The following is a 55,299-nucleotide window of genomic DNA, read 5'->3' as shown; positions in this document are numbered from 1 at the left end:
TCGTCCTGATCGACGATCGCTGACGAGCGGGTCTTGCGGCTCGCCGTTCCCGTCTCGACGCGATCGCCTCGTTCCGATCAAGCGCCGGCGAACCGCGAGATCACATCGTCCAGCAACGGCGGAGTCCCAGACGCCCCGCTGCGATTTGTCGCGCCCCCGCGGCCGCCGCCCCGGTTGCGCGCGGCGCTGAAATCGGCGCAAACGGAAAATTCCCGCTTTCGGGGGGAGATGCGATGAACCGACAGGTCAGGCCGCAGCCGTCCGCCGACGTCCTGCCGCTGATGGGCAACGAGGCGATCGCGCGGGGCGCCTGGGAGGCGGGCGTCCGGGTCGCCGCCGCCTATCCCGGCACGCCCTCGACCGAGATCCTGGAATCGCTCGGCCGCTATCCGGCCGCCGACCTCTATGCCGAGTGGTCGACCAACGAGAAGGTCGCGCTCGACGTCGCCATCGGGGCCGCGCTCTCGGGCGTCCGGGCGATCGCCTGCATGAAGCACGTCGGCCTCAACGTCGCCGCCGACTCGCTGATGTCGCAGTCCTATATCGGCGCGCATGGCGGACTCGTGCTCGTCGTCTGCGACGATCCCGGCATCCACTCGTCGCAGAACGAGCAGGACACGCGCCTGTTCGCCCGCTTCGCCGGCGTGCCGGTGCTCGAACCTTCGGACGCGCAGGAGGCCTGCGACTTCACCCGCCTCGCCTTCCAGATCTCGGAAGACTTCGACACGCCGGTGATCGTGCGCTCGACCACGCGCCTGTCGCACACCCGCTCGGTCGTGCGCGTCGGCGCGCGCGCGGAGCGGCCCTCGAAGGGCTTCGTCGACGCCCCCGGCAAGACCGTCACCATTCCCGCCAATGCGCGCAGGCTTCACCCCAGGGTGATCGAACGCGAGGCGAAGCTCGCCGCCTGGCTCGAGACCTCGCCGCTGACGCGGCTGGAGACGGGCGACCGGACCTTCGGCATCGTCACCGGTTCGACCGCCTACCTCTATGTGAAGGAGGTCGTTCCGCGCGCCTCGATTCTCAAGCTCGGCGCCGCCTGGCCGCTGCCGGAAGAAGCGTTGCGCGCCTTCGCCGCCTCGGTCGACCGGCTGCTGGTCGTCGAGGAGCTGGAGCCGGCGTTGGAGACGGCCATCCGCGCCATGGGCCTTGCCGCCGAGGGCAAGGCGTTCTTCCCCCGCGCAGGCGAACTGTCGCCGGAACTGGTGCGCGCCGGCCTCGCCGCGGCGGGTCTCGCCGAAGCCGCGCCGGCGCCGAGATCGCTCGGCATCGAGCCGATGGCGCGGCCCCCGGTGCTGTGCGCCGGCTGCCCGCACACGGGCGCCTACCTCGCGCTGCGCGGGATCGACGCGCGGGTCGCGGGCGACATCGGTTGTTATACGCTGGCCGCCGTCGAGCCGCTGCGCTCGATCGACACCACCGTCTGCATGGGCGCGAGCATCGGCAACGCCGTCGGCATGGCGGCGGCCGGCGAGAAGAAGCCGATCGTCGCCACCATCGGCGACTCGACCTTCCTCCATTCCGGCATCCCGCCGCTGATCGACGCCGTCTACAACAAGGCCAACGTCACCGTCGTCATCCTCGACAACGCGATCACCGCGATGACCGGCGGGCAGGACCATCCGGGCACCGGACGCACCCTGCGCGGCGAATCGGCGCCGAAGGTCGACTACGAATCGATCTGCCGCGCCGTCGGCGTGACCTGGATCCGCCGGGTCGACCCTTACGACATCGGTCACATGTACCAGACTTTGCGCGAGGCGATCGTGCACAAGGGGGTCTCGGTGGTGATCTCCGAGCGCCCCTGCGTGCTCGATCCGGTCAAGATCAAGGGCGCTCCGCTCGCGGTGGCCGAGGAGCGCTGCGTCGCCTGCCAGTCGTGCATGAACCTCGGCTGCCCGGCGCTGATCTGGTCGGACGCGCTCTACGAGGGCCGCCACAGGGTCGCGATCGACGCCGCCGCCTGTATCGGCTGCACGCTGTGCGCCCAGGTCTGCCCGACCGACTGCATCCAGCCGATGGCCCTGGCATGAGGGCCGAGCCGAAGGGGGAGCAGGCGGCGGCCGCGACGCGCGCGCTGAACGTGATGATCGTCGGCGTCGGCGGCCAGGGCGTGCTGATGATCTCGAAGGCGCTGGCGCTGATCGGCCAGAAGCAGGGCCTTCAGGTCAAGCAGAGCGAAGTCCACGGCATGGCCAAGCGCGGCGGCGCGGTGTTCAGCCACATCCGCTTCGGCGTCGAGGTGTGGTCGCCGACCATCGCGCGCGGCGAGGCCGACGCGCTGATCGCGCTCGAATGGGCCGAGGGCCTGCGCTGGATCGACTACCTTCGGCCGGAGACCGGCGTCTTCATCGCCGACACCCGGCGCATCGTGCCGCCGTTCGCCTGCCGGTCGCGCCGCCACGGCGCGCCGATGGCCTACGCGCGGGAAACGCCGGCGGAAGCGCTGGAGAAGGTGGGCGAGGGGTTCGCCCTCGACGCGACCGCGATCGCGACGACGCTCGGCGAACCCCGCGCCGCCAACACCGTGCTGCTCGGCGTGCTGTCGACCTCGCTCGACATGCCCGCAGCCGACTGGCTCGCGGTGCTCGACGCGCTGACGCCGCCAAAGTCGCGCGCGATCAACCTCGAGGCCTTCCGGGCCGGCCGCGCCTGGGCGGAAGCGGCGCGCGACGACCCGACGCTGCGCTTCGACGCCGGATTCGTCCCGCGGGCGAGGCCCGCCGACGCCCCCGACATGTCGGTCGCGCTCGTCATCAACGCCGCGTGGTGCAAGGGCTGCGACATCTGCGTCAAACTCTGCCCCGAGCGCTGCCTCGTGCTCGACGCCGAGCAGGTAGCCTTTCTGAAGGCGCCGCACGCCTGCACCGGCTGCCGGGTGTGCGAGTGGCTCTGCCCGGACTTCGCGATCGAGGTCCGCACGGCGGTGCGCGAAGCGGCGGGGGCTTAGGCACGAAATGAGAACGCTCTTGGGAGTTTTGGCGGACCGCCGTCGTCTCCCCTCTCCCCTTGCGGGAGAGGGGCCGGGGGTGAGGGGTCGGGCGCGGCAGCGCCGTACGACCGCGCGCCTTCCGGCGCCGACCCCTCATCCGGCCGCTTCGCGGCCACCTTCTCCCGCAAGGGGAGAAGGGAGGCGCGGACCTCCGACTTCATCGGGACAACGATGACTCCCTCGCTCGCCGCCCTGCACGGCAACCGCGCCTGCGCGCTCGCGGCAATCGCCGCCGGCTGCCGCTTCTTCGCCGGCTACCCGATCACGCCCTCCTCCGAGATCGCCGAGCAATTGTCGCGCGAACTGCCCCGCGTCGACGGCGTGTTCATCCAGATGGAGGACGAGATCGGCTCGCTCGCCGCGGTGATCGGCGCGTCCCTCGGCGGCGTGAAGGTGATGACGGCGACGAGCGGGCCGGGCTTCTCGCTGATGCAGGAAAATCTCGGCTACGCCGCGATGACCGAGACGCCCTGCGTGATCGTCAACGTGATGCGCGGCGGCCCCTCGACCGGGATGCCGACACGGCCCTCGCAGGGCGACATCATGCAGGCGCGTTGGGGAACGCACGGCGACCATCCGATCGTCGTTTTGGCCCCCGCCTCGGTGCAGGAGATCTACGACGAGACGATCCGCGCCTTCAACCTGGCGGAGGAATTCCGCACCCCCGTGATCGTCGCCTACGACGAGACGATCGCGCATCTGCTCGAGTCGGTCGTCATCCCGCAGCGCCGCACGGTGGCGACGGTCACGCGCAAGTTTGCGCGCGGCGACGAGCAAGGCTTCCAGCCCTACGCCGAGACCGAGGACCTCGTGCCGCCGATGGCGCGCCCGGGCGACGGTCATCGCGTCCACGTGACCGGCCTCACCCATATGGCCGACGGCTTCCCGACCCAGAAGCCCGACCTCGCCGCGCGGGCGACGCGGCGGCTTCTCGACAAGATCGAACAGAACCGCGACCGCATCGAGCGGACCGAGACATTCGAGGTCGAGGACGCCGAGGTTTTGATCGTCGCGGTCGGCATCGTCGCCAGGGCTGCGCGGCGCGCCGCGCAGGACCTGCGCTCGGCCGGCGCCCGGGCGGGCCTGTTCCGGCCGGTCACGCTGTGGCCCTTCCCGGAACAGGCGCTGATCGAGGCCGCTGCCAAGGCCCGCCATGTGCTCGTGGCCGAAATGAACGCCGGCCAGCTCGCGCTCGAAGTCGAACGGATTCTCGGCCGCGGCAGGGTGGCGCGCCTGAACCGGATCGACGGCGAGCCGATCCCGCCCGCCGACATCGCCCGAAGCATCCGGGAGATCGCCGCATGAACGAGGCTGTGCGTACGAATTTCGACATCAAGGACTATTTGCGGCTCGAGATGATGCCGCATTTCATGTGCCCCGGCTGCGGCCACGGCATCGCACTGCGCTGTCTCCTGTGGGCCGTGCACGAGCTCGGCGTCGACAAGAACCGGCTCGCGGTGGTGTCGGGCATCGGCTGCTCGGGCCGCGTCGGCGCCTATATCGACGCCAACACCTTCCATACGACGCACGGGCGGCCGCTCGCCTTCGCCACCGGCCTCAAGCTCGCCCGCCCCGATCTCACGGTGGTGGTCATCACCGGCGACGGCGACTGCCTGGCGATCGGCGGCAACCACCTGATCCACGCCTGCCGGCGCAACCTCGACATCACCTGTCTGATGCTCAACAACGAGGTCTACGGCATGACCGGCGGCCAGGTGTCGCCGACGACCGCCATCGATCGCCTCACCACCACCACGCCGCACGGCAACGCCGAGCCGACCTTCGACGCCTGCCGCCTCGCCGACGCCGCCGGCGCGAGCTTCGTCGGCCGCGAGGTGACGCGCCAGGCGCCGGCGCTGAAGTCGGTGATCAAGGCGGGCCTCGCGCACGAGGGCTTTGCGTTCATCGAGGTCCTGTCGGATTGCACCGAGATCTACGGGCGCAAGAACGACCTCGGCGAGTCGCCCGAGATGATCCTGGCGCAGAAGAGCGACATGCGCCCGGAGGCGTTCGGCAACGCCGCCGACGAGCCGTTCCGGCCCAATCGCCTGCGCGCCGGCGTTCTCGTGCAGCGCGATCGCCCGGAATACGGCCGGGTCTATCGCGAACGCGCCGCGGCCGAGCGGGCGAAAGCGAAGGCCAAGGGATGAGACCGGCGCCAAGGTCCCTTCTCCCCGCTTGCGGGGAGAAGGTCAGGATGAGGGGCGCTGGGGATGAGCCGCCGCGGCCAATCCCCGACGCCCCTCACCCCGCCAGGCGGGGAGAGGGGGCGCGATTGGCTGGTCCGCGCGGATACGGAAAGAGTCTCCCATGAACGTCCACGTCCCCCATCCGCATCGCGCGGAAATCCGCCTTGCCGGCAGCGGCGGGCAGGGGCTCATCACCGGGATGCACATCCTGTTTCGCGCGCTCGCCCTCGAGGGCAAACGGGCGGCGCAGTCGCAGAGCTACGAGCCGACCTCGCGCGGGGGCTTCTGCTACTCTGACCTCGTGGTGTCGGACGAGTTGGGGGATTATCCGCTCGCGACCCGGCTCGACATGGTCGCTGCGCTGTCGCAGGTGGGTCTCGACCGCTCGCTGCCGCTGCTCAGGCCGGGCGCGCTGGTGATCGTCGACGAGCGGCTCACGCCCGATCCGCCGCGCGAAGGCTTCGACCTGCACGTGCTGCCGATCCTGGGCCGGGCCGTCGAGACCGGCAGTCCCCGCATCGCCAACGTCGTGGCGCTCGGCGCCCTCGCGCATCTTGGACGCCTGGTCGGCGACGACGCCCTGGAGCAGGCGGTGCGGCTGGAGACGCCGGCGAAATACGCCGACCTCAACCTCGCCGCAGTCCGCGAAGGGCTGGCGCTGGTCAGGGGGCTGGGGGCGTCGACGGCCGAAGCGTAGCCGCGCGGTTTTCGCGGGCAGGGCGCACGGCGCTGGACGTCGGGACGGCGCGCGCCCGGAAGCGGCCGGGAAACAGCGCCCGCCGCCGCGGACCCGGGGATGGAGAAGGCCGCGCCGTTCGACGTCGGCGGGCTTGTCCGGGGACTCCACGGGGGAGGCGGAACACGCCGCGGTTGTGGGCGTCGAGCCGCGCCACAACCGCGCAATCAGCGGCAGGGTCGAAACGTCGCCGCGAGGAAGGGAATTCCGGTCTCGGCAATTGCTTAGCGGGACAAGGAAATTCTCGTCTCTGTCTCATTCATGCACGTTTGGGCGTCGGAACGGAATTGGAATTGTTCACTACCTGAAGTTGCTGTCATTGACTCGCTCCACAACTTGCGGTTGAAATGGGGCGCAACCAGACGTTGTGCCCGAATCGTCGGAGGGAGCATCGCCGCGAGGCGCTACCCTCCGCCGAACAAAAGCAGTTGACATTCTTCAGGGGATTCCAATGACCAGCAAGACTGCGATTCTCGCTCTCGCCGGCGCCGCCGGCCTCGCTCTGACGGCCGCGTCCGCTCAGGCGCAGACCATCACCAGCACTGACGGCAAGTATACCGCCGGCATCAGCAACCAGGGGGAAGTGTACAATTCCGGCGTCGGGCTGAGCCGCAACTCCGACGGGTTCGACCCGATCGCGGCGGGCATTGGTCGCGACTCGTGGGGCGTTTCGACGAATTTGGGCTACGCCTACGCGGACGCATCCTACTACGGATTGAAAAACACGACCAGCGTTCAGTCGGTCTACGCTGGATCGGCTGCCGTTACGATCTCGAGCTCGACGATCGCCGGCCTGTTCATCACCCAGACCTTCACCTTCCTGCAGTCGAACGTTCTTGTCGACTATGTGACGCTGCTCAACAATTCGGGCGCCGCGTTGACCGACGTCCAGTTCCAGCGCAACGTGGACTTCGACGTCGCGCCGACCGCGTTCAACGAGAACACGTTCGCAAATTCCATCACGGGGCCCACTGACGTCGTCGATTCGAGCTACAACGGCTTCGAGAACCCCAATCCGCAGATCGCCTACTCGGATTCCTGCGCGGCCGGGTGCAACCAGACCGGGGACGTCGGCGCCGGCATCAAGGTCTCCGTGGGCACGATCGCCGCTGGCGGGTCCGCGTCGTTCGAGTACTTCTATGGCGACAACCAGACCGGCCAAGACGTCAACGGGCTGATCAGCCAGGTGGTCGGCGACGGCGCCAACTACTGGGTCGCCACGCAGAGTTCGGAGAACGGCGCCTACCCGCTGCTCGGGTCGAACTCGGCGATCCTCGCGGTCGAGGCGGTCCCGGAACCCTCGACCTGGGCGATGTTGGGCCTCGGCTTCGCCGGCCTCGGCTTCGCCGGCTATCGCGGCCGCAAGAGCCGCGGCAGCGTCGCGATCGCGCTCTGACGGCGACGACTCGGGCGAGGGCGCCGCACGCCCGGCGAAGAGGGAAGGTCGGGGCGGCGCGATCGAGAGGAGGGGCAGCGTCCATCGAGGGCGCTGCCCCTTTCTCGCTGACCAACGGTCGCGTCGGACTCGGGGCGACGATGGCCGGGCCCGCGCGGCGGACTCGGCCCGTCGCCCGGAGCCAGCCCGTCAGCCGAACTTGAACAGCACGCCGTAGCCGCCGCGCGGATAGTTCCACTCGAGATCGCCGGACGGTTCGCACAGCACCCGGCAGGTGCCGCATTCGAAGCAGCCGTCGGTCGCCACCTCCACCTTGCCGTTCTCGTTCAGGGCGTAGCATCCCGCCGGGCAGAGGTTGATCATGGCGAGCAGGTTGGCGGAGGGCTTGTCGTGCGCGGCGACTTTGATGTGGCCGCGCCCGGCGTCGACGACGTAGCGGTTCTGATACAGCTTCTCTTCGACCCGAACAGTCATGGTCATGGGGGAGACTCCTTCCCGAAACAGAGTGTCAGCGCCAGGCGCGCGCCAGCTTGAACGCGTCGTTGACGAGGCCGCCCAGACCTCGGGTCTTGCGGAACGCCGCGAAAGTCGCCGATTCCTTCTCCTTCTTCGGCGTGCCGTCGACGCGCACGAAGTTCTCCATCGCCTTGGCGACGAGCTCCGGATAGGTGAGGAAGAAATTGCGCGAGTTGGTGTGCAGGAGCGCCGGCATGTCCTTGTGCTTGCGCAGGTCCTTCATCACGAACGAGGCCTCGAGCGCGTCCGGGTAGCGCTTGAGATTGGCCTTGGTCATCTTCTCCTTGCGGCTCCTGACCTGGAAGATCGCCTCGGCGGCGATGCGGCCGGAGGTCATGGCCAGGTTCGAGCCTTCGCGGTGCACGGCGTTGTTGAGCTGGGCCGCGTCGCCCACGACCACCCAGCCGTCGCCGCATAGCTGCGGGACCGCCTTGTAGCCGCCCTCCGGGATCAGATGGGCGGAATATTCCTTGACCTCGGACCCTTCGAGCAAGGGCTTGATCGACGGATGCGCCTTGAATTTCTCCAACAGGCCATAGGGCGTCTCGCCCGACCGGGCGTAGTCGGAGACGAGGCAGCCCATGCCGACCGACAGGCATTCCTTGTTGGTGTAGACGAAGCCCATGCCGGTCATGCCCGCCGACACCGCGCCGGCGGCCTCGATCACCACGCCCTCGTCGCCCTTGACGTTGAAGCGGGCCTCGATCGTCTCCTGCGGCAGGAAGTGCATCTCCTTGACCGCGAGCGCCACCGTTTCCGGCTTCGGCGGCTCGCGCAGGCCGGCGCGGCTGCCGAGCAGGCCGTTGACGCCTTCGGCGAGCACGACCACGTCGGCATGCACGAGCCCGCCTTCGCGGTCGGTGCGCACCCCGACGCAGGCGCCGTAGGCGTCGAAGATCAGTTCGAGCGCGGTCGTCTCGGTCAGCACGATGGCGCCGGCTTCCTTCACCTTGCGTGAGAACCATTTGTCGAACTGCGAACGGATGATCGTGTAGCGGTTCGGCCGTTCCTCATTGAAGGAGTCGGAGCGATAGTGGACGCCGGTGTGCGCGTTCTCGCTCATCATCCAGAAGCGCTGCTCGATCAGATGCCGCTCGAGCGGAGCGTCCTCGCGGAAGTCGGGGATGATCGTCTCCAGCATGTCGGCGTACATGATCGCGCCCTGGACGTTCTTCGAGCCGGAATATTCGCCGCGCTCGAGCTGAAGGACCGAAAGGCCCTTCTTCGCCAGGGTGTAGGCCGCCGCGTTGCCGGACATGCCGGCGCCGACGACGATGCAATCGAACTTCTCGACCATGGACCTCGTCTCCTTCAGCCGGCGAGCCGGTCATTGGCGTGCGGAGAAATGCGCGCGCGGAACGCCTCGGTCAGCGCGGGCAGGAAACGGATGGCGTCGGTCGCGACCGCGAAGTGGGCGATATCGAGGATCGGCGCGTTGCGGTCGGTGTTGATCGCGACGATCAGGTCCGCGCCCTCGACGCCGACGCGGTGCTGGATCGCGCCCGAGATGCCGGCGGCGATGTAGAGCTTCGGCCGGATCGTCTTGCCGGTCTGGCCGATCTGCCTTTCGGCCGGCGCCCAGCCTTTTTGCACGCAGGGGCGCGAGCAGCCCCATTCGCCGCCGAGCACGTTGGCCAGCGCCCGCACGAGCTGCAGGTTCTCGCCGTTTTGCAGGCCGAGCCCGCCCGCGACGACGACGTCCGCATAGGCGAGATTCGACGTCTGCGACGAGCGGTCGGGGAGGAACTTGAGCACCTTGGTGACGATGCTCTCTTCCTCGAGGGCGACGGCGTGCTCGACCACCCGACCGATACGGCCCTCGTGACGCTCGGGCATCCGCATCACGCGCGGGCGCACCGTCGCCATCTGCGGGCGGAAATTGAGGGTGTAGATGGTGCACAGCAGCGAGCCGCCGAAGGTGGGCCGCGTCGCCGCGAGCGACTTGTCGGCGTCGACGGCGAGTTCGGTGCAGTCGGCGGTCAGCCCGGTCAGCAGGGTGGTGGCGACGGAGCCCGCCAGATCGCGTCCGAGATTGGTCGCGCCGAGCAGCAGGATCTCCGGCTTGTAGGTATTGACCAGCTCGGTCAGCGTCCGGGTGTAGGACTCGTTGCGGTACTCGGCGAGGATCGGATTCTCGACCAGGTAGACGACGTCGGCGCCATAGGCGAAGCTCTCGGCCGCCGCCTCGCGCGCTCCCGCGTCCGGCGCGCCGATCACGACGGCGCCGACGTCGACGCCGAGCTTGTCGGCGAGCTTGCGCGCTTCGCCCATCAGCTCCCACGACACCGGGTGGACGTGGCCGCGCTCGAGTTCGACCATCACCCACACGTGCTTGTAGGCCTTGAAATGTTCCGGCAGCTCTTTCTTCATCGCCGCCCGGCTGGGCGCTGCGGCGGTCTTGGGCGCGTCGGACATCGTGTTTCTCCTCACAAACCGGCGGCGAGCTGTTCGAGATCGGCCTGCATCGCGGGCTTCGCCTCGAACAGGGCTTCGATCAGGTCGTCGGCGGTCTCGCGCGACTTGGCCTTCACCTCGATCTGCTTCGCCTTCTCGGCGCGCGGCGCGGGGGCGAACACGCGTTTGACGACCGTCGGCGAGCCGCGCAGGCCGCACTTCAAGAGATCGGTGATGCCGGCGTCGGCGGCGCTCCAGGTCGTGATCTCGGCGCGCGCCGCGCGCAAGGCGCCCGCCATGGAGCCGCGCCGGATTTCGGCCGAGCCCTCGAGCATGGTGACGAGGCAGGGGAGCGAGGAGGACAGAACCTGCGTCCCGCCCTCGGCGCGGCGTTCGAGTTCCACCGTGCGCGCCTCGGCGTCGACCTTCGTCACCCGTGAGATGTAGGTGAGCTGGTTGAGCTCCAGACGGCGGGCGATTCCCGGGCCGACCTGCGCGGTGTCGCCGTCGATGGTCTGCTTGCCGGCGAACACGATGTCGGGGGCGCCCCAGGCGTCGCCGATCTTTCGGATCGCCTGGGCGAGCGCATAGCTGGTCGCGAGCGTGTCCGACCCGGCGAAGAAGCGGTCGGTCAGCAGCACCGCCCGGTCGGCGCCGTAGGTCAACGCCTTGCGCAGCGCGTCTTCGGCGGAGGGCGGCCCCATCGTCAGCACCGTCACCTCGCCGCCCATCTCGTCGCGCAGACGCAACGCGGTCTCGAGCGAGAACAGATCATACGGGTTGATGATCGTCGGCACGCCCTGGCGCATGATCGTGTTGGTGACCGGATGCACCCGGATCTGGGCCGAGTCCGGAACCTGTTTGATGCAGACTACGAAATGCATGCGCGCCTCCGCGACGACGGTTCGGAACCTCGGATGCACAGGTTGTGCCAACCGATCAGGCCTTTGATTCCTATTCGATTCATCGGTCGTGTCGGCGTCGGCCCGATCGTTTGCCGCCCTTCGCGACGCGGCGCTGTCGGGAACGCGACACGCTTTGGTTCACGGGTCGCCCTGGCGTGTGGAGCGCTCCGGGTCCGAGCGTTCCCCGGCGAACTGGTCGGCAGCGGCGCGCCGGACCGGCGCCGAGCGGCGGGATGGGGAGGGCTGCAGACCGCGAAGGGGCGCTCAGGGCGGGGCGTTCATCGCCGCCATGAGGGTTAATACGTATAACGAAGGATCGCGCCTTCTGCTCAAATGGGCATCCCCCGGGGCCGGCCGCGCACTCTCTGACGGCTGGGGCCGGAGTTCTCTCCGTGCCCGTCCTTTCGAGCGCCGCATGTCTACAAAGACAAGGCAAATTGCGCGGCGAGTGGACGGGCGATGCAACCGCAGTTTCAGGGAGAGTAACATGAAGCGCCTGAGCATCACGCTCGCCGGCATGGTTGCGGGCGGGTTCGTCATAGCCGGCGCCGCCAGTCTGGCGCCGATCCGGCACGCCTGCGCCGCGCAACCGCAGTTGAGCTATTCAGAGGACATCGCTCCCATCCTGAGGGGCTGGTGCGTGTCATGCCACCAGCCCGGAGGCGAAGGTTACAACGCCAGCGGCTTGGATCTCACAACCTATGAAGGAATGATGAAAGGGACCAAGTACGGGCCCATGGTGATCGCGGGCAAGCCCGATGTCAGCAACCTCTTCAGGCTGGTCAACGGCGACGCCAAGATCCAGATGCCGTTCCAGCACAGGCCGCTGCCCAACTGCCTTCGCCAGAATATCTGGTCCTGGATTTTCGAAGGCGCGAAGAACAATTGAGCGCCGGGCGTCGCTCGGGCGTCGCGCTATACCATCGCCCCGGCGCAACTCGGAATTGGACGTCTGCCCCGGGCCGGCGACCGCCAGCCCGGACGCCGCGCGTCGCCCGAAGCCCCGCAGGCGAGGCGATGTGCGCCTCGCCGCGCGCTGACGGGTCGAGGATCGCGCGAAAGGCGGCTGTCAGCGCGACGGAAGCGGCGCGATCTCGTCGAGCGCCACGAACGCGGTCTTGGGCGGAACCGGCCGCTCCGGATCGTGCTCCTTGAGCACCTTGAACACCCGCTGCGCCAGCGGCGAGGACGATTCGAAATCGGCGTAGGCGCGCGCCAGCACCGCCTTGGCGCGGGCGGCCGCGACCAGGTCCGGCAACCCCTCGAGGTCGTCGCCGGCCAGATATTCGCCCATCCGCTTGAGGATGTGCAGCCTGGCGACCCGCAGCACCGCTTCGTCGTAGGTCACGCCGAGGGTGGCGAAGAAGTCCTCGGCCGAGGACAGGCCCTTCAGGCGTTTGGCGATATCGGTCGGGTCGATGGGTTTGTCGTCGAGCGAACAGGACATGTCGATCTCCTTGTGACGGTCAGAACCGGCGGGGGTGGTCCTGGGCCGCTGTCGCGGCGCAGGCTTGCTCGTGCAGGCGAAGGACCTCGTCGATCGACAGCGCGCGCTTCCTGCGTGTCGCCAGGCTCCGCACCAGCGGAATCAGTCGGGCCGCCACCAGCGGGGGGAGCTCGACGCCGTGCTCGCCGAGCGCATGGGCGAGCGCCTTGGCCCCGGAATGCTTGCCGATGACGATGCGGTGGCGCCGGCCGAACAATTTCGGATCGGCGCCGCGATAGGTTTCGGGGTCGACCAGCAGTCCGGCGACGTGAATGCCGGATTCGTGCGCGAACACGTCGCGCCCGACGATCGCCTTGCCGTCGGGGACCGGGCGGCCGGAGGCGCGCGCGACGCGCTCGGCGAGCGCTGGAAGCCGCGCGAGGTCGAGGCCGGTCTTCAGGCCGTGCAGGCCTTCGAGCGCCGCCGCGACCTCGGCGAGGCAGGCGTTGCCGGCGCGCTCGCCGATCCCTCCGACCGTCACGGACACGTGGGTCGCGCCGGCGCGCACCGCGGCCAGCGTGTTGGCGGTCGCGAGTCCGTAGTCGTCGTGGCCGTGAAACTCGATGGCGAGATCGGACGCGCGGGCGATCGGCGCGACCAGGTCGTGCGCCCGGAACGGATCGAGGGCGCCGACGGTGTCCGCCAGCCGCAACCGGAACGCGCCCGCTTCGGCCACGGTCTCGGCGAGCCGCAGCAGATGGTCCGGGTCGGCGCGCGACGCGTCCTCGGCGCCGACCGCCACCTCGAAGCCGGCGTCGAGCGCCATCGGCACGTAGCGGCGCACCCGTTCCAGCGCCTCGGCCCGGTCGAGCCCGAGCTTGACGCTGAGCAGACGGTCGGACGCCGGGATCGACAGGTTCACCGCGTCGACGCCGGCGCGGCGCGCGGCGTCGATGTCGGCCTTGCCCATGCGGCACCAGGCGAGCACGCGAAGCCCGAGACCGCGCGAGGCGAGGACGCGCAGCGTCTCGATCTCCTCGTCGCCCATCGCCGGCGTTCCCGCTTCCAGTTCCGGCGCGCCGGCTTCGGCCAGCGCCTCGGCGATCGCGACCTTTTCCGCCAGCGTGAAGGCGACGCCCGGCGTCTGCTCGCCGTCGCGCAGCGTGGTGTCGTTGATCCAGACGTCTCGTTTCGGCGACGACGCGCGCGCTTCAAACATGGGCGACCTCGGGTTGGTCCGGCGTCCTGGCGACGGCGGCGCGCGGCGCGCCGCGGCGAAGCCGGGCGACGATCTCGGGCGCGACCGACAGCGCCCGGTCGATGTCGTCGTCGTCGCTGTCGCGCGACAGCGAGAAGCGAACGGCGCCGAATTCCGCCATCGGCCCGGCCATCGCCTTCAGCACGTGCGAGGGCGCGTTCGAGCCGGCCGAGCATGCGGAGCCGGTCGAGACCGCGATCCCTTCGCGGGCGAGCATGGTCGCGACCGCCTCGGCCTCGACATCGGCGAAGGCGATCGCGCTGGTGTTGGGCAGGCGCGCTGCGCGCGCGCCGAGCGCGAGGGCGTCGCGGATGCGTCCGATGAGACCGCCCTCGAGACGATCGCGCAGCGCCCGCATGCGCGCGGCGTCGCCGCGCAGTCGAGGCGCCGCGATCTCCGCAGCCTTGCCGAAGCCGACGATGGCCGGGACGTTCTCGGTGCCGCCGCGGCGCGCGCGCTCCTGCTTTCCGCCGGAGATCAGGGCTGTGAACCGGAAGCCGCGGCGCACGTAGAGCGCGCCCGCGCCCTTCGGGCCGTGGAGCTTGTGCGAGGACAGAGACAGGAGGTCGATCGCGCTTCGGTCGACGTCGATCGGCTCGCGGCCCGCGGCCTGCACCGCGTCGGTGTGAAAGATCGCGCCGACCGCCTTCGCCTCCTCGGCGAGCGCCTCGACCGGATGAACGACGCCGGTCTCGTTGTTCGCCCACATGATCGAGACGATCGCGACGCGCGGCGAGAGCGCGGCGCGATAAAGCTCGCGGTCGAGGCAGCCGCAGGGCAGGACGGGGATGCGACGGACCCGGATCCGTCCTTCCGCCTCGAGCCGCCCGACCAGCGCCAGGATCGCGGGATGCTCGACAGCCGAAACGACGATCTCGTTCCGGTCGGGCTTCGCGGCGAGGCCGGCGCGGATCGCTGCGTTGTCGCTTTCCGTTCCGCCGGAGGTGAACAGGATCTCGTCGGCGAAACGGGCGCCGACGAGGGCGGCGACGCGCTCGCGCGCGGTCTTCATGCCTTGACGACTCGCCGCGCCGAAGGCGTGCGCCGAGGACGGGTTGCCGAAATGCTCGACGAGATAGGGCAGCATCGCCGCGACGACGTCGGGATCGGGACGGGTCGTCGCGTTGTTGTCCAGGTAGACGGCCCGCATTGCCTCGCCCTTCAGACGGGAACCACCTTGACCGGGAAACCGAGCTTCTCGATCAGCTTCATGCGCACGCCGAGCACGGTCATCGAGGCGAGCTGGCAGCCGGAGCAGGCGCCGCTCATCCGGATGCGCACCACGTCCCCCTCGACGCCGACGAGGCAGCAATCGCCGCCGTCGGCCTGAAGGCGCGGGCGGAGCTCGGCGAGGGCGGCCTCGATCGCGGCGAGATGCTCCGGCCTGTCGAGGTTGCGCGCCGGCCGCGGAGCGCAGGCCGGACCGGCCGGCTGCGGCGCCCTCGCCACGGACGGACGGCGCTGCATGTCGATCAGGCGCACGCGCTCGGGGCGCGGAGGCTGGTCGTCGAAGGAAGGCAGGTCGCTCGGCGCAGCTTCGAACATGGGTGGGCTCCGCATCCGTTCAGGCGTCAGGAGAAGGACTTGCCGCAGGAGCACTTCGACGCGGCGTTCGGGTTGTCGAACACGAAGCCGGAGCTCTCCAGGCCGGCGACGAAGTCAACCGTCATGCCGGCGAGATGGGCCTGCGACTCGCCGTCGATGAACAGGACGACGCCGTCCTGATGCACGACCTCGTCGCCGTCGCGGGTGCGGGCCTCGAGGCCCATCATGTATTTGAAGCCGGCGCAGCCGCCGGTCTGGACCATGATGCGCAGCCCCTCGGCGGAGGGGGCGTCGGGCGCGGCGTTCTCCGAGGCGCGCGAGAGCGCGGTCTTGATCGCGGCCACGGCGTTGTCGGTCAGGTGGATCATGGGGCCTCCGGTATGCTCTGACGCGACTGCCGATGCACGCTCCGTGCCAAGCGCCAAAAGCTTGTTCCGACGCCGGTTTTCCGGGCTTTTCGGCCCTGTCGCAGATGCGACAATCGCCCGGTCGCGGGCGGGATTGTCGGGGGCGTTGTCCGAAACCGGCCGCGATGCATCCGGTCTTTCCGCCAGCGATCTAACCGGATCGTACATGAGCGCCCCCCTTCCCCAGCTTGCTGGGGAAGGGGACCCGCAGGGCCGGATGGGGTGTGGAAAGCAGGACGCCGCGTTGAAGGCTTCGCGCCGACGGTCATGCAATGCGGCTTGCGCCGTCGGTGCACGGCAAGCACGGAAGGGTAGAGGGTGCGCCGTGGGCGGCGCCGTCCGTGTGATCCGGTCGAGAGTCACGCCACGGCCCACACCCCATCCGGCGCTTGGCGCCACCTTCCCCAGCAAAGCTTCAGCAAAGCTGGGGAAGAGGGCGCCCGCCCCGAGTTGTGTGGATGCAGGAGGTCGTTGGCCATGTCGGCGCCGAAGACCCGTCCCGCTACGCGCGCGCCCACACTTCGGAGCGCACGCGGCGGCGCGGGCGCCGGCGGCCGGCTTTATGCGGCGGTCAGCGCGCGGCTCGTCTGGGCGAGGCGGCTGATCCCGTCCTCGTCGCCGAAACACGAGGAAAAATCCCTGCACACCGAGCAGTGCGGCGCGGAGCACAGGCTGAAGCCCTCGAGATCGCAGATGCGGCGATAGAAATATTTCTTCCAGCGCATGTTCTGGACATTGCCGTCGTGCAGTTTCGGGAAGTGGCGCGCCAGCAGGCGCCCGAGTTCGCCGCGATTGAACAGGCCGAGGTCCTGCCACAGGTGGTCGTCGCGCATCGACCGGCGCGAAAGGATCGCGACCAGCCAGGAGGCGGCCTCGTCGTCGCGGGCGCGGTGATCGGCGAGCAGCGCGCGCAGCAGGACTTCCTCGTCCTCGAGCGCCGGCTCGCCCTCCCTCCACAGGGGGAACGGCAGCGCGCCGAGCGGAAAGCGGGTGGCGATGAGGCGGGCGAGCGCCGCGCCGGTGAGGCCGAGGGCGTCGGTCAGGCTCGCGATTCCGGCCGCCTCCTCGGTCAGTCCGGTCGCCAGGACGCAGGCGAAGACATGATCGTCGAAGGCGGCGCCGTCGTCGGCCTTCGGAGTCTGCGCGGCGCGCAGGGCGGCATAGCGCTCGTCGAACATGGTTGCTCCCGTGCAACGCCGGGCGCGACCGGCGGCCGCGCCCGAGGGCCTGTATCGGCGCGCCCGTCGCCCGCGTGACCGCGGCGGACGCGGTCGGCGACCGCTCTACAGGGCGCTGTCGACGCGCTGCAAGATCGGCGCCTGTCGCGAACCTTACGCGCCGACCGCCTCGGCCGGGGCGTGCGTCTGGCAATTGCTCGGGCACACGCGCGAGCAGGCGCCGCAGCCGATGCAGGCGCCGGCGTTGTCGATGACCATGATCTTGCGGTTCAGCTCGCCGTCGAAATCGTCGTCGTCGTCGTCGCCGGTGATCTTGCCGAGCAACGCGCCGTCCTCGTCGACGCCGTGCAGGTGCATGACGTCGCGGGAGCACACCTTGAAGCAGCGGCCGCAGCCGATGCACTTGTCGGGGTTGATCGCCGTCAGGTATTCCGGCGTCCAGTCGGAGCCGTCACGGGTGGTGAAGGGCATCACACCGCCTCCAGTTTCGCGAGCGTCTTGCGGGCGGCCTCGAGCGCGACGAAGGCGTCGTAGGCAGCCTTGGCGACCTCCGGGATCGACGTCCAGTTGACCGGCAGTTCCTCGGACAGGTCGTGCAGGTTCATCTTGGCGTTGGTCGCTCTCGCGGACAGCTTCTTGATCTCCGCCTTGAGCGCGTCAGCGTCGGACATGGGTTTGCCTCCTAACGTTTCCAGAAGAACAGCGTCCTTGCGAGCCGAAGGCGAAGCAATCCATGCCGCGCCGCGCCGGCGGGGAGATCGGTTGCTTCGTCGCTGCGCGCCCGCAAGGACGGCCATGGGTGGTTTCAGACGTCGACGACGTTGGGGTAGGCGTCGATCCACTTGCAGGCCTCGTCGACCAGCTTTTCGCCGGCCTCGGCCAGCTTCTCGAAGCTTTCGAAGCCGAAGCGGTGGATGTCCCTGAGGCTCTTCGAGATGACGACGAGGCGGCCCACCGTCAGGATCACCCGGCCAAACCCCTCGTGCGACATCTTCATCATCGGCGAGGCCATGCGGCCGGTGACGCGTTCGATGTCGAGGCCGACGGCGATGTAGAACTTCTCGACCCGGTTCATGACGTCGGGGTCGGGATCGCCGATGATCGGGATCTCCCGCCGCTGCTCCTTGGTGACGATGAAGTCCTTGAGCACCTTGGAGTCGGGAAATTTCTCCCACACGCCATAGGCGTCCTCGGCGCGCCACACGCCGATCAGGGTCTTGACGAAGGGCGAATCGAGGCCGGCAGGCTTCGCGGTCGTGTCAGTCATGCGGTTCAATCCTCTTCGAAGTCGGGCTTGGCCGGCCCGACGCCGGCGCTCGCCAGCACCTTGCGCAGCCACGGCGGCGGGGAGCCGGCGAGCATGGCGCGGGTGCGCTCGAGCACGTCGGCGATCGGGGCGGCCTGCGGCGTCTTGATCGGGTGGATGCGCGCCGACACCACCTTGGCGGCCGCCGGGCCGCCGATGGCCAGACAGAACAGGAGATGGCAGCCCTCGAGCGCCGCCACCTTCGGGCCGATCTTGTCGTCGCCGTCGGTCTTGTGCGAGCCGGTTTCGTCGGAGGTGTCGCCGAAGCCGACCGCCTCGACGAACTCCCAGCCGTCCCTGGTCACGTCGTAGATGGCGAACTTCGGCGCCGACCCGAAATGCGCGTTGAGACCCTTCATGTCGCGTGTCGCGATGGCGACCCGCACGATTCCCGAGGCCGGCGGCCGCCGGGTCGGGGCTTCGTCGTCAGTGTTGACGATTTGCAGACGCCGCACGGCGGCCATCGGTCATCTCCCGGTTGAGGAACGGGTTGAGGGAATCGGGCGTCACGTCGTGGCGGGCGCCCTCGAAGATGTTGGCGGCTTCGAAGATCAGGTCGCGCGCGCCCCGGTAGCCGACCCGCAGCTTGTGCTGGCTGCCGAGCCGGTCGAAGATCGGGAAGCCGACCCGCATCAGCGGCGCGCCGAGGCGCTCGGAGGCCTGGCGGCCGTGGCTGTGGGTGACGAGAAGGTCGGCGCCCTCGGCCATCGCCTCGAAGTCGCCGAGGTCGCCGATCTTGACGGCTTCGCAGGGGACGTGGTCGAGGACTTTCGAGTGGCCGGTCGTGGTGACGGCGGCGTGGATCTCGGCCCCCATGCCGACGAAGAAGCTGGCGAGCCCGTAGAGCAGGTCCGGTTCGGCGGCGATCGCGACCCGTTTGCCGGAAAAGTGGAAGTGGCCGTCGAGCAGGGCGTCCTGCAGTTGCGCGCGGCTGCGGCGGATCGAGGCCGGCGCGGTCCTGCCCGAGAGTTCGGTCAGCAGGGCGACGAAACGGTCGACCGCCTTCAGGCCGTGGAGATGGCGGAAGAGCGCGTAGTCGACGCCGGTGAACGCCTGGATGCGCTCGGCCGCGGCGCGCATGTGCTCGCCGATGGCGATGGTGAAGCGCGCGTCGCCGAGCGAGCGGATGTCGTCGATCGCCGTTCCGCCGTAGGTGGTCGGAATCCAGCGCTCCGGCACCGTCCCGTCGAGCGCGCCGGAGATGTCGGGAAAGACGACGGGTTCGAGGCCGAACGCTTCGACCAGCGCGCGGATGTGCTCGATGTCGGCGACCGTCAGGTGCGATCCGGGCAGGATGTTCACCCGGCGCGCGTTGCGCCGGGACAGGACCTCGCGGCGGGCCATCGCCTCGATCATCGCCACGACCGCCTTCGACCAGCCCTCCTCGATCGCGCCGTCGAAATCCGGCGTCTTGGCGAGGGCGATCTCGGTTCCGTCGAGCTCGACGGCGCGGCGCGCCCGGATCGCGGCGATCTCGCCGGCGAAGTCCTCGCCGCGCGTTTCGACCAGCGCGGTCGTCGCGACGCCGATGAAGGCCGGCTTGGCGCGCGCCTTGAGGTTGAGGATCGCCTCCTCCAGGTGGTCGGCGCCGCCGAGGATGGTCGCGACCTCGTCCATCGCGGTGGTCTGCAGCGGGATCGTCTCCTTGAAGTGGCGCACGAACAGCACCAGGGCGAAGGAGGTGCAGCCCTGCGAGCCGTGGAACAGCGGCACCGCGCCGGCGACGCCGAGATAGGCGAACGCCGCGCCGAGCGGCTGCGACGACTTCAGCGGATTGACGCTCGCCGCCTTCGAGACGGGAAGGATGGTGGTCATCGGGGACTCCAGCGTCGACTCCTTCCCCAGCTTGCTGGGGAAGGCGGCCCGAAGGGCCGGATGGGGTGTGGGCCGCAGCGTCGCCGTTGGGCGGATTGCACGAACCTTGCTGCGAGCTTGCGGGGGGAGCGTCCTGCTTTCCGCACCCCATCCGTCGCCTTCGGCGGCGCCTTCCCCGCTTCGCGGAGAAGGAGGAGCGTCACGACATCGATGCCGGCGCGGATCGGGCTCGCCCGCATGGTCAGCACTCGCCCATGTCGTCGGCGGTGGTCGCGGCGAACTTCCTGCGCGTGCGCGCGACGAAATCGGCGTCGTCGTCGACCGCCGCGATCCTGCCGCCGGCGGGCAGGTCCCAGGGGGCGGGCGCGCGCACGGCCTCCCAGACGGGATTGTGGATGGCGAGGTCGATCTGGCGCACCATCTCGACCATACCGTCGTAGCCGGCGTAGGGGTGATGGCGCTCCTGGTTGATGTCGAGCCAGGGCGTCTTGGCTTTCAGCGCGATGAACTGGGTGCGGCCGCCCGACAGCATGATGTCGGCCTTGCCGCCGGCGAGCATGGCGTAGAGGTCGCGCGGCGCCATCGCGTCGAAGGCGTGCTTCTCGTCCTTGAGCAGCGCCTTGATGCGCGCCTTGTCCTCGTCGGTCGACTTCTTGGTCGAGGTGCCGACGATCTCGACGCCGATCTCCTGAAGGGCCGCCACCACCGACCAGGACTTGACGCCGCCGGTGTTGAGCAGCACGCGCTTGCCGGAGAGACGCTTGCGGTACGGTTCGAGCCGCCGCCAGACCCGCGCCTCCTCTTCGGCGATCAGGATTTCCGTGCGATCGAGCAGCGCGCGCTCGGCGCCCTCGCGCACCAGCAGCGTCGCGAGCTGGCGCAGCGCCTCCGAGGTGTCGGAGACGCCGTAGAACGAGCCCTCGAACCAGGGGATGCCCCAGCGCTCCTCCATCTTGCGGGCGAGCGTGATCAGCGCGGTCGAGCACACCATCATGTTGACGCGCGCCGTGTGCGCGCCGGCGATGTCGAGATAGCGCGCGTCGCCCGGCACGCAGGCGCGCACCCGCATGCCGAGCTTCTCGAGCAGCGGCTTCACCATCCAGAATTCGCCGGCGAGGTTGAACTCGCCGAGGATGTTGACGTCCATCGGCGACACGTCGTCGGGCTCGTGCGAGCCGATCACATGGTCGAGCAGGGCTTCGCCGGCGAGCTTGTTGCCGAGGTTCTTCGAGCCGACGAAGCCGGGGGCGTGCACCGGCACGACCGGCGTACCGAAGCGCTCGGAGGCGCGGAAGCACACGGCGTCGAAATCGTCGCCGATCAGCGCGGTGACGCAGGTGGCGTAGACGAACACGGCCGGCGGCCGGTGCGCCTCGATGATTTCCCGGATCGCCTTGAACAGCTTCTTCTCGCCCTGGCCCATCACCACGTCGAGTTCGGTGAGGTCGGTGGTGAAGCTCATGCGCCACAGGCCCGGGCCGGACGAGGCCGCGCCGCGGTTGTCCCAGGAATTGCCTTCGCAGGCGAGCGGTCCGTGGATGAGATGGGCGACGTCCGTCACCGGCTGCAGCACGATCTTGGCGCCGTCGAAAGCGCAGCCGCCCGCGGCCGCGCCCGGCGTCAACGGCTTCGAGCAGCCCTTCTTGCGCGCGTTGGCGTCCTTGGCTCGGTTGGTTTCGCAGGCCGGCTCCTGAAAAAGGGCCTGGACGCGCGCTTGGCTCGACATGGGGCTTGCCTTCTCGAAGGAGGGGTGCGCGGCCCCGGGCGCTCAAGGGCGCCCGGGACCGCACGGTGTCGTCACCGGGTCAGGTCGTACGAGTAGTCCGTCTTGCCGGGGACGATGGTGTCGGCGTCGAGCTTGTCGAACACCTTGTCGAGGAGCGTCGTCAAAACCCGCAAGCCGCCCTGATAGCCCCACAGCGGGAAGCGGTGGTGGTGATGGCGATCGAAGATCGGGAAGGTCAGGCGCACCAGCGGCGTTCCGGTGTCGCGCTCGAGATACTTGCCGTAGGAGCTGCCGATCAACAGGTCCACCGGCTCGGTGAACAGCAGCGAGCGCAGGTGCCACAGGTCCTTGCCGGCCCAGATCTTGGCGTCCCTGCCGAACGGCGAAGCGTCGAGGATCGGCCGAAGCTCCTCTTCCCAGGCCTTCGTGCCGTTGGTGGCGAGGCAGTGGATCGGCTCGCCGCCGGTCTCCATCACGAAGCGCGCCATCGCGGTGACGAAGTCCGGGTCGCCGTAGATCGCATACTTCTTGCCGTGCAGATGGGCCTGGCTGTCGGCCATGGCGTCGATGAGGCGGCCGCGCTCGAGGCGGATCGACTCCGGGATCGCCTTGCCCGAGAGCGCCGAGATCTTCATGAGAAGCTCGTCGGTCGCGCGCACGCCCATCGGATAGTGGAAGGACGCGGTCTCGTGGCCGACGCTCTCGGCGTAGTCGAGCGTCTTGCGGGTGTTCCAGCGCTGCAGCGACACGGTCGCCTTGGCGTTGAGCGCCGCCTTGACGTCGTCGATCTTGGTGCCGCCGTCATACATGCGGAACTCGCCGTCGGAGGGCGTGTCGAACTGGTCGGAGGCGTCGGACAGGATGGTGTAGTCGACGCCCATCGCGTCGAGCAGACGCTTCAGCTCGCGATTGTTGCCGACGCAGAAACCGTCGAAGCCGGGGATGATGTTGATCGCGCCGTTGGCGGTGCGCTCGGCGCCCTTCCAGAAGTGCTCGAGGATGCCCTTGACCGCTACGTCGTAGCCGTCGACATGGCTGCCGACGAAGGCCGGCGTATGGGCGAACGGGACGTCGAACTCCTTCGGCACCGAGCCCTTGTTCTTGGCGGTCTCGATGAAGGAATGCAGGTCGTCGCCGATGACTTCCGCCATGCAGGTGGTCGACACCGCGATCATCTTCGGGGCGTAGAGCGAGTAGGTGTTGGCGAGGCCGTCGACCATGTTGTTGAGGCCGCCGAACACCGCGGCGTCTTCCGTCATCGACGAGGAGACCGCGCTGCACGGCTCCTTAAAGTGGCGCGACAGATGCGAGCGATAGTAGGCGACGCAGCCCTGCGAGCCGTGGACGAAGCTCATCGTCCGCTCGAAGCCGGCCGAGGCGAACACGGCGCCGAGCGGCTGGCACGCCTTGGCCGGGTTGACGACCAGCGCTTCGCGGGCGAGGTTCTGCTCGCGGTAGTCCCAGGTCTTGGTGAAATCGGCCTGCTCGGCGACCTTGGCGTCGCCGACGCCGCATTCGAACATCTTCTTCTTGGCGAACATGTCCTGGTATTCCGGCTCGCGGAACAACGGGGCGTGATCGAGCACCTTTTCTGCTGACTGTGGCATCGCAATATTCCTCTGTCGCCGGGCCGCGCCATACGGCGGCGCCGGAGGGAATGGACTTCGGGTTCGGCTGGGGGCGGCGCGCCGTGTCGGGCGCGCCGCGTCAGGGTCGGATCACTCGGCGGCGATCGCGAGCTCCTCGGGCTGGATCCAGGGCGCGTCGAACAGGTCCCAGACGGGATTGTTGATCGCCAGATCCATGTCGCGCGCGAAGATCGCGAAGCCGTCGTAGCCGTGATAGGGGCCGGAATAGTCCCACGAGTGCATCTGACGGAACGGGATGCCCATCTTCTGCACCGGGTATTTTTCCTTGATGCCCGAACCGACGAGGTCGGGACGGATCTTCTCGACGAACTTCTCGAGCTCGTAGCCGGTCACGTCGTCATAGATCAGCGTGCCCTTCTTCACGTAGTGGCCGGTGCGCTGGTAATCGTCGCCGTGGCCGAACTCGTAGCCCGTGCCGACGATCTCCATGCCCAGGTCCTCATAGGCGGTGATGACGTGGCGCGGCCGCAGGCCGCCGACGTAGAGCATCACCGTCTTGCCTTCGAGGCGCGGCCGGTACTTGGCGACCACGGCGTCGACCATCGGGCGATACTTGGCGATCACCGCCTCGGTCTTTTCCTCGATTTCCGGACCGAAGTGCTTGGCGATCTTGCGCATGCTCAGTTCGATCTGCGACGGCCCGAAGAAGTTGTACTCCATCCAGGCGACGCCGTACTTCTCCTCCATGTGCCGGCAGATGTAATTCATCGAGCGGTAGCAGTGGATGAGGTTGAGCTTGGCCTTGGGCGCCCGCTCGACTTCCGCGAGCGTCGCGTCGCCCGACCAGTTGCCGACCACGCGCAGACCCATTTCCTCGAGCAGGATGCGCGAGGCCCAGGCGTCGCCGCCGATGTTGTAGTCGCCGATCACGTTGACGTCGTAGGGGCCGACTTCCCACTCGGTTTCCTTCTTGTCGAACACCCAGTCGCGGATCGCGTCGTTGGCGATGTGGTGGCCGAGCGACTGCGACACGCCGCGGAAGCCTTCGCAGCGCACGGGCACGACGGTCTTGGAGATCTCCTTGGCCTTCTTCTTGGCGACCGCCTCGATGTCGTCGCCGATCAGGCCGATCGGGCATTCCGACTGGATGGTGACGCCGTTGTTGAGCGGGAAGAGCTGATCGATCTCGGTGATGATCTTCTCGAGCTTCTTGTCGCCGCCGAATACGATGTCACGCTCCTGGAAATCGGAGGTGAACTGCATGGTGACGAAGGTGTCGATGCCGGTCGAGCCGATGTAGTAGTTGCGGCGCTGCGACCAGGAATATTGCCCGCAGCCGACGGGGCCGTGGCTGATGTGGACCATGTCCTTGATCGGGCCCCAGACGACGCCCTTCGAGCCGGCGTAGGCGCAGCCGCGCACCGTCATCACGCCGGGGACCGACTTGATGTTCGACTTGACGTCGCACTCGGTCAGCAGGGCGTTTTCCGTCTCCGCGGCTTCGGCGACGGGCTTGGCGACGTTCAGGTGCTTCTTGCGCCGCTTGGCGAATTTGTCGGGATAAGCGGTCAAGACATCGGCGATCAGCGCTTCCATCTTGGCTTCGTGTTCGGTGTCGAGGCTCATGGCGCTCTCCAGTACGGGGGAGGAGTCGGCCGCCGGGTTCAAGGGCCGGGGCCGACCGTCGGGTTAGTGAGCGGCGGCGCGAGCCGCGGCGGCCGCTTCCTTGGCCTGGAGTTCGGCCAGCGCCTGCTCTTCCGTCTTCATGATGCCGAATTCCATCAGCATCTCCTCGAGCTCTTCCATGGTGATCGGGGTCGGGATCGTGCCCTTGCCCGAGTTGTCGTGGATCTTCTGCGCGAGATTGCGGTACTCCTGCGCCTGCTGGCTGTCGGGCGCATATTCGATCACCGTCTGGCGGCGCAGTTCCGCGTGCTGGACGATGTTGTCGCGCGGCACGAAGTGGATCAGCTTCGAGTTCAGGCGCTTGGCAAGCGCCTCGGCCAGCTCCAGCTCCTTGTCGGTCTGGCGCTCGTTGCAGATGAGCCCGCCCAGGCGCACGCCGCCGGAATGGGCGTATTTGAGAATGCCCTTGGCGATGTTGTTGGCGGCGTAGAGCGCCATCATCTCGCCGGACATGACGATGTAGATTTCCTGCGCCTTGTTCTCGCGGATCGGCATGGCGAAGCCGCCGCACACCACGTCGCCGAGCACGTCGTAGGAGACGTAGTCGACGTCGTCATAAGCGCCGTTCTCTTCGAGGAAGTTGATGGCGGTGATGACGCCGCGGCCGGCGCAGCCGACGCCCGGCTCCGGTCCGCCGGACTCGGTGCACTTGATGCCCTTGTAGCCGACCTTGAGGACGTCCTCGAGTTCGAGGTCCTCGACCGAGCCCGCTTCGGCGGCGAGGCTCAGCACCGTGTCCTGCATCTTGGCGTTGAGGATGAGGCGGGTGGAATCCGCCTTGGGGTCGCAGCCGACGATCAGGATCTTCTGTCCGAGATCGACCAGCGCCGCCAGCGTGTTCTGCGACGTCGTCGACTTGCCGATGCCGCCCTTTCCGTAGAATGCGATTTGGCGAAGTTTGCCCATGGCCCGTGTTCCTTTCGCGAGTGGCCCAATGGGCCCGTTGGAAGATTCGGCAGCGCGACGGCGCCGCCTCGCGGACCTAGGTCATCAAGGATCGTGCCAAGTCCTGTAGCGACCTAAAATAGAAACGATATCAACAGCGTAGGCAAGATCGTCCGCTACCGCCGGCCACACCGACACCATGTCGCGACCGCGACAAAACCCGACAGGGCGTGTCGAGGCGATTGAGCGGGACGCCGGATCGCATATCCTCGGCGCGGCGTGAGTGGATGAGCGCAGGATGGCGCGAGCGCCTTATGAGCAGGATGTCGTCGGCTGGGCTGAGGAGCAGGCGCGTCTCCTGCATGGCGATCGGCATGGGCGCCGCCCCAATGGCTCGGAAAGGAACCCTGCCGCCCAGTTAAAGACGCATTTTGCAGCGCCGCCGCTGCGCTGCGGCGTCCACACCTAAGCTTTCTTGAGCTTCGCGCGGATCTCGGCATATCTTCGAAGAGCCACTAGATCAGTCTGGCTTGCATTGGCAAGCATAACGACGTTTATCGGTAATATTGTTATTTCCATCGGTCAGAAGCACGTCTTCTTCAATACGCCAGCCTCGTAAGTCTATGACGTCAGATTGCTTTCTTGCTTTTGAAATTGCCGTCTCTTTGTTCGGTACTTCTGGGGCTGCTATGAAGAATGTCGTTCCCCATGCAATCTATGCACTATTATTCCTAAAATAAGAATCGCTTACTATTCCACTAGATGTAGTATGCGCATTTTCGGTATAAAGGTTTAAGTTTCGCCCGTCTCTTTGTTCTTTCTGTAAAGGGTGACTGAGACGCCATTGTTGTCTGCGATAATCCTTGCGGATACTCCCTCCGGAAAATCGCATCGCAATGTCACGACATCCGACGCCAAGGCAGACGTGATGTGAGACAAAATAACACTAGCGAACAGGAAGGTAGGTCGAGCGTCTCTTATGACCATCTCACTCCCCCGTAGCTCCAAAATCGCAACATTCCGATCCGGTTTCGGCGGAGGTCATTTCGGTTTTCCGAGAAGGAGCAACCGTACCTGCCAGTTTATCGTGGTGCCCAAAATCCGAGAGCGTGCCCGCTGGACACCTGGGAAGAAACTGCTCGCAGCGGCAGCGGCCTCAGCCCAGGAGCGCTTCTACTGCTTCGGCGAGGGGAACGTCAATTACCTCGATCATCTGGGCGTGTAAGAACTTCCGCTCGTTGCGGGTTAGCATCGCGCGCTCGACGACGCCCTGTCACGACGGCAACAGAAGCCGACAGGTTGTATCTGAGGCGATTGAGCGGGGAACGCAGACTGTGTATTCTCGCCTCGGGCCGGAGGATGGCCGCCGGGATGACGCGAGCGCTTTACGAGACAGACGTCGTACTCTGGGCGCAGGAGCAGGCGAGGCTCCTGCGGGAAGGCGCCTTCACGCGCCTTGACATCGAACACCTCGCCGACGAGATCGAAGACGTGGGCAAGGCCGAACAGCGGGAACTCGTGAGCCGGATGGCCGTCCTCCTCGCGCATCTCCTGAAGTGGCGGTTTCAGCCACAGCTTCGCACGAAGAGCTGGCGAGATACGATCGACATTCAGCGCAAGAGCGTCGTGCGTCGCCTCCAGGCGACGCCCAGCCTGAAGGCGACGCTCCACGATCCGGAATGGCAGGCCGACATCTGGCTCGACGCGCTGAAGGCGGCGATCGGCGAGACGGGGCTCGATCGAGCGGTGTTTCCCGCCGCGTCGCCGTGGACGGTCGAGCAGGCGCTCGATCCGGAGTTCTGGCCGGACGAGGCGTGACCTACAGATCCGTCATTGCGAGGAGCGCAGCGACGAAGCAATCCACTCGCTGCGCCAGCGGCATGGATTGCTTCGCCTTCGGCTCGCAATGACGGTTGTAACCCAACATCAATTCATCCCGCCCTACCCGATGATCGCCCCGGCCGCCTCGGCGAGCGGCAGGTCGATCACCTCGATCAACTGGTCATCGAAGAATTTTCGCTCGTTGCGCGTCAGCGTCGCAGGCTCGGCGACGGCGAAGTGCGGACCCTTCGATGGTCGAAAGATCAAACAATATCAATAAAATAGGCCAGATCGAGCGCGACGGCCGAGGGCGCCGACACCATGTCGCGACCGCGACAAAACCCGACAGGTCGTGTCGAGGCGGGCGAGCCGGGGCGGAACGTTGCCGTCGCCGGCGCGCGGGTCGGCCGCCGCGTCCTCGCGCATCGCGTCGGGTCGGCGACAAAGGCCCGGCCGGCGCGCCCGACCCGGCATCCTCCGGTCCGGCCTTTCCGGCTCGCGGTCGCCGCCCGGACGCGCTAGACTCGAGTCGTGATCGAGACGTCGTCGCCATCCGTCGGGGAGGCGACCATGAGGGGACCGCCATGACCGCGCGCCGTTCCGGCAGCGCCGATCTGCCGCTGCACGGCGGGCGCGTGCCGCGCTGGCTCGGCGAGCGGATGACCAGACTGGGCGCCGTCGTCGCGCAGGCGATCGTGCTCGAATACGGCCGCGACGAATTCCTGCGCCGGCTCGCGCATCCGTTCTGGTTCCAGTCGTTCGGCGCCGTCATGGGGATGGACTGGCACTCGTCGGGAATCACGACCTCGGTGATCGGCGCGCTGAAGCGCGGTCTCGAACCGCTCAGCGGCGAACTCGGCCTGCACGTCTGCGGCGGCCGGGGCGCGCACTCGCGCAAAACCCCGCACGAACTCGTCGCGATCGGCGAGCGGGTCGGCTTCGATGGCGAAGCGCTCGCGACCGCGAGCCGCCTCGTCGCCAAGGTCGACAGCGCCGCGGTGCAGGACGGCTTCGACCTCTATCTGCACGGCTTCGTGGTGGCCGACGACGGGCGCTGGGTCGTCGTGCAGCAGGGCATGAACGGCGACCGGCGCCAGGCGCGCCGCTATCACTGGCTGTCCGAGGGCTTGCGCAGCTTCGTCGAGGCGCCGCACAACGCCATCGACGGCGAGGATCAGGGGGTGATCGTCAACCTCACCGACGCCCGCGCGGAAGGCTCGCGCCGCGGCCAGGTCGACCTGCTGACCGACCTGGGGCCGGACCGGATCGCCCGAGAGGCGGCCCGGATCGAAGCCGCGGCGGCGCCGCGGCCGCTCCCGTCGCAGCCGCTGCTTCCCCATCTCGTCATGCCGGCCCGTCACGACGTGCGGGCGGAAGATATCGTGGTCAGGCGCCTGCACGGCAATCTCGCCGCCGCGGCCGACCGCGGCCCGAAGGATTTCGCCGCGCTCCTGCTCGTCCCGGGGGTCGGCGCGCGCACCGTTCGCGCGCTCGCCCAGGTCGCGGAAGTGGTGCACGGCGCGCCCTACCGGTTCAGCGATCCCGCGCGCTTCTCGCTCGCGCACGGGGGAAAGGACCGCCATCCCTTCCCGGTTCCGCTGAAAGTTTACGACCGGACGATCGCGGTCATGAAGTCGGCGGTCATCAACGCCAAACTCGGGGCGACAGAGGAACTCGCGGCCATTCGGCGGCTCGACGACGAGGCGCGACGGCTCGAGCGCGCGGCGAGGGGTCCATCGGTCGAGGCGCTGTTCGCCGCGGAGCGGTCGGCGTCGCACGCGCTCGGCGGAATGAGCGTATTCGGTCCCGAACCTCGGCCCGACGCCGACGAAGGCTGCGCTCGCCATCGGCGGTGACGCGCCCCGCTGCAGGGTCGCGGCGGGCCTTCGCCCTCGCTATTCGACGGTCGAAAGCTTGATCGTCGCAGGGAGCGCGACGTCGGAGGGGAAGGGTTGATCCAGGGGCGCGGACGGGTCGGTCTGCGACGCCCGGCTTACGTGTTCGAGGACGCCGAGCGCCAAAGACCGCGCTTCCTGCTCGGGAAGGATCTTCATCAGCGAAAGGTTGGCCAAGCCGTGCAGGGCGCCGTAGGACACCATCGCCTTGGCGCGCCGCTGCGCGTCCGAGTCGCCGCTCGCGCAGCCCAGCCTCTCCACGATCGCAAAGGCCTCGGCCGCCGAATCGCGCAAGGTCTCGTGCTTGTCGCGCTCGGTCAGCAGCGGCCCGAACATCAGCCGGAACAGACCGGGCTGGGTCAGGGCGAATTCGATATAGGCGAGACCGATGTCGACCGTCGGGTCCGGTCCGTGCTGCGCGCCCTTCAACGCTTCCGTCAATTCCTGAAAGCCTTCGGCCGCGACAGAGGCCATCAGGTCTTCCTTATTGGTGAAGTGCCGGTAGGCGGCGGTCGGGGAAACGCCGATTTTGCGGGCCAGATCGCGCAGACCGATTTGTTCCGGGTCGCCGCCTGCCTCGAGTCCCTGTCTCGCCGCGGCGTGCAACGCCGACGGCACGCTTCCGTGGTGATAGTTTCTCCTGACGATAGGCTCTTTTCGAGTCCCGCCAGCCGCGTCGTCCCGCATGTCTTCAGCCACGTCACCACCTCGTCCCCATTCGCGCCGCCTATGACCCCGGCATCGCGGCGCGCGTCAGTCCGGACCGACCGACTATGTCAACAGGCGTACCCTACGCGACGAAAAACGTCCTGTCTTGATGATTGACGCCAATTGCTTTGCCTTTTCCGCCACCAGACCGGGCGGGACAGGCTGAATCGATCGCCGCCTCAAAGTGAACGCCGGCCGGGACCGCCTTGTTCCAAAGGGCGCGCTGAAAATCAGGGCGCGCTATTCTGCCGTAACGGACTCACGCCGCCAATGCGACGATTGGGCGCGGCCGGCGCGAAAGCCGGACGCCCCGTCACGCGTCGGCGCGCCCGAAAGCCGCGCCCCGGGCGCTGTCGATCAGGCGGCCGTCGCCGCTTTGGTCCCGGCGCGGCTGGCGTTGGCGAAGATCTGCTGCGCCAATTGTCGAGCGTCCGGCGTCGGCACCACGTTTTCGATGAACAGCGAGGACAAGCCGTGAATGAGACTCCACGCCGCCATGCCCGCGTTGTCCTTGTCGCCTTCCGCCTCGCCGGAGAGGCCCGCGCGTTCGATGACCTGGAACGCGGCGTCGGCCGCAGCGCGCAGGGCGGGGTACTTGGTTCTTTGGGCGAGCAACGGCCCGAACATGAGCCGGAACATGCCGCGTTTGGTGAGGGCGAACTCGAGGTAGGCGAGGCCGATCGCGACCACCGGGTCCGGTCCGGTGACGGCCGCCTGCAGGGCCGCGGTGAGCTCGTGGAAGCCTTCGACCGCGACCGACGCCATCAGGTCGTCGCGGCCTGAGAAATGCCGGTAGGCCGCAGTGGCGGAGATGCCGATGCGGCGGGAAAGCTCGCGCAACCCGACGTCCTCTGGATTGCCCGCTTCGAGCATCTGGCGGGCGACATTGCGCAACGCCGCCGGCACGTTCCGGTGGTGATAGGTGGGCCGGAACAGGGTCCCGTAGGAATGGGGACTGGTGATTGCGATGTCTTGCATTTGAACGGCGTTTCCTTGATCGCGTTGCGTCCCTGGGGCTTGGCGGAGTTCCGCCAACGTCGCCACCTTCCACCCGTTCCCGGTCCGGAATGCGGGTCCGGGACGGAAAGCCGAGTGTACGAAGGTATACTTACGCCCGCACCCCTCCGCCGTCTTGATTATGGACGCCAAATCCGTAGCTTTTCGCGCCATCCAGATGGCGACCTGTCGCAGGACGTCGGCCGCGCTCCGCGCCGGGCTGTCGCTAGGCTTCCCGGCCGGCGAGGACTTTCGACCGGATCAGCGGATCCCCGCGAACCTGCGACGGCGAGGCGCCGGTCCAGCGACGGAAGGCGTGGCTGAGCGACCCCGCGTCGCCGTAGCCGAGCAGCGCGGCGATCTGATCCGCGCTCAGATTCGGTTCCGCGACATACTGCAGCGCCAGCGCCCGGCGCAGGTCGTCGAGGACGTCGGAGAAGGTCGTGCCCTCTTCGGCGAGCCGCCGCGCGAGCGAGCGCGAACTGGCCCCGAGCGCGTTCGCGATCGCGTCGATCCTGGCCTCGCCCCGGGGCAACAGTTTCAGGATCTCGTTTTCCACCGTCAGGCGCAACGAGGCGATCCGGTCGCCGCGCTGCGCCGCCACCCGGTCGCAATACGGCTTCAGGATGCCCAGAAGCCGCTCGTCGGCGGCGGCGACCGGAATGTCCAGGGTCTCGTTCGAGAACTCGAGTCGATCCGAGGGCGCGTCGAACCGGACCGGACAGGAAAAGTAGCGTTCGACCTCCCGCACCCCGAAACTTCGGTGGTGCGCGAACGTCACCAGCGCCGGACTGATCGGGCGCCGGGCGATCTCGCGCAGGATCCGGACGATGACGGCGAGGTGGTATTCGGCGGCGTGCTTCAGGTGTCGGCGCGGGAGCCCGACATAATCCAGTCTCGCCACCGCGTCGGCGCCGGAGGAAAACGCGACGCGCAATTGCAGGGAGGCGTTGCCGATCACAATGTATTGCGCGAGCAGCGTCACCGCTTGCCGCAGCGTCGCTGAGGCGTTGAACAGGTAGTACAGGAGGCCGGCGTCGCGCGGATCGGTCCCTTCGGCCATGCAAATGCCGAATTCCGGGCTATCCGACGCCCGGGCGGCCAGTTCGATGAACCGGGCCTCCGCCTCGGCGGGCACCATGAGATCGCGATTGGTCAGATCGAGGCCCGCAAGACCAGATTGCTTGAGCAGCGGCTTCGGATCGATCCGGCGCGCGGTCAGCAAATCAATAGCCCGGCGGGAGCCAAGACCCGCCGTTGTCACCATGCCGCGTCGAGTCGGAATCCGCGGCAGCGTCGTCATTCCGCCCGATAAACACACAAGAGACTGCAAATAGACCACACCCTCTGCCAGAAGACCAAAAGCTATGAGACAAAACATACAAGATTTTTTTACCAGAGCAAGGTCCCGGGGCTCTTCCGCCAAGTCTCGTACTTGCGCAAATCGGAAAACAATGTCACCGCGCGGATCGCGTTGCCGAAAGGCGTAAGGGTCGGTCGCGGCGTTGCTCCGACGGGTTCGTCGGCCGGCGCTGCGCGTCCGAAGGTTTCGGGACGGTCGCCCGGTCGTGCGACGAGAGCGCTGCGCCGGCCTCCGGGGGGCGGCGATCGCCGCGGGTTTCGGACGCATTTCCCGTCGTCCGGCGGCTTGGGCGAAGGCTGGCGCCGGGCCGCGGGGCGCGCCATATGACGGCGACCCGCGTCACCGCCGGCTTCTGGCTCATGGACCTGATCGCTCTGACCGACCGCGGCCTCTATTGCGAGGCCGGCGACTTCCACATCGACCCGTGGCGCCCCGCGGCGCGCGCGGTGATCACCCATGCCCATGCCGACCACGCTCGCGTCGGCTCCGACCTCTACGTCTGCCACAAGCTGACGGCGCCGCTGCTCAAAAAACGCCTCGGCGACGTCGCCATCGAGACCGCCGAATACGGCCAGGTCCTCAGCCGGGACGGCGTCGACGTCTCGCTGCATCCGGCCGGCCACGTCCTCGGTTCGGCGCAGGTCCGCGTCGCGAGGGCGGGCGAAGTCTGGGTCGCGTCGGGCGACTACAAGCTCGAGGCCGACGGCGTCGTCGCCGCCTTCGAACCGGTCCGCTGCACGGCGTTCATCACCGAATCGACTTTCGGCCTGCCGATCTATCGCTGGAGCCCGCAGGCCGAGCTGATCGCCGCCATCGAAAGCTGGTGGCGCGACAACGCCGCCGCCGGTCGCGCCAGCGTCCTCTACGCCTACGCGCTCGGCAAGGCGCAGCGCGCGCTGGCGCGGATCGACGCCTCGATCGGGCCGATCGTCTGTCATGGCGCGATCGAGCCGATCAGCGCGATCTATCGCGACGCCGGCGTCGCGATCCCGCCGACCCGGCGCGCCGACGAGATCGCCGACAAACGCGCGTTTGCAAAGATGCTGATCGTCGCGCCGCCGTCGGCCGCCGGCAGCGGCTGGCTCGACCGGTTCGGCGAGTATTCGGACGCGTTGGCGAGCGGCTGGATGCAGGTGCGGGGAAACCGCCGCCGGCGCGGCCTCGACCGCGGCTTCGCGCTCTCCGATCACGCCGACTGGCCGGGGCTCCTCGCCGCCATCGAGGCGACCGGGGCGGAGCGGGTCCTGGCCACGCACGGCTTCGCCGCCCCGCTCAGCCGTTACCTCGCCGAGCGAGGCGTCGACGCGCGCGCGCTCGCGACCGCCTACGGCGACGAGGACGAGGCGCCCAAAAGCGAGACCGCCCCCGGCGAGACCGCCGCGTGAGGGCCTTCGCCGACCTCTACCGGCGCCTCGACCAGGCGACCTCGACGCGCGCCAAGCAGGCGGCGATGGTCGAAGCCTTCGCCGCCGCGAAAGCCGATCCGGCGCAATGGGCGAGCGCGGCCTGGACGGTGTATTTTCTCGCCGGCGGCAAGCCGCGCCAGACCGTCCCGACCCGCCTCCTGCGCCGCCTCGCGGTCGAGGGGTCGGGGCTGCCCGAATGGCTGGTCGACGAGTGCTACGCCAACGTCGGCGACCTCGCCGAGACGCTGGCGCTGCTGCTGCCTGAGGGCGAAGGCGACGACAAGACCTCGCTCGACGTCTGGATGCGCGAGCGCCTGCTGCCGCTGCCCAAGCTCGACGAGGAGGAGCGCGCCCGGCGGCTCGCCCTCTGGGTCGCGGCGCTGCCGGGACCCGAGCGCTTCGCGCTGTTCAAGCTGATCACCGGCGAATTGCGCGTCGGCGTCTCGCGGCTGCAGGTGGTGAAGAGCCTCGCCGAGGTCGCCGGCGTCGACGAGAGCCGCATGGCGCAGCGCATGATCGGCTATGCCCAGGCGCGTCGGATCCCGACCGCCGACGACTTCGCCGCCCTCGTCGCCGACGTCGACGCCGACGAGGGCGCCGCGCTCGACGCCGGACGCCCCTATCCGTTCTACCTCGCCCAATCCTGGCAACGACCGCTCGAGACCATGGCGGAGACGCTCGGGCCCCCGCGCGACTGGGTCGTGGAATGGAAGTTCGACGGCATCCGGGCGCAGCTGATCCGGCGCGGCGACACCTGGCGCCTGTGGTCGCGCGGCGAGGAGCTGATCTCCGACGCCTATCCCGATCTCGAGCCGCTCGCCCGCGCCCTGCCGCCGGGGGTGGCGCTCGACGGCGAACTCGTGGTGCTCGTCCCGCCGTCCGCTGAAACGCGCCCCGATTCGCTCGTCGGCCTGCAGCCGTTCGCGAGCCTGCAGCAGCGGCTCGGCCGCAAGGCGATCAGCGACCGGACGCTGCGCGACCTGCCCGTCGCGCTCGTCGCCTACGACCTCCTCGAACACGACGGCCGCGACCTGCGCGGCGAGCGGCAATCGGAGCGGCGCGAAAAGCTCGAACGGCTGGTCGCGGCGACGCTCGCCGCGGCGGCGCGCCGCGGCGAGCGCCTGCCGCTTCGCCTCAGCCCCGAGGTCGCCGCCGACACCTGGCAGGGCCTGGCCGCGATTCGCGACCAGGCGCGGCCGCTCGGGCGCGAGGGCCTGATGCTGAAGGCGCGCGCCGGCGCCTACGGCGTCGGCCGGCGCAAGGGCGACGACCGCACCGACGTGTGGTGGAAGTGGAAGCTCGACCCGATGAGCGTCGACGCCGTGCTGATCTACGCCGAGCGCGGCCACGGCCGCCGCTCCGGGGTCTACAGCGACTACACCTTCGCCGTCTGGAGCGCCGACGAGGGCGCGCCCGATCGCCAACTGGTTCCCTTCGCAAAGGCCTATTCCGGCCTCACCGACGCCGAAATGCGCGACATGGACGCGATCATCCGCAGGACCACGGTCGAGACCTTCGGGCCGGTGCGCAGCGTCCAGCCGACGCAGGTGTTCGAACTCGGCTTCGAGGGCATCGCGCCGAGCAAGCGCCACAAGAGCGGCGTCGCAGTGCGCTTTCCGCGGATGCTGCGCTGGCGGCGCGACAAGCCGGTCGCCGAGGCCGACACGCTCGCGAGCTTGCGCGCGCTCCTGTCGGCGGGCGCGCATGGCTGAGGCGCGCGCCGCCGCGGTCGTGGCCTGGCTCGCGGAGAGGGGATGGACGCCGTTCCCCTTCCAGCGCGAGACGTGGGCGCTGATGCGCGCCCGCCGCGCCGGCCTCCTGCACGCCACCACGGGAACGGGCAAGACGCTGGCGGCGGCGCTGGGCGCGTGGCTGGCGTACGGGGACGACGGGGCGCGGCGTCCCCTCATCCGGCCGGCTGACGCCGGCCACCTTCCCCCCGAGGGGGAAGGGGTCGCGTCGCCCGCTGGCGTCGCCCCTCTCCCCCAGGGAGAGGGTGGCGGCCAAAGGCCGCCGGGTGAGGGTTCGGCAGCGCAGACCAATATCGTCGCAACCGCGTCCCACGCCCTCGCCCTCCTCTGGATCACCCCGATGCGCGCGCTCGCCGCCGACACCGAGCGGGCGCTGCGCGAGGCCTTCGCCGGCGTCGCCGCGCGCGACCCCTCCGGGGCGCCGGCCTGGACGGTCGGCGCGCGCACCGGCGACACCTCCGCCGCCGAGCGCGCGCGGCAGGCCAGGAGCCCGCCCTCGGCGCTCGTCACCACCCCCGAGAGCCTGGCGCTGATGCTGTCGCGCCCCGATGCGCGCGAGACCTTCGCGGGCCTCCGTTGCGTGGTGGTCGACGAATGGCACGAGCTGATCGGAAACAAGCGCGGCGTCCTGACCCAGCTCGGCCTCGCGCGCCTGCGCGGCCTCCGCCCCGGCCTGCCGACCTGGGGCCTGTCGGCGACGCTCGGAAACCTCGGCGAGGCTTTGCGCGCGCTGCTCGGCCCGCAGGCGGCGGGGCAGGGGGCGCTGGTCGAGGCCCGGATCGACAAGCCGCTCATCGTCGACACGCTGCTGCCGCGGGCGCCGGGCCGGTTCCCCTGGGCGGGGCATCTGGGCGCGGCGATGGCGGCGGCCGTGGTCGCCGAGATCGAAGCGGCGCGAACCACGCTCGTCTTCACCAACGTCCGCTCGCAGGCGGAACTCTGGTACCAGAGCCTCCTGAAACTGCGGCCGGACTGGGCCGGCGCGATCGCCCTCCATCACGGCTCGCTGGCGCGCGAGACGCGCGACTGGGTCGAGCAGGGGCTGAAGGCCGGGACGCTGAAGGCGGTCGTGTGCACCTCGAGCCTCGACCTCGGCGTCGATTTCCTTCCCGTCGAGCGGGTGCTTCAGGTCGGCTCGCCGAAAGGGGTGGCGCGGCTTCTCCAGCGCGCCGGGCGCAGCGGCCACGCTCCCGGCCGCGTCTCGCGCGTCACCATCGTGCCGAGCCACGCCCTGGAACTGATCGAGGCCGCCGCAGTCAGGGCGGCGATCCGCGACGGCCGGATCGAGAGCCGCAAGTCGCCGGACGCGCCGCTCGACGTGCTGGCGCAGCATTGCGTGACGGTCGCGCTCGGCGGCGGTTTCGTCCCCGAAGACCTTCTCGTCGAGGTCCGGACGACCGCGGCCTATGCAGCCTTGAGCGACGAAGCGTGGCGCTGGTGCCTCGACTTCGTCTCGAAGGGCGGGCCGACGCTCAAGGCCTATCCCGGCTTCCGCAGGGTCGTCCCCGGCGCCGACGGGGTCTGGCGCGTCGTCGACCGCGACATCGCGCATCGCCACCGGCTGAACATCGGCGCGATCGTCAGCGACGCCGCCGTCGTGGTGCAGTACGGACCCGCCCCGCGCGGCGCGAAACTCGGATCGGTCGAGGAGGGTTTCGTCGCCCGCATGCGCGCCGGGCAACGCTTCTGGTTCGGCGGCAGGATTCTGGAATTCGTGCGGCTCGAGGCGGGGACGGCTTTCGTCAAGGCCGCCAAAGGCGGCGGGACGACGCCGGCGTGGGCCGGCGGGCGGATGCCGCTCTCGACCACCCTCGCCGACGCCATGGTCGAGGCCTTCGCCCGCGCCGCGAAGGGGGACTACGACAGCCCGGAGCTCGCGGCCGCGCGGCCGATGCTCGAGGTGCAGGCGAAATGGTCGGCGCTGCCGACCCCTTCGACGCTGCTCGCCGAGACGCTGACGTCACGCGAGGGTTGGCGCTTGTTCGTCTATCCGTTCGCCGGGCGCGACATCCACCTCGGCCTCGCGAGCCTGGTCGCCTGGCGCGCCGCCCGCGCCGAGCCCGGCACCTTCTCGCTCAGCGTCAACGACTACGGTTTTGAAATCCTGAGCGGGAGTTCTCGCGACTGGGCCGCGCTCCTTCCGGACTGTCTTGCGCCGGCGCCCGATCTCGCGGCGCTCACCGCCGAGGTGGTCGAAAGCCTCAACGCCGGCGAACTGGCGCGGCGTCGGTTCCGCGACATCGCCCACATTGCCGGACTGGTCGTGGCCGGCTATCCCGGGCAGCGGAAAAGCGCGAAAACGATGCAGGCCTCGTCGGGCCTGTTCTATGACGTGTTCCGCAAATACGACCCCGACAACGGCCTCTTGCGTCAGGCCGAGCGGGAAGCGCTGGACGACGAACTGGACGTGAAGCGGCTCATGACGACGCTGGACGCCATGGCGGCCCGCCGCCTCGATCTGCGCCCGCTCGAGCGGGCGACGCCGCTGGCGTTCCCGCTGATGGTCGAGCGCTTTCGCGAGCAGCTCAGCAACGAGACGCTGACGGCGCGGATCGAGCGCATGCTCGGCGACCTGAACGCGGCGGCGGACGCGTGAGGGCGCCGTTTTTCCCCTTCTCCGCGAAGCGGGGAAGGTGGCGCGCAGCGCCGGATGGGGTTCGGCCCGCTGCTTCGTCTTCAGCCGGATTGCGCAACCGTCGCCGCGAATTTTCATCGGAGCGCAGCTGCTTTCCACTCCCCATCCGGCCTTCGGCCCCCTTCCCCAGCAAGCTGGGGAAGGCTCTCGCTCGCTCTTCGCCGCAAATCCTTCCGACAGCCCTCCAGCGGCGGCGCGCCAGATAAGCCATGAAGCGCGGCGCGCTCGACATTCGCCTCGCGCCGGACGGCGCCGCCCTGACGCTGCTTACCGAACGCGCGGTCTGGAGCGAGCCCACGCGCGCCCTGTTCGTCGCCGACCTGCACCTCGGCAAGGCGGCGGCCTTTCGCGCGGCGGGCGCGCCCGCGCCCTACGGGGCGAGCGAGGAGACGCTCGGCCGCCTCGGCGCGCTCGCCGACGGTTTTGGCGCCGAGCGCCTGATCGTGCTCGGCGACTTCGTCCACGCGGCGCTGACCGACGGCCTCGCAGAGTCGTTGCGGGCGTGGCGGCGGGCCCGCGCCGCGCTCGATTGCCTCGTGGTGATCGGCAACCACGACCGCCGCGCCGGGCGCCTTTACGCCGACTGCGGCTTTGCGCCGATCGACGACCCGACGCTGGTCGACGGCGTCGCCTGCCGCCACGTTCCGCTCGAGGCGGATGCGCTCGATCCGGGCCCGCCGACGCTCGCGGGCCACGTCCATCCGGTGGCGCGGATCAGCGGGCGCGGCCGGGATTCCCTGCGCCTGCCATGTTTCGTGATCGACGGCCGCCAGATCGTCCTGCCGGCGTTCGGCGAGTTCACCGGCGGCTGGCTGGTGCGGCCCGAGGAGGGGCGGCGGATCGTGCTGGTCGCGCCGGACCGGCTGATCGAATGGCCGGGGTCGGCCGCGCCTTCGCGGGCGTGAGGGTCGCGGGCGGTCGCGGAGGCGGCGCTTCGATTTCACGTGTTCCGGGTTGATGGTCTTCGACCTCGGCTTCATTCCGAGGCCGGAGCCGACGGATGGCTGCCGCCGTCCGGTTGTTCTAAATTCTCGATACCACTCGAACTCCTGTGTCCCCACCCCGTTTCGAGGTGGGAACCGAGAATGGCGCCAAGAGGCGATCCTTACGGAGAGAATGGCGATCCGACCGCCGTTGTCACGATCGCGCTCGAACGTCTTCCCCGGAAGCTGTTCTTCAACGACGGTGAGGAATCCAGTGAACGCCTCGGCGGCGAAAGTCGGCGCCTGTGGAAGGGATCCCTGTCATCGAGGACGTTCGTGCAGACTCCGATGTCCGTCTGCAAAATGGAATACTTGGCGAGCGTATAAATTGGGCGCGACATATTCGTGTCATTGCCGATGGCGCGAAAGTAGACAAAATATACCTGAAGTGTGAGGCTCGTCACAGACTCGGATGCAAATTCGTGCAACGAAAATCGTCCTGTCGTTGGCATTTGCAGTCAAGCTTGGATATAAATATACAGTTTAAGGTGCTTTGTTGTGTAAAATGTATGCTTTAACTGGCCTGATAAGCAGAAAATACTTCATCATACCAAAATTAAAAAGGAGTAAGAGAGCCATGGCATTGGTAACGATCACGTATCGCGAGGTCTTGCAATTCGGCTGCTGGACTGTGGACCAAGCGAATTTTCAATGTGAAGGGCTGAATGGATTCTTCAGCGCAATCTATATCGACGATGTCGAGTTGATCTCTGGGACATCATTTCTATTTGATCCTCAGAACATCTACGCGGCTTCGGAATTGAATCCGAACTGGGCAGACCCCGCCCTGTGGCCCGACAACCCCGAGAATTACGCAACGATTCTCATCGATCCATCGAAGGGGTCGACCTTCGCCGGCTATGGCAGAATGACGCTGGTCCGGGACGTCTTCATCGCGGGCGGTCAACGCGCGAATCCAGGAGAACAGACCCAGTTCACCTATCAGACCGCTCCCGGTGACACAGTGTTCTTCATAAACAACTCACCGCGACCGATCCCGACCATCGAAGCGGCCTCACCCGGCAGTTTTTGACTCTACCGAAGGAGTAGCAAGATCATGTCGCATTCGCACCCGACAAAAGCCCCGAGCTTGGACGACCTCGTCTTCGTTCGCATCGCGCTCCCACGCAAGATGGTTCTGCCGACGCCGCAGTCCGCCGACGCGGTCTACATCCGCACGTGCCGCGGCGGCGTCTTGCAGATCCCAAGACCTCTGCTGAAGACCGATGCGGCCGGGGCGCCAGCGGAAACACACGCTGTCTTCGAGGCGCGCGTTCCCCGACACATCTCCGCGGCGTTTCGCGCGCTGTTCGCGGAAATCTTTCGATCAGCAGTCGCATGAAAGATCCTGCTGAGAGGTGAGCAGCACGCCCACGTCGAGATTTCTGATAAGACAAATCTACCGTCGAGAGTGTCGCGAACCTCTTGCGCCACTCCCGGCGTGTACGAGGGAAAAGACAATGAACGCCGAGAGTCAGATCGCAGGCAAGTGATGTCTTCACGTATATATTATGATGCGCGCGGTGATGGCAGCCAGAGCGGCGACCGCACGGAGAGAAGCTTTACGACTTCCGCCGCGCCGACCGCGAACCCGCGCTTCGTGTGCAATCCGCCCGTTCAAAACCTTTGCGTTTCGTCGCTTCGGCGTCGTCCGAGGCGGGCGGGGCGGGCCGACCCATGCATATTTCGACAAATTCTGTCCGTAGCGCGTCAACCTGTCGTGTTTTTGTAGCGCGTGATGTGGCGTCTTCTGGGTGATGGACGAACTGGGTCGGAAGCCGCGGACGGCCCGGTTCGAGTTGGTCATGGGGCGCCGATGACTGGGTTTGCGTCGGGCAGTTTCCTTGTTCGGCTGGGCGGCCGTTTCCTCGTCCCGGCCTGCGAAAGCGAACTGGCGTCGCGCGCAGGGGCGGTCAAGGACGCGCGCAAGCGCGCCCGACAGGGCTTGTCCTTGACGGCCCCGAGCACGGCGCCAGGCTTGGGCGCAACCGGGACGCGAATGGCTCCTTCGGCGTCGTAGTCGGCGAGCCGGTGCGGGCCGAGGAACACGGCGCAGGTTCGATCCGGATATTCGTGGACCTTGACCTGCGCCTTGACGAAATGCGGGCGCAATCGGCTCTCCGGCAGTTGCAGGCGCTTTGCGTTCCAGGCCACGGTGTTGTCCTTGCCGACCGTGCGCTCCTCGATCACGCACAGGATTTCGCGCCACATCTCGTGCGTGTCGGGGACGAAGGCCGAGCCCTCCTGCTCGGGGTCGACGGCGAAGCGGGCGTTGTGCTCGGCGATGTAATGGCTCTTGAGCCATGCGTTGGCCGCCGCGACGGTTCCGATCCCGGCCAGCCGCAGCTCCTTGGGGACCCGGTCCTGCAACGTGGCGAACAGCCGCTCGGAGCGCCCGCGCGCCTGCGGCGAATAGGCGGCGATGTGCTCGATCCCGAGATGCGCCATGGGCCGGCCGACCTGGGTCTCGACCGTGCTCGAGACTTTCCCGCCGGCCTCGGGGGTGTGGAAGTAGTGGCTGCCGCGGTCGGTGTAGAGCGCGCAGAACAGGCCATGCTCGCCGATCACCTCGCGCAAGGCCTCGAAGGTCGAGGCGGTTCCCTCCTCTTCGACGAGGATCATCGAGTAGATCTCGCTGGTGGCGTCGTCCATCGTGACGATCAGGTCCATCGCGGGCAGGCCCTCGACCCAAGCGTGCCGCGACCCGTCCTGATGCAGCATCATGCCGCGCATCGGCCGACGCGGCCGCTTCTTGCGGTGCGCCGAGCGCCTGGGCGCGGGCCTGACCAGCCCGGCCCGGTGCAGATGCGACTTCGTCACCGTGTAGCCGAGCGTGTAACTGTGCCGCTTCTGTATCTGCTCGTGAAAATGCTTGACCGTGAAGTCGGCGTACTTGTCCCGATAAAGCCCGAGCATCCGCTCGACCTCCTCCTGCGGCGTCCGCCGCGGCGAGGGAGAACCACGCTGGTCCACGAGGCCAGCCTCGCCGCAAGCCTCGTAGCGCTCCCTCCACCGCTGGAACGAGCGAACGCTCATCCCCAACAGCTCCGCCGCCGTCTCCTGTGTCATCTCTCCCGAGTCCCAGCGGTCCAAGATCGTCGAAAACCGCATCTTGCGGATTCCCTCGCGAATGCGCGCCGTGTCCATCAAGGCCCCTCCACGGGACCTCCAAAACACGTCACTTCACGAGCTACGAACTCACGTCACTCCATGTGCTAGCGACACGTATTTCGACAAATTCTTGCTTGACGGCCGCTGATGTTCTATCTTTGTTCTGTCGGTCCGTTCGTGAATCTGCCGGTCCGTTCGTGAAGGAGAACACTCGCATGTTCGCAGCCGCCGCCGTCGCCTCGACGCCGTCGCTCGACCCGCGCGCCGCGCGCCTGGAAAAATTCCGGCGGGAGCAGCTGATTGTCGATTACCTCAACCGCGGCGTGTCCGTCGCCGAGATCGCGGTCCGTATCGGGGTCGGCGAGAAGCGCATCCGCGCCGTCATCCGTGACATTCTCGCCCGCCGCGCGCCGGCGCCGCCGGACGAGTTTCTGGCGATCCAGACCAGCCGCCTCAACGAGGCGCTGCTCGTCGCCTACAGCGCCATGACCAACGCCAACCTCGAGGCGGTCGACCGCCCGCAGGACAAACCCTCGCGCCTCGACGCGCCCGCCGAAGGCGCCATGGCGTTTGGCGCGGCGCTGCTCCGCCGCGCGTATCTCCCAAGCCCGTCATTGCGAGGAGCAAAGCGACGAAGCAATCCGCGACGCCGTTTGCGTCCATTTTGCAGGGATTGCTCGGTACTCTGCTCGCAACGAAGCCCGAGGGACGGCGTGGCGGTCCACGAGCCGCAACAGCAGCGCAAGCGGCCCCTGGATCGCCGCGCTTCGCTCGCGATGACGGCGGTCTTCGGCGTCCACCCTGGGAGTTGCCGCCGCGCGGAATTTCGGCCGCAAGCCGTTGAAAGTCTTGCATTCGCGCCCGGGATTTCGGCGGCCCCGGCGGGCGTCCCTCGCGAAGCCGCACGCGTCGGAGGCCGACAGCGACGAGCGCCGCCCGTACGCGGGCCCCGGGGACGACGCCCTGTCCGCCGCCGGCGCGCCCCGCCACAATGGATCGCTTCTCGGCGACGGGGCAGGCGATGAGGTCCGGGCGATGACCGCTCCTAAGCCGGACCCGGCGTCCCCGCACCGTGCTCGCCCGGGACGGGCGCCCCTCCGTTGCGCGGCGCGCCCGCCGCGCCCGGCCTGGCGGGCGCCGCTCGCCCGGAAATCCTCCCCGCAACCCTTTGAAAATGTTGAATCCGCGCCCGAGTCCGCGCCGTCAGCGGAAGCCTTCGGCCAGGACGACGGCGCGCGCGGGGAGGATAAGGCCCCTGTGGGTCGCGAACCCGACGAGCCTCTGTCCGCGAGCGAGAGGCCGGCGGCGCGCTCCGAGGCGCAGGTCGCGCCGCGGTCGGGTCGACGGCCCGGCTCCGAGGCGAACCTGCGCGCAACGCCGAAACCGCCCGTATCTTCCAAGCCGAGGGCGCGAGCAGACGGCCGCGGCGCCCAACGGGAGGGTGCGCGTCTCGCGCACCCGGGCGGCGGGACGCCGCCCACCTTGGTTACACCCGCCCGACAAATCCCGTGCAAGCCCTTGAAACCATGGAATCCGCGCCCGACGACGGTTCCCCCGCGCGCCCGCAGGCCGCGGGCCCGGCGTCCGTCGATCCGCCTTACGCGACCGCGGTCGGGGCCGGCTTGCGCAGATACCGCATGCTCCTCAATGGCGTCGCGGCGTGTTGAGCGTGCGGCGCGCTGCCGAAGGACCGTCGGTCGCCGTGCTGGACGCCCGCCGCGTTCCGTGCGACCCCTGTCCGGCATCGGGTCGCGGGAGGGCGTCGCTTGAGCTCGTTCACAGTCGCCGCCGTCGTCTGGGCGCTGATCACGCTCGGCGGCGTGCTCGGCCTGTTTCTCAAGACCCGCCTCGCCTCCCACTACACGAGCGAACTGTCGCGCGACATGATCGGCGGCGTCGTCGGGCTCTTGACGCTGCTGCTCGCGCTCGTGCTCGGCCTCTTGATCTGGACGGCGTTCGGGGTGTTCAGCACGCAGCAGCGCGAACTCGAATCGATCGCGGCCAAGGCGCTCGAATTCAACCTCGAGATGCGTCACTACGGGCCGGCCGGCGACGCCGCGCGCGAGGTCCTGCGCCAGGACCTGATCTCGGCGCGTCTGCAATTCTGGGGCGACGACCGCGCCATGGCGGCGTCTTACGACGCCTCGTACAAGGCGATGGCGGACATGAGCAACGTCTTCGGCCGCCTCGATCCGCAAACCGACGCGCAAAAGGAGCTGCTCGCAGCGGCCAAGGCCAATTACGGGACGATCGGCGAGGATCGGCTGCTGATGTCGCTCCAGGTGCTGTCGCCGATCGCCTGGCCGTTGATCTATGCGGTGACCGCCTGGTCGTGCCTGATGTTCGCCGGCATGGGGCTCTTGTCGCGGCCGAACGCGGCGACCGTTGTGATGCTGATCCTGGGAGCGGCGTCGGTCAGCCTGGCGATCCTGCTCATCCTTGAATTCAGCCGCCCGTACACCAGCTCTATCCAGATGTCGCCGATCGTGATCGACCACGCGATCGCCGATCTGGCCAAGCCCAGCGGGCCGGGGGATTCCAACTGAACGAGGAGGTTCACCCATGGCGCATTACAAGATCCTGAGCGACTACGAGATCCGTTCGGCATTGGCCGACCTGCCGGACTGGTCGCTCGCGGCGCCCAACATCGAGGCGACGTTCGCCCTCAAGACCTTTCGCGACGCCATCGCCTTCATCGTCGAGGTGGCGATCGAGGCCGAGGTGATGAACCACCACCCGGAGTTCAAGAACTCCTACAACATCGTCTCGTTTTCCTTCTGCACCCACGACGCCGGCATGAAGATCACCGACCTCGACATCGAGACGGCGAAGAAAATCAGCGCGCTGGCGAAACGGTTCCAGGGGATGGCGTGATGCGGCGTCTTCTAGACGCGGTCGCTGACCGTGTCGCCCGCGCTCGGCGCGCGCGGCCGGACTGCCTCCCGCTTCCTGTCGGCGGCGCGCTCGATGCCTGAGGCCGCGCCCAGGTTCGCCGGCCAGACCGCGATCGTCACCGGAGGCGGGGCGGGGATCGGCTTCGCCGTCGCCCGCGCCTTCGCCCGTGAGGGCGCGAACGTCGCCATCGCCGGGCGGAGGAAGGCGACGCTGGTCCATTCCGCGGCGCTGATCGAGGAGATGGGCGGCGAGGTCCTCGTCGTCCCGGCCGACGTCGCGATCGCGGCCGATTGCGCGCGGATCGTCGCTTCGGCCGTCGAGCGCTTCGGCGCGGCCGACATTCTGGTCAACAACGCCGCGCATTTCGCGCTCGTGCCGCTGCTCGACGCGGACGCCGAGGTCGCGGCGCGGTTCCTGTCCGTCAACGTCGCTGGGCCGCTGCTGTGCGCCCGCGCCTTCGCCGCCGAGGCCATCGCCAGCGGGCGGCGCGGTCGCATCGTCAACGTCGGCAGCATCGCGGGCGCGCGCCCCGCGCCGGGCTGCGGGCTCTATTCCGCGTCGAAGGCCGCGCTCGAGATGCTGACGCGCTCGATGGCGCTCGAATGGGGGCCTGCGGGGATCCGGGTCAACGCGGTCGCGCCCGGACATGTGGCGACGGAGGGCGTGCTCGCGGATTTCCAGGCCGGGCGGCTCGACGAAGCAAAACTCCTGGCCTCGATCCCCGCCCGCCGGATCGCCGACGTCGACGACATCGCCGACGCCGTGCTGTTCCTGTGCTCGGACGCGGCCCGTCATGTCCTGGGGCAGTCGCTCACCGTCGACGGCGGCGAAGGGTTCTGATCGATGCCGGGGCTGGCGCGCCGCAGGACGCCGCGTCCGCCCTTCTTGGCCCGGTACATGGCGGCGTCGGCGTTCGCCAGCAGGGCGGCGGCGTCGCGGCCGTGGTCGGGGAAGATCGCGAGCCCGACGCTGGCGGTGACGCGGACGATGCGCCGGCCGATCCGGACCTCCGCCGCGATCGCCGCGCGGAGGCGGTCGACCGCCTCGCCGATGTCGTCGGCGCTTCCGGGTCGGTCGCCGAGGACGACGACGAATTCGTCGCCGCCGAAACGGGCGACCGTGTCGGCGGTGCGCACCGAGCCCGCCAATCGCGCCGCGATCGTCCGCAGGACTTCGTCGCCGGCGGAATGGCCGAGGCTGTCGTTGACGGATTTGAAGTCGTCGATGTCGATGAAGGCGACAGCCGCCCGGCGATCGCAGCGCTCGGCAGCGAGCAACGCCCTCGTCAGGCGGTCCCCGAGCGAGGCGCGGTTCGCGAGGCCGGTGAGGGCGTCGTGGGTCGCCAGATGGTGAATGCGGCGCTCCGCCAGCCGGCGCTCGACGGCGATCCCCGCGATCCCGGCGACGGCGGCGATGAGCGCCGCTTCCGCGCCGGTCGGTTCGCGCGCCGCGGCGCAGTCAACGGCGAAGGTTCCGAGGACTCGCCCGTCACGCGACAGGATCGGCGCCGACCAACGGGAGCGGAACCCGTGGTCGACCGCCGGATCCCGGCCGACGTCCGGCGCCCGCGCCGCGGCGCGGGCGCCGGCGCCCGGTCCGCTCCCGACGGCGGCTGCTGCGGGCGCGTGCGGCGAGCTCGGAAGCGGGCCGTCGTCGCCGAGAGGGTCGCCGACCGGGTCGAGCAGCAGCACGGAGCTACTCGCGCCGGGCAACTGGGACTCGAGCAGGCGCGCCAGAGGGTCGAGGATGTCGGCGAGCTGTGCGTCGGTCGCGGTCGTTTCCGGCGCTCGGGCCTTGGCCGCGAACGCGCGAACCCGCCCGAGGGTTTCGAGCGGAGTCTCGGCGTGAAGGTCCCGCGACACGGCTAGCGCTGAGCCGAGCGCGGAACGAATCTTGGCTGAGCTCTCCATGCGGCTCAACCTAGTTCCGACCCCTTAATCAGAAGTAGACGGGTTTTCAAATTTTAGTCGATATTGAGACGAAATCGCGTCAATACGATATATATCCTGGATTAATTTAAGCATATGGCAGTACTTCGTCTGTATTCACTCTGTATAGAGGCGGCGCGAGTGCCGGAACCTGCGCGGCGTCGAGGTCGGCGGCCGGAGCAGCCGGCAAAAGACATGCAGGCGATCGGCGGCCGGTCTCTTCCCGAAGCGGTCGCCGACTGAAAGCGCTGGCATCTTCTGGTTCTGGGTCGTGCGCCGCCCGTCACCCGCTTCGCAGCGGGCTGGCGGGGTCGCGCCGCGCCCGGGCCGTCGCTCACCCCTTGAACCGGTCCTTGCGGCCGCGGAGTTCGGCGAACACCGCCGCCGGGTCGGCGCCGGGCATGCCGACGGCGGCCTGCACCGACGGCTCCTCGGCCCTCAGGAAGGGATTGGCCGCGAGTTCGGCGGCGATGGTGGTCGGCAGGGTCGGGCGGTCCTCGGCGCGCAGCCTCGCCACCCGCTCGGCGCGGTCCGCCAGGATCGGGTTGCCGGGCTCGATGGTCAGAGCGAAGCGCGCGTTCCCCAGAGTGTACTCGTGACCGCAGTAGGCCTGCGTCTCGCCCGGCAGGTTGGCGAGCTTGAGCAGCGAGCTCCACAGCACGGCCGGCGGCGCCTCGAAGGCGCGGCCGCAGCCGAGCGAGAACAGCGTGTCGCCGCAGAACACGAGTTCGTCCTCGCCGAAGTAGTAGGCGACCTGACCAAGCGTGTGGCCCGGCGTCTCGATCACCTGCGCTTCCAGCGATCCCACCCGGACAAAATCGCCTTCGCGGACGAGCGTGTCGAGCCCCGGGATCCGGGACGCCTCTTTCGCCGGGCCGACGATCTGCAACTCGGGGAACCGCGCCTTGAGGTCCGGCGCGGCCTGGATGTGGTCGGCGTGGTGGTGGGTAATGAGCAGATCGGTGAGCGTCCACCCCTTTTCCTCGAGCGCGGCGAGGATCGGCCCCGCCTCCGGCGCGTCGATGGCGGCGGTCTTTCCGGTCTTCGAATCATGCACGAGCACGCCGTAATTGTCGGTCAGGCACAAAAACTGATGCACGCTTGTGGTCATGGTCGCTCCCGCATCCGGGCGCCGCGGCACGCGACGCCTCGCCAATCGCCCACGCTCATAGCAGAAAAGACCCGGTCGCGGTCCCTCGCGCAAATGGTCAGCGTCCCGACTTCCGTCACCCGCGCTTCGGCGGGGCGAGGCCGAGACGGCTCGCGATCATGCCGTCCACCCAGCGCTTGGGCAGGTTTCGGGCGAGGAAATCCTGAACGGGCGTCGGCGTGACGATATAGCGCGTCTTCGGGCGCTCCGCGGTGAGCGCCGTCCGCACGGCCTCCCCGATCCGCTCGGGCGGCAGCCCCGCCTCGGCCATGGCGACCATGTAGGCTTTCACCTTAGCGATCGCGGAGGCGTAGGGCGTGGCGGCGAATTCCGCATCGATGTCGTCCGACTTGCCCCAGATCGGGGTGGCGACCGCGCCTGGGTTGATCACAACGACGTCGATTCCGTACAGCATCAGCTCGCGGCGCAACGACTCCGAGAGGCCCTCGAGCGCGAATTTCGACGCGCTGTAGGGTCCGAGGAACGGGGCCGCGGTGAGGCCGCCCACCGACGACATCATCACGATCCGTCCCGGCGGTCCGGAGCGGGAGCGGTCGGCGCCGAGCAGCGGCGCGAAGGCCTGCGTAACGATCAGCGGGCCGCTCAGATTGACCGCGATCTGGCGTTCGAAGTCGGCGATCTTCAGATGGAGCAGGGGCCCCGCGACCGCGACGCCGGCGTTGTTGACGAGCCCCGAGAGCGTTCGCCCGCCGAGCGCCTCGCCGACTTCGCGCGCGGCCCGCGCGACAGCGTCGACGTCGGTCACGTCGAACAGCAGCGGGCGCACCGCCTCGCCGAAGGCCTTCGTCAATCGCTCCGCGTCCTCGCTACGCCGTACGGCGGCGAAAACCCGCCAGCCGCCCGCGGCTAGAACCTTCACGCACCCGAGGCCGATGCCGGTCGAGGCCCCGGTGACGACGGCGGTCTTCTTCGATTCAGCGGACATGTTTGCTCCTGACCAACGAGGAGCTATACGCCGTCGATGACGGTTTGGATGTGGGCGGGCCGCGCAGGGAGGGCGCCGACCCGGCGCGCGGGGACGCTTTGCAATTGACCCCCGCCGTCCGAGGCTGTACGCACGAAGCGCCCGTGAGGCCCATGGCGCGAGCGCGTAGCTCAATAGGTAGAGCATCTGACTTTTAATCAGAGGGTCGTGGGTTCGATTCCCACCGCGCTCACCACATTCAGCCGAGTCTCAAACCACGCCGTCCGGGCTTGCCGGTTCGCGGCGGCGGGCGGCTGCCTGGTCCTAGGGCATTCCGGGCAGCCCCGACAAGGAAATCGGCGCTTTCCGGGGCGCCTTGTTTCCGGCGCCGGGCCCCAGACCCGGCGCCGGCGCCAGCATTTACTGCCCAGCTTGCTGCATCTTCTTGACATACGCATCGACGGCGTCGACGACCTTCTCGTCTGGGTGCGACTTGCAGTAGACGATGACCTCGTGAATGCCTTCCCGCGTGCGATTGATGTTGAAGGAATGGCGCTTCATGTGGCCGTTCCACCAGCCGCTGTACCACGTTCCCATGAAGTCGGCGTCTTCCTGGAAAGTGCCGGCGAGCTGTCCGCAGGTGAGCGCGCGGACATTGATATATCCTTTTTCGTCGGCATAGGTTTTCAACTCGACCTGCGCCTGGGCGGCCGAAGCGAAAATCGTCGCTGCAGCGATGAGACCGAGCGCGGCGAGACGGGCGCGGAAGCGCGTGTTCAAGGAGTCCATGGTTTTCCTCTCCTGTCCTGATCGGGTGACGCCGGCTCGCGTCTGCGCCACGGTGGGCGCCAGTCGTTCGGCCGGGCGAGCGTTGCGTCGGAACTACTTCTCGTCCTCGACCTTGATGCCGGCTTCCTTGCGCATCTGCTTGATGTTGATGTCCATCGCCTTGATGACCTTCACCGTGGGATTGGCCTTGCAATAGACGATGACGCGGTGTTCGAGCTCCTTGGCGCGATCGAGCTTCATCTTGCTGTAATTCGCCAGGCCGTTGTACCAGCCGCTGTACCAGACGGTCAGGAAGTCCGCGTCCTCCTGCCAGGTGCCGGCCAATTGTGCGCAGGTGAGCGCCTGGACGTCGAGATTGCCTTTGGCGTCGCCGTAGGTCGTCAGATCGACCTGCGCTTCCACCGCGGAGACCCAGAGCATCGGCAGGACGCAAAGCGATATCGCGATTTTCATCAGAACCTCCCAGTTGAGAATCACCTAGCGTTCGCTGGCTTATTCAGTCTGCGCGTATCCCACAAACCGCAGCTGAAACCAACCCCCCGGAAAGACTACGGCGTTTACAGCGATGCACGGGCCATCCAAGTGACGCCGTTGTCGTGCGCCATATTCGAAGCGAATTGTCTCAGGCGTTCCTACAAGGGCGGACGCGCGAGCAGCGCTCTCACCTCACCCAAGGACCGTCGGCGGGCGTTCATCAACGGCGTTCGATTGCAGCAACGCAAAGGCAGCCGTGGCCCGGTCGATTTGAGAATTCAGCGGAAACGACGAGGGAAGCCGCTCGGCGAAATGACCGCGCCATCAAGCCGGCCCAGGCGGCGCGCCATAGGAGTCCAATTCTCTTCACGCCGTGAAGTGGCTGGGGGACCTGGATTCGAACCAAGATTGACGGAGTCAGAGTCCGATTTTGCCGCTTCCCGGCCTGTAACGAGCGTTCACTGTGCGTCATAAGTATCTGAAATTAAGGTACGGCGTTACACTCGCAGATATCCAGAAGTCACTTGATGTAACCGCCGGCCGGTGACATAGTGGTGACACGGGGTCGGCAAACGGCCGGGTCCGTTGGTGTCGTGTCACCAAACCCAGATCGGCGGACTCGGCCATGAAGCTCACACAGAAGACGATCGACGCGCTCACGCCAGGCGAGCGCCGGTTTCTTTGGGACGATGCCTGTCCGGGTTTTGGCGTTCGGATCACCGAAGGCGTTGTGACGTATGTTGTGGACTTCCGCATCGACGGCAAGCGCCGCCGCGTCGCGCTCGATCCGGTCGCCGATGTCGCGCTCGCTGCGGCTCGGGAACGCGCGCGCGAGATCCTGGTCGCGGCCCGGCGCGGGGAGGACCTGACCGTCAATCCTCGAAAGGGCGAACCGACGTTCCGCGCGGTGTGGCGGACGATGATCGACGAAGTCGACAAGCCGAAGCTCTCGGAAGCGACGATCGCCGACTACGAGGACCGCGCCGACCGGCTGATCCTGCCACGCCTTGGCGACAAGCGCATCGGCGATGTGACCGCGGCCGACGTCGACAAGGTCGTCGCGGCCACGACCGGCGCGCGCAATCGCGCCTACGTGGCCACGCTGATCAAGAAGACCGTCAACCACGCCAAGCGCGCGCGCATCCTTCCGGACAGCTATCGCAACCCCGCGGCCGACGTGTCGGTGAAGAAGCCGGCCAGGAAGGGCAAGGCGCTCGAAACCGACGACATCGCTCGATTCGGGAAAGCGCTTGCGGAGATGGAGGGCGAGGGCAAGGTCTCCCCTTGGCTCGCCAACCTCCTGCGCCTCTCGCTCGTTTGCGGCCTTCGGCCGGGCGAAGTCCGCACGCTCGAATGGTCGCGGGTGAACCTGCCGCGCCGCAAGATGACCGTCGTCGGCAAGACCGGCGCTCGGGAGGTCGACTTGACGGATGCCGCGGCGGCGATCCTGCAGGCGACGCCGCGCGTCACAGGCTGCGAATACGTCTTTGCCGGCCGTCGTTACGGCAAGCCAATCGTTGCGGTTCACAAAGCGCTGAAGCTCGTACAGGACCGCGCCGGGGTCGAGAGATTCCGCCCCTACGATCTCCGGCATAGCGCGGCGACGGGAGCGCTCGCGGCCGGCGCAGACGTTCGCGCCGTCCAGGCGCTGCTCGGCCACGCGGACCTTGCGACGACTGCGGGATACCTACACTCGTCGGAAAAGCGGCGGCGAGGAGCGGCTGAGTTGGCGGCAGGGTTTGGCCGCGGCGTGCTGAAATGAAGCGAGCGAAGTCAAATAGGCAAATTGTCGAAGAATTTTTCATGAGGCGGCGTGTCGACGATCCGCTATCGGACGATTGGAAGGAAGTCGTCGACGGGTCCTTGGATCAGCTTATTCGGACTCTAAAGTATGGTATGGCCTCAGCCCAAGCACAAAGCGACGCGGCGAGGCTTCTAGAAGAACTGACCTTGCGATCACGAGGTCGGACCAAGAAACTCCTGCCGACGACCAAATTTGAGGGGTTGTCGTGGTTTGTAGATTACCAGGAAGGGCTTCATGCGGCGCGAGGGCACAACGACCCGCTCGGCGCGGCTTTGGAGGACGCACGCGAAGCCGAGCGTAGCGAAACCGGGGCCTACCTGAGCAGCCAAACAATCCGCGACTACTATCGCAAGGGTGTGACGGCGAGAGGTCCCGGCGACAGTCGATTTGCACAAACGATCGATGCTGCGGCCGAACGACTGGCGAGCGAGGGAATCTCCGATCCGCTCCGCGAAGCTATGGCGAGAGAGGCAAACGGCGACCCGGTGTGGGAGCACGTGAACCGAAAAGCCTATGACCGGGGTCGCCGCCGCCTTGCCAGAAGCCGGGAAAAGAAATGACGGCATTTCTCTTCCCGTTTCCGCTCCGGTTATCGCCAATTACGTTCGAAAGCCCTGACTAACAGAAGGCGCTTCCGATGGCGGTTTTGGAACCTCTCTTGACCGAAGATGACGCGGCCCGCGTCCTGAACGTCTCGAAGGGGACGTTGCGAAACTGGAGATCGCAAGGCAAAGGGCCGCCGGTGTCCCGCATTGGCTCTGCCGTTCGCTATGATCCCGGCCAGTTGCGCGAATACGTTTCGGTCCGCACCCGCTTCGCTATTGGGCGCGAGAAGATCGCCTGACCCATGATTATCAAAAGCGCGAGGGCCGCGCGCTGCGGGAACAGCGGCGACCCTCGAAATTCGGACGAACTATCCCGGCGCGTCCGCAGTTTCGATAGCGCAACCCTGGCCGATCTTCAAGTTGCTCGCGTCGCTCGCCGATTCCGCCTCGCGGAGGCGACCGCCCGCCTCGTCGCGCGCCTCGCTTTCGGGGAGGCTCGCGGAGCGTGACCGCTTCTCATCGCCTTTCCCCGCACGAGCTGGCCGCGCTCAAGGCCGATCATCCCGTCGAGGCGATGATTGGCGCTCGCGTGAAGCTCGGCCGGGCGAACGCGCGCGGCATTCGCTCCGGGGCCTGCCTCTGCGACCCCGTCCGCGGCAAGTCGCCCCTTTGGCTCGACACACGGTCGCAGACTTGGGGTTGCCTCAAGGGGGCCGGCTGTGGCGGCGGCGACGTGTTCGATTATCTCGCGCAATGGGAAGGGCTCGACTTCCTGTCCGCCCTGCGCCGCCTGGGCGGCGACCGCGTCGCCGCCAGCCCGGAAGAGGTTGCCGCAGCGCAGGACACGCGCGACCGCCGCCGGCGAGAGCAGGAAGAGCGCGAGGCGGCCGAACTCGAGCGCCAACGTGAGCGCGCCTGGTCGATCTGGACCTCGGCCGGACCTTCGGCCGGTACGATCGTCGATGCTTACTTCCGTTGGCGCGGAATTGAGCCACTCGTCAGCGTGAGCCTCCGCTATTCTGCCGACGAGGCCTATTTCGACGCGGGCGACGACGTCGACGCGCGGCCAGTCGTTATCTGGCGCGGCCCGTGCATGGTCGCGGCGATCCGGCGGCAAAGCGGCGTCTTCGGCGGCGTTCACCGGACCTGGCTCGACCCGCGTCTTGCGACCGGCGGCCTGCCTGAAGGCGCGAGCGGCAAGGCGACGATCGTCCGGGCGGATGGAACGGCTCTCCCCGCCAAGAAGATGCGCGGGATCAAGCGCGGCGGCGCGATCCGCCTCAACGACCTTGCGCCCGGTCAAGCCCGCGCTGTGCTGATCATCGGCGAGGGCATCGAGACGACGGCCACGGCGCTTCAGGCTTGCCAGCGCCATGCGACCGGCGCGCGCTTTGTCGGCTGGGCCGCGGGCGACCTCGGCAACATTGCGGGCGGGGGCCTGGGGCCATCGACGCCGCATCTGTCAAACGACATCCGAAAGGGGACCGGCGGCGACATCGAAAAGGATACCACCGGAAGGTTGGGATGATCCGCGTTTTGCGTCCCGCAGGGAGGCGTAGCCGACCGGAGGGGCGCAAAACGCGGGCGGCGGCGAAGCGGGGTCACGCCAGCCGCTCCTGGTCGAGCACGGCGGGCTTGATGAGCCCGGACCGGCGCTTCTCGCGCAGGCGATAGCTGTCGCCGCGGATGGTGACGACGCAGCTATGATGGAGCAGCCGGTCGAGGATGGCGGTGGCGACGACGGAATCGCCGAACACGGTCCCCCATTCTCCGACCGAGCGGTTGGAGGTGATCAGCATGCTGCCGCGCTCGTAGCGGCGCGAGACGAGCTGGAAGAAGAGATGTGCGGCGTTCGGCTCGAACGGCAGGTAGCCGAGTTCGTCGACGATCAGGAGTTTTGGCTTGGCGAAAAAGCCGAGCCGCTCGTCGAGCCGGCCTTCCGCGTGCGCCTTTGCGAGGCCCGCGACCAGCGCCGGCGCGGTGACGAACAGGACCGAGTAGCCCTCGCGGATCGCCGCGCGGCCGAGCGCGATCGCCAGATGCGTTTTGCCGACCCCAGGAGGTCCGAGCAGGAGCAGCGCGTCGCCGTTGGCCACCCAGCGGCAGGCGGCGAGTTCGCGCACCTGCTTCTTGTCGAGCGAGGGCTGGGCGGAGAAGTCGAAGCCGTCGAG

The 55,299-nt window shown here is 68.1% G+C and carries 53 protein-coding genes and 1 tRNA gene (1 of these 54 only partly in view); 24 read left to right on the top strand and 30 right to left on the bottom strand.

What is annotated here, in order from left to right:
* From DFR50_RS27465 to DFR50_RS27435, 7 genes are all read left to right on the top strand, one after another.
* On the top strand, positions 1–23 hold the end of the coding sequence (locus DFR50_RS27465; protein ID WP_113892842.1) for a hypothetical protein. The gene continues 178 nt to the left of window position 1, outside the view; only the last 23 of its 201 coding nucleotides appear in the window; the start codon falls outside the window, past its left edge; its stop codon occupies positions 21–23.
* Between the two features lie 210 nt (positions 24–233).
* Positions 234–2,033 (top strand): indolepyruvate ferredoxin oxidoreductase subunit alpha, encoded by a 1,800-nt coding sequence (iorA, locus tag DFR50_RS27460; protein ID WP_113892840.1) that lies wholly within the window; start codon positions 234–236, stop codon positions 2,031–2,033.
* Positions 2,030–2,950, top strand: a complete 921-nt coding sequence (locus tag DFR50_RS27455; protein WP_113892838.1) for a 2-oxoacid:acceptor oxidoreductase family protein — start codon at positions 2,030–2,032, stop codon at positions 2,948–2,950. The genes iorA and DFR50_RS27455 overlap by 4 nt, the downstream gene beginning before the upstream one ends.
* Before the next feature lie 213 nt (positions 2,951–3,163).
* Complete coding sequence (locus DFR50_RS27450; protein WP_113892836.1) at positions 3,164–4,297, top strand: 2-oxoacid:acceptor oxidoreductase subunit alpha; 1,134 nt, start codon at positions 3,164–3,166, stop codon at positions 4,295–4,297.
* Entirely contained in the window at positions 4,294–5,142 is an 849-nt protein-coding gene (locus DFR50_RS27445) for a 2-oxoacid:ferredoxin oxidoreductase subunit beta (protein WP_113892835.1), read from the top strand. Before DFR50_RS27450 ends, DFR50_RS27445 begins: the two co-directional genes overlap by 4 nt.
* A gap of 160 nt (positions 5,143–5,302) precedes the next feature.
* Positions 5,303–5,878 carry a 2-oxoacid:acceptor oxidoreductase family protein gene (locus tag DFR50_RS27440; protein WP_113892833.1) on the top strand — a complete coding sequence of 192 codons (576 nt, stop codon included), beginning with the start codon at positions 5,303–5,305 and terminating at the stop codon, positions 5,876–5,878.
* A 490-nt stretch (positions 5,879–6,368) separates the two neighbouring features.
* Positions 6,369–7,313 (top strand): PEP-CTERM sorting domain-containing protein, encoded by a 945-nt coding sequence (locus DFR50_RS27435; protein ID WP_113892831.1) that lies wholly within the window; start codon positions 6,369–6,371, stop codon positions 7,311–7,313.
* 189 nt (positions 7,314–7,502) lie between these two features.
* Here DFR50_RS27435 and DFR50_RS27430 read toward each other — a convergent pair whose 3' ends face one another.
* The 4 genes from DFR50_RS27430 to DFR50_RS27415 are packed head-to-tail and all read right to left on the bottom strand — an operon-like array spanning position 7,503 to position 11,107.
* Positions 7,503–7,793 carry a ferredoxin family protein gene (locus tag DFR50_RS27430; protein ID WP_210209057.1) on the bottom strand — a complete coding sequence of 97 codons (291 nt, stop codon included), beginning with the start codon at positions 7,791–7,793 and terminating at the stop codon, positions 7,503–7,505.
* 28 nt (positions 7,794–7,821) lie between these two features.
* Entirely contained in the window at positions 7,822–9,126 is a 1,305-nt protein-coding gene (locus DFR50_RS27425; protein WP_113892829.1) for an FAD-dependent oxidoreductase, read from the bottom strand.
* Positions 9,127–9,140: 14 nt separating this feature from the next.
* Positions 9,141–10,244 carry an electron transfer flavoprotein subunit alpha/FixB family protein gene (locus tag DFR50_RS27420; RefSeq protein ID WP_113892827.1) on the bottom strand — a complete coding sequence of 368 codons (1,104 nt, stop codon included), beginning with the start codon at positions 10,242–10,244 and terminating at the stop codon, positions 9,141–9,143.
* Positions 10,245–10,255: 11 nt separating this feature from the next.
* Positions 10,256–11,107: an electron transfer flavoprotein subunit beta/FixA family protein gene (locus tag DFR50_RS27415; protein WP_113892825.1), complete on the bottom strand. Its 852-nt coding sequence runs from the start codon at positions 11,105–11,107 to the stop codon at positions 10,256–10,258.
* 508 nt (positions 11,108–11,615) lie between these two features.
* Here DFR50_RS27415 and DFR50_RS27410 point away from each other — a divergent pair.
* Positions 11,616–12,017, top strand: coding sequence for a c-type cytochrome domain-containing protein (locus DFR50_RS27410; RefSeq protein ID WP_170153421.1), 402 nt, complete (start codon positions 11,616–11,618; stop codon positions 12,015–12,017).
* A gap of 180 nt (positions 12,018–12,197) precedes the next feature.
* Here the strand turns inward: DFR50_RS27410 and nifW are convergent, their stop codons facing one another.
* The 15 genes from nifW to nifH all read right to left on the bottom strand — a co-directional run bounded on the left by nifW (position 12,198) and on the right by nifH (position 25,970).
* Positions 12,198–12,575 carry a nitrogenase stabilizing/protective protein NifW gene (gene nifW, locus DFR50_RS27405; RefSeq protein WP_113892821.1) on the bottom strand — a complete coding sequence of 126 codons (378 nt, stop codon included), beginning with the start codon at positions 12,573–12,575 and terminating at the stop codon, positions 12,198–12,200.
* Between the two features lie 19 nt (positions 12,576–12,594).
* Positions 12,595–13,773 carry a homocitrate synthase gene (nifV, locus tag DFR50_RS27400; protein ID WP_113892819.1) on the bottom strand — a complete coding sequence of 393 codons (1,179 nt, stop codon included), beginning with the start codon at positions 13,771–13,773 and terminating at the stop codon, positions 12,595–12,597.
* On the bottom strand, positions 13,766–14,962 hold the full coding sequence (locus DFR50_RS27395) for an aminotransferase class V-fold PLP-dependent enzyme (protein WP_113892816.1): 1,197 nt from the start codon (positions 14,960–14,962) through the stop codon (positions 13,766–13,768). The genes nifV and DFR50_RS27395 overlap by 8 nt, the downstream gene beginning before the upstream one ends.
* An 11-nt stretch (positions 14,963–14,973) precedes the next feature.
* Positions 14,974–15,357, bottom strand: coding sequence for a NifU family protein (locus DFR50_RS27390; protein WP_245428180.1), 384 nt, complete (start codon positions 15,355–15,357; stop codon positions 14,974–14,976).
* Positions 15,358–15,383: 26 nt separating this feature from the next.
* Positions 15,384–15,725 (bottom strand): iron-sulfur cluster assembly accessory protein, encoded by a 342-nt coding sequence (locus tag DFR50_RS27385; protein ID WP_113892813.1) that lies wholly within the window; start codon positions 15,723–15,725, stop codon positions 15,384–15,386.
* Positions 15,726–16,324: 599 nt separating this feature from the next.
* Positions 16,325–16,942 (bottom strand): nitrogen fixation protein NifQ, encoded by a 618-nt coding sequence (locus DFR50_RS27380; RefSeq protein WP_113892811.1) that lies wholly within the window; start codon positions 16,940–16,942, stop codon positions 16,325–16,327.
* Between the two features lie 153 nt (positions 16,943–17,095).
* Positions 17,096–17,413 carry a ferredoxin III, nif-specific gene (gene fdxB, locus DFR50_RS27375; protein ID WP_113892809.1) on the bottom strand — a complete coding sequence of 106 codons (318 nt, stop codon included), beginning with the start codon at positions 17,411–17,413 and terminating at the stop codon, positions 17,096–17,098.
* A complete protein-coding gene (locus DFR50_RS27370; protein WP_113892807.1) occupies positions 17,413–17,613 on the bottom strand; it encodes a CCE_0567 family metalloprotein in 201 nt (66 codons plus the stop codon). Before DFR50_RS27370 ends, fdxB begins: the two co-directional genes overlap by 1 nt.
* 134 nt (positions 17,614–17,747) lie before the next feature.
* Entirely contained in the window at positions 17,748–18,209 is a 462-nt protein-coding gene (locus DFR50_RS27365) for a NifX-associated nitrogen fixation protein (RefSeq protein WP_113892805.1), read from the bottom strand.
* 5 nt (positions 18,210–18,214) lie between these two features.
* On the bottom strand, positions 18,215–18,712 hold the full coding sequence (gene nifX / locus DFR50_RS27360; RefSeq protein WP_113892803.1) for a nitrogen fixation protein NifX: 498 nt from the start codon (positions 18,710–18,712) through the stop codon (positions 18,215–18,217).
* Entirely contained in the window at positions 18,675–20,063 is a 1,389-nt protein-coding gene (nifN, locus tag DFR50_RS27355; RefSeq protein ID WP_113892801.1) for a nitrogenase iron-molybdenum cofactor biosynthesis protein NifN, read from the bottom strand. Before nifN ends, nifX begins: the two co-directional genes overlap by 38 nt.
* Positions 20,064–20,304: 241 nt before the next feature.
* Positions 20,305–21,789: a nitrogenase iron-molybdenum cofactor biosynthesis protein NifE gene (gene nifE / locus DFR50_RS27350; protein WP_113892799.1), complete on the bottom strand. Its 1,485-nt coding sequence runs from the start codon at positions 21,787–21,789 to the stop codon at positions 20,305–20,307.
* Between the two features lie 71 nt (positions 21,790–21,860).
* The gene (nifK, locus tag DFR50_RS27345) at positions 21,861–23,396 is read right to left on the bottom strand and encodes a nitrogenase molybdenum-iron protein subunit beta (protein WP_113892797.1); all 1,536 of its coding nucleotides are present in this window, start codon (positions 23,394–23,396) and stop codon (positions 21,861–21,863) included.
* A 111-nt stretch (positions 23,397–23,507) separates the two neighbouring features.
* Positions 23,508–25,004 carry a nitrogenase molybdenum-iron protein alpha chain gene (gene nifD, locus DFR50_RS27340; protein ID WP_113892795.1) on the bottom strand — a complete coding sequence of 499 codons (1,497 nt, stop codon included), beginning with the start codon at positions 25,002–25,004 and terminating at the stop codon, positions 23,508–23,510.
* A 63-nt stretch (positions 25,005–25,067) separates the two neighbouring features.
* Positions 25,068–25,970, bottom strand: a complete 903-nt coding sequence (gene nifH, locus DFR50_RS27335; protein ID WP_113892793.1) for a nitrogenase iron protein — start codon at positions 25,968–25,970, stop codon at positions 25,068–25,070.
* Positions 25,971–27,320: 1,350 nt separating this feature from the next.
* Between nifH and DFR50_RS27330 the strand changes: the two genes are divergently transcribed.
* Entirely contained in the window at positions 27,321–27,767 is a 447-nt protein-coding gene (locus DFR50_RS27330; protein WP_113892848.1) for a DUF29 domain-containing protein, read from the top strand.
* A gap of 123 nt (positions 27,768–27,890) precedes the next feature.
* Here DFR50_RS27330 and DFR50_RS32370 read toward each other — a convergent pair whose 3' ends face one another.
* On the bottom strand, positions 27,891–28,037 hold the full coding sequence (locus DFR50_RS32370; RefSeq protein WP_170153420.1) for a hypothetical protein: 147 nt from the start codon (positions 28,035–28,037) through the stop codon (positions 27,891–27,893).
* A gap of 317 nt (positions 28,038–28,354) precedes the next feature.
* On the opposite strand from DFR50_RS32370, the gene DFR50_RS27320 reads away from it, so the two are divergent.
* On the top strand, positions 28,355–29,626 hold the full coding sequence (locus DFR50_RS27320) for a DUF763 domain-containing protein (protein WP_113892789.1): 1,272 nt from the start codon (positions 28,355–28,357) through the stop codon (positions 29,624–29,626).
* Positions 29,627–29,665: 39 nt separating this feature from the next.
* On the opposite strand, the gene DFR50_RS27315 is transcribed toward DFR50_RS27320, so the two are convergent.
* From DFR50_RS27315 to DFR50_RS27305, 3 genes are all read right to left on the bottom strand, one after another.
* Positions 29,666–30,364, bottom strand: coding sequence for a TetR/AcrR family transcriptional regulator (locus DFR50_RS27315; RefSeq protein WP_147262951.1), 699 nt, complete (start codon positions 30,362–30,364; stop codon positions 29,666–29,668).
* A gap of 366 nt (positions 30,365–30,730) precedes the next feature.
* The gene (locus DFR50_RS27310) at positions 30,731–31,351 is read right to left on the bottom strand and encodes a TetR/AcrR family transcriptional regulator (RefSeq protein WP_170153419.1); all 621 of its coding nucleotides are present in this window, start codon (positions 31,349–31,351) and stop codon (positions 30,731–30,733) included.
* A gap of 244 nt (positions 31,352–31,595) precedes the next feature.
* Positions 31,596–32,594, bottom strand: coding sequence for an AraC family transcriptional regulator (locus DFR50_RS27305; RefSeq protein ID WP_170153418.1), 999 nt, complete (start codon positions 32,592–32,594; stop codon positions 31,596–31,598).
* A gap of 461 nt (positions 32,595–33,055) precedes the next feature.
* Between DFR50_RS27305 and DFR50_RS27300 the strand changes: the two genes are divergently transcribed.
* The 6 genes from DFR50_RS27300 to DFR50_RS27275 all read left to right on the top strand — a co-directional run bounded on the left by DFR50_RS27300 (position 33,056) and on the right by DFR50_RS27275 (position 40,849).
* Entirely contained in the window at positions 33,056–34,117 is a 1,062-nt protein-coding gene (locus DFR50_RS27300; protein WP_245428178.1) for a ligase-associated DNA damage response exonuclease, read from the top strand.
* Positions 34,114–35,850, top strand: coding sequence for an ATP-dependent DNA ligase (locus DFR50_RS27295; protein WP_113892781.1), 1,737 nt, complete (start codon positions 34,114–34,116; stop codon positions 35,848–35,850). The genes DFR50_RS27300 and DFR50_RS27295 overlap by 4 nt, the downstream gene beginning before the upstream one ends.
* Positions 35,843–38,485: a ligase-associated DNA damage response DEXH box helicase gene (locus tag DFR50_RS27290; RefSeq protein ID WP_113892779.1), complete on the top strand. Its 2,643-nt coding sequence runs from the start codon at positions 35,843–35,845 to the stop codon at positions 38,483–38,485. Before DFR50_RS27295 ends, DFR50_RS27290 begins: the two co-directional genes overlap by 8 nt.
* Before the next feature lie 248 nt (positions 38,486–38,733).
* A complete protein-coding gene (gene pdeM, locus DFR50_RS27285) occupies positions 38,734–39,429 on the top strand; it encodes a ligase-associated DNA damage response endonuclease PdeM (protein WP_113892777.1) in 696 nt (231 codons plus the stop codon).
* Positions 39,430–40,084: 655 nt separating this feature from the next.
* Positions 40,085–40,540 (top strand): hypothetical protein, encoded by a 456-nt coding sequence (locus tag DFR50_RS27280; protein WP_113892775.1) that lies wholly within the window; start codon positions 40,085–40,087, stop codon positions 40,538–40,540.
* A gap of 57 nt (positions 40,541–40,597) precedes the next feature.
* Positions 40,598–40,849 carry a hypothetical protein gene (locus DFR50_RS27275; protein ID WP_113892773.1) on the top strand — a complete coding sequence of 84 codons (252 nt, stop codon included), beginning with the start codon at positions 40,598–40,600 and terminating at the stop codon, positions 40,847–40,849.
* A 461-nt stretch (positions 40,850–41,310) separates the two neighbouring features.
* Here the strand turns inward: DFR50_RS27275 and DFR50_RS27270 are convergent, their stop codons facing one another.
* Positions 41,311–42,654, bottom strand: a complete 1,344-nt coding sequence (locus tag DFR50_RS27270) for an ISNCY family transposase (protein WP_113892771.1) — start codon at positions 42,652–42,654, stop codon at positions 41,311–41,313.
* A 1,730-nt stretch (positions 42,655–44,384) separates the two neighbouring features.
* On the opposite strand from DFR50_RS27270, the gene DFR50_RS27260 reads away from it, so the two are divergent.
* From DFR50_RS27260 to DFR50_RS27250, 3 genes are all read left to right on the top strand, one after another.
* Entirely contained in the window at positions 44,385–45,164 is a 780-nt protein-coding gene (locus DFR50_RS27260) for a bestrophin-like domain (RefSeq protein ID WP_113892767.1), read from the top strand.
* A gap of 16 nt (positions 45,165–45,180) precedes the next feature.
* Positions 45,181–45,492 carry a 4a-hydroxytetrahydrobiopterin dehydratase gene (locus tag DFR50_RS27255; protein ID WP_113892765.1) on the top strand — a complete coding sequence of 104 codons (312 nt, stop codon included), beginning with the start codon at positions 45,181–45,183 and terminating at the stop codon, positions 45,490–45,492.
* 93 nt (positions 45,493–45,585) lie between these two features.
* Positions 45,586–46,353, top strand: a complete 768-nt coding sequence (locus DFR50_RS27250; RefSeq protein ID WP_147262950.1) for an SDR family NAD(P)-dependent oxidoreductase — start codon at positions 45,586–45,588, stop codon at positions 46,351–46,353.
* Here the strand turns inward: DFR50_RS27250 and DFR50_RS27245 are convergent.
* The 3 genes from DFR50_RS27245 to DFR50_RS27235 form a co-directional block, all read right to left on the bottom strand.
* On the bottom strand, positions 46,305–47,375 hold the full coding sequence (locus tag DFR50_RS27245; protein WP_170153417.1) for a GGDEF domain-containing protein: 1,071 nt from the start codon (positions 47,373–47,375) through the stop codon (positions 46,305–46,307). The genes DFR50_RS27250 and DFR50_RS27245 overlap by 49 nt on opposite strands.
* Positions 47,376–47,775: 400 nt before the next feature.
* A complete protein-coding gene (gene gloB / locus DFR50_RS27240) occupies positions 47,776–48,552 on the bottom strand; it encodes a hydroxyacylglutathione hydrolase (RefSeq protein WP_113892759.1) in 777 nt (258 codons plus the stop codon).
* A 115-nt stretch (positions 48,553–48,667) separates the two neighbouring features.
* Positions 48,668–49,537: an SDR family oxidoreductase gene (locus tag DFR50_RS27235; RefSeq protein WP_170153416.1), complete on the bottom strand. Its 870-nt coding sequence runs from the start codon at positions 49,535–49,537 to the stop codon at positions 48,668–48,670.
* A gap of 159 nt (positions 49,538–49,696) precedes the next feature.
* On the opposite strand from DFR50_RS27235, the gene DFR50_RS27230 reads away from it, so the two are divergent.
* Positions 49,697–49,772 (top strand) — tRNA-Lys (locus tag DFR50_RS27230).
* Between the two features lie 164 nt (positions 49,773–49,936).
* Here the strand turns inward: DFR50_RS27230 and DFR50_RS27225 are convergent.
* Both DFR50_RS27225 and DFR50_RS27220 read right to left on the bottom strand, forming a co-directional pair.
* A complete protein-coding gene (locus DFR50_RS27225; RefSeq protein WP_113892754.1) occupies positions 49,937–50,305 on the bottom strand; it encodes an HdeA/HdeB family chaperone in 369 nt (122 codons plus the stop codon).
* A gap of 93 nt (positions 50,306–50,398) precedes the next feature.
* Positions 50,399–50,758: an HdeA/HdeB family chaperone gene (locus tag DFR50_RS27220; RefSeq protein ID WP_113892844.1), complete on the bottom strand. Its 360-nt coding sequence runs from the start codon at positions 50,756–50,758 to the stop codon at positions 50,399–50,401.
* 646 nt (positions 50,759–51,404) lie between these two features.
* On the opposite strand from DFR50_RS27220, the gene DFR50_RS27215 reads away from it, so the two are divergent.
* The 4 genes from DFR50_RS27215 to DFR50_RS27205 all read left to right on the top strand — a co-directional run bounded on the left by DFR50_RS27215 (position 51,405) and on the right by DFR50_RS27205 (position 54,656).
* Entirely contained in the window at positions 51,405–52,541 is a 1,137-nt protein-coding gene (locus DFR50_RS27215; RefSeq protein WP_113892752.1) for a tyrosine-type recombinase/integrase, read from the top strand.
* Positions 52,538–53,143, top strand: coding sequence for a hypothetical protein (locus DFR50_RS31735; RefSeq protein ID WP_147262949.1), 606 nt, complete (start codon positions 52,538–52,540; stop codon positions 53,141–53,143). The genes DFR50_RS27215 and DFR50_RS31735 overlap by 4 nt, the downstream gene beginning before the upstream one ends.
* A gap of 98 nt (positions 53,144–53,241) precedes the next feature.
* Complete coding sequence (locus DFR50_RS27210) at positions 53,242–53,427, top strand: helix-turn-helix domain-containing protein (protein WP_210209056.1); 186 nt, start codon at positions 53,242–53,244, stop codon at positions 53,425–53,427.
* Between the two features lie 206 nt (positions 53,428–53,633).
* Complete coding sequence (locus DFR50_RS27205; protein WP_113892747.1) at positions 53,634–54,656, top strand: DUF7146 domain-containing protein; 1,023 nt, start codon at positions 53,634–53,636, stop codon at positions 54,654–54,656.
* A gap of 73 nt (positions 54,657–54,729) precedes the next feature.
* On the opposite strand, the gene istB is transcribed toward DFR50_RS27205, so the two are convergent.
* Positions 54,730–55,299, bottom strand: a 570-nt coding sequence (gene istB / locus DFR50_RS27200; protein WP_113892746.1) for an IS21-like element helper ATPase IstB, incomplete at its 5' end; no start/stop codon positions are given.

The sequence above is a fragment of the Roseiarcus fermentans genome (assembly GCF_003315135.1).
Classification (GTDB): domain Bacteria; phylum Pseudomonadota; class Alphaproteobacteria; order Rhizobiales; family Beijerinckiaceae; genus Roseiarcus; species Roseiarcus fermentans.
This window is presented reverse-complemented; position numbering and strand designations above follow the sequence as displayed.

Excerpts from the sequence above, each read along its gene's own strand:
- iorA (WP_113892840.1), top strand. The coding sequence starts at position 234 with ATGAACCGACAGGTCAGGCCGCAGCCGTCCGCCGACGTCCTGCCGCTG.
- DFR50_RS27455 (WP_113892838.1), top strand. The coding sequence starts at position 2,030 with ATGAGGGCCGAGCCGAAGGGGGAGCAGGCGGCGGCCGCGACGCGCGCG.
- DFR50_RS27450 (WP_113892836.1), top strand. The coding sequence starts at position 3,164 with ATGACTCCCTCGCTCGCCGCCCTGCACGGCAACCGCGCCTGCGCGCTC.
- DFR50_RS27445 (WP_113892835.1), top strand. The coding sequence starts at position 4,294 with ATGAACGAGGCTGTGCGTACGAATTTCGACATCAAGGACTATTTGCGG.
- DFR50_RS27440 (WP_113892833.1), top strand. The coding sequence starts at position 5,303 with ATGAACGTCCACGTCCCCCATCCGCATCGCGCGGAAATCCGCCTTGCC.
- DFR50_RS27435 (WP_113892831.1), top strand. The coding sequence starts at position 6,369 with ATGACCAGCAAGACTGCGATTCTCGCTCTCGCCGGCGCCGCCGGCCTC.
- DFR50_RS27430 (WP_210209057.1), bottom strand. The coding sequence starts at position 7,793 with ATGACCATGACTGTTCGGGTCGAAGAGAAGCTGTATCAGAACCGCTAC.
- DFR50_RS27425 (WP_113892829.1), bottom strand. The coding sequence starts at position 9,126 with ATGGTCGAGAAGTTCGATTGCATCGTCGTCGGCGCCGGCATGTCCGGC.
- DFR50_RS27420 (WP_113892827.1), bottom strand. The coding sequence starts at position 10,244 with ATGTCCGACGCGCCCAAGACCGCCGCAGCGCCCAGCCGGGCGGCGATG.
- DFR50_RS27415 (WP_113892825.1), bottom strand. The coding sequence starts at position 11,107 with ATGCATTTCGTAGTCTGCATCAAACAGGTTCCGGACTCGGCCCAGATC.
- DFR50_RS27410 (WP_170153421.1), top strand. The coding sequence starts at position 11,616 with ATGAAGCGCCTGAGCATCACGCTCGCCGGCATGGTTGCGGGCGGGTTC.
- nifW (WP_113892821.1), bottom strand. The coding sequence starts at position 12,575 with ATGTCCTGTTCGCTCGACGACAAACCCATCGACCCGACCGATATCGCC.
- nifV (WP_113892819.1), bottom strand. The coding sequence starts at position 13,773 with ATGTTTGAAGCGCGCGCGTCGTCGCCGAAACGAGACGTCTGGATCAAC.
- DFR50_RS27395 (WP_113892816.1), bottom strand. The coding sequence starts at position 14,962 with ATGCGGGCCGTCTACCTGGACAACAACGCGACGACCCGTCCCGATCCC.
- DFR50_RS27390 (WP_245428180.1), bottom strand. The coding sequence starts at position 15,357 with ATGTTCGAAGCTGCGCCGAGCGACCTGCCTTCCTTCGACGACCAGCCT.
- DFR50_RS27385 (WP_113892813.1), bottom strand. The coding sequence starts at position 15,725 with ATGATCCACCTGACCGACAACGCCGTGGCCGCGATCAAGACCGCGCTC.
- DFR50_RS27380 (WP_113892811.1), bottom strand. The coding sequence starts at position 16,942 with ATGTTCGACGAGCGCTATGCCGCCCTGCGCGCCGCGCAGACTCCGAAG.
- fdxB (WP_113892809.1), bottom strand. The coding sequence starts at position 17,413 with ATGCCCTTCACCACCCGTGACGGCTCCGACTGGACGCCGGAATACCTG.
- DFR50_RS27370 (WP_113892807.1), bottom strand. The coding sequence starts at position 17,613 with ATGTCCGACGCTGACGCGCTCAAGGCGGAGATCAAGAAGCTGTCCGCG.
- DFR50_RS27365 (WP_113892805.1), bottom strand. The coding sequence starts at position 18,209 with ATGACTGACACGACCGCGAAGCCTGCCGGCCTCGATTCGCCCTTCGTC.
- nifX (WP_113892803.1), bottom strand. The coding sequence starts at position 18,712 with ATGGCCGCCGTGCGGCGTCTGCAAATCGTCAACACTGACGACGAAGCC.
- nifN (WP_113892801.1), bottom strand. The coding sequence starts at position 20,063 with ATGACCACCATCCTTCCCGTCTCGAAGGCGGCGAGCGTCAATCCGCTG.
- nifE (WP_113892799.1), bottom strand. The coding sequence starts at position 21,789 with ATGTCGAGCCAAGCGCGCGTCCAGGCCCTTTTTCAGGAGCCGGCCTGC.
- nifK (WP_113892797.1), bottom strand. The coding sequence starts at position 23,396 with ATGCCACAGTCAGCAGAAAAGGTGCTCGATCACGCCCCGTTGTTCCGC.
- nifD (WP_113892795.1), bottom strand. The coding sequence starts at position 25,004 with ATGAGCCTCGACACCGAACACGAAGCCAAGATGGAAGCGCTGATCGCC.
- nifH (WP_113892793.1), bottom strand. The coding sequence starts at position 25,970 with ATGGGCAAACTTCGCCAAATCGCATTCTACGGAAAGGGCGGCATCGGC.
- DFR50_RS27330 (WP_113892848.1), top strand. The coding sequence starts at position 27,321 with ATGACGCGAGCGCTTTACGAGACAGACGTCGTACTCTGGGCGCAGGAG.
- DFR50_RS27320 (WP_113892789.1), top strand. The coding sequence starts at position 28,355 with ATGACCGCGCGCCGTTCCGGCAGCGCCGATCTGCCGCTGCACGGCGGG.
- DFR50_RS27310 (WP_170153419.1), bottom strand. The coding sequence starts at position 31,351 with ATGCAAGACATCGCAATCACCAGTCCCCATTCCTACGGGACCCTGTTC.
- DFR50_RS27300 (WP_245428178.1), top strand. The coding sequence starts at position 33,056 with ATGACGGCGACCCGCGTCACCGCCGGCTTCTGGCTCATGGACCTGATC.
- DFR50_RS27290 (WP_113892779.1), top strand. The coding sequence starts at position 35,843 with ATGGCTGAGGCGCGCGCCGCCGCGGTCGTGGCCTGGCTCGCGGAGAGG.
- pdeM (WP_113892777.1), top strand. The coding sequence starts at position 38,734 with ATGAAGCGCGGCGCGCTCGACATTCGCCTCGCGCCGGACGGCGCCGCC.
- DFR50_RS27280 (WP_113892775.1), top strand. The coding sequence starts at position 40,085 with ATGGCATTGGTAACGATCACGTATCGCGAGGTCTTGCAATTCGGCTGC.
- DFR50_RS27270 (WP_113892771.1), bottom strand. The coding sequence starts at position 42,654 with ATGGACACGGCGCGCATTCGCGAGGGAATCCGCAAGATGCGGTTTTCG.
- DFR50_RS27255 (WP_113892765.1), top strand. The coding sequence starts at position 45,181 with ATGGCGCATTACAAGATCCTGAGCGACTACGAGATCCGTTCGGCATTG.
- DFR50_RS27250 (WP_147262950.1), top strand. The coding sequence starts at position 45,586 with ATGCCTGAGGCCGCGCCCAGGTTCGCCGGCCAGACCGCGATCGTCACC.
- gloB (WP_113892759.1), bottom strand. The coding sequence starts at position 48,552 with ATGACCACAAGCGTGCATCAGTTTTTGTGCCTGACCGACAATTACGGC.
- DFR50_RS27235 (WP_170153416.1), bottom strand. The coding sequence starts at position 49,537 with ATGTCCGCTGAATCGAAGAAGACCGCCGTCGTCACCGGGGCCTCGACC.
- DFR50_RS27225 (WP_113892754.1), bottom strand. The coding sequence starts at position 50,305 with ATGGACTCCTTGAACACGCGCTTCCGCGCCCGTCTCGCCGCGCTCGGT.
- DFR50_RS27220 (WP_113892844.1), bottom strand. The coding sequence starts at position 50,758 with ATGAAAATCGCGATATCGCTTTGCGTCCTGCCGATGCTCTGGGTCTCC.
- DFR50_RS27215 (WP_113892752.1), top strand. The coding sequence starts at position 51,405 with ATGAAGCTCACACAGAAGACGATCGACGCGCTCACGCCAGGCGAGCGC.
- DFR50_RS31735 (WP_147262949.1), top strand. The coding sequence starts at position 52,538 with ATGAAGCGAGCGAAGTCAAATAGGCAAATTGTCGAAGAATTTTTCATG.